The sequence below is a fragment of the Paractinoplanes deccanensis genome (assembly GCF_016862115.1).
Lineage (GTDB): Bacteria > Actinomycetota > Actinomycetes > Mycobacteriales > Micromonosporaceae > Actinoplanes > Actinoplanes deccanensis.
This window is the reverse complement of record NZ_BOMI01000117.1, coordinates 1-57,355: the sequence shown is the minus strand read 5'-3', so window position 1 is coordinate 57,355 and position 57,355 is coordinate 1. Positions and strand designations below refer to the sequence as shown.

Genomic DNA, 57,355 nt, shown 5'->3' with positions numbered 1-57,355 from the left:
CGGCCGCGTCTTCGCCTACCCGGTGGCCGACCCCGAGCGCTACGGCGTGGTCGAGTTCGACGACTCCGGCACGGTCCTCTCCATCGAGGAGAAGCCCGCCAAGCCCAAGTCCACGTACGTGGTGCCGGGTTTGTACTTCTACGACGCCGATGTGGTGCGGGTCGCCGAGAAACTCGTGCCGAGCGCGCGCGGCGAGCTGGAGATCACCGCCGTGAACGAGGAGTATCTGCGCCAGGGCCGCCTGGAGGTGACGGTGCTCGATCGGGGCACGGTGTGGCTCGACACGGGCACGTTCCAGTCGATGGTGCAGGCCTCGGAGTACGTCCGCGTCATCGAGGAGCGGCAGGGCCTCAAAATCGGCTGCGTCGAGGAGGCCGCGTGGCGCCTCGGCTTCATCTCCGACGGGCAGCTCCGTGCGCTCGCCCAGCCCCTTCTCAAGAGCGGCTACGGCCAGTACCTTGAACGCCTGCTGGACATGGGAGGTCCCCGGTGAAGATCCGCCCGCTGAGCATCGAGGGCGCGTGGGAGATCACCCCCGTGCAGCACGGCGACGAGCGCGGCACCTTCCTGGAGTGGTACCGCTTCGACCGGCTCGCCGAGGCGGTCGGCCATCCGCTCGATCTGCGCCAGGCCAACCTGTCCACGTCCGCCCGCGACGTCGTGCGCGGCATCCACTTCGCCGACGTCCCGCCGGGGCAGGCGAAGTACGTGACGTGCGTGTCGGGCTCGGTTCTCGACGTGGTCGTCGACATCCGGGTCGGCTCGCCCACGTTCGGCGCCTGGGAGGCCGTGCCGCTCGACGACGCGGACCGCCGGGCCGTCTATCTCGCCGAGGGGCTGGGGCACGCCTTCTGCGCGCTGAGCGAGGGCGCCACTGTCGCGTACCTCTGCTCGGAGACCTACCGGCCGGGCCACGAGCACGGCGTGACGCCGCTCGACCCCGAGCTCGCCATCGACTGGCCGGCCGGGGCGGTGCTGCTCTCCCCCAAGGACGAGGCGGCGCCGACGCTGGCCGAGGCGCGCGCCTCGGGGCTCCTGCCGCGATACGACGAGTGCCGCGAATACACCGAGGGGCTGCGTCGGGTTCAAGACATTTAGCCATCCGCATCGGACGATTGACGGCGGGTTCTTCAGTTGGTATGGGGCAAGCAATTCGCCGACGGTCTGCGCGGATGAAAGCGGAGAACCGAGGAAAGTCCGGTGTGACCACTTTGGACACGTTTTCTTCCTCGCCATCATCCGAATCGCCGACGGACTCATACGGAAAGGCGTAGCGCGAACGGCCAACCGTTCAGCAGTCTTTTCAGTGCGTGTTCGGCGAGTTACTCGGGGTGGCACGAATCCGGCATGTCCGGTTCCGCCGACTCGCCGGGATCCTAGAGACGAAAGTCGATGACGGAGGCTTCGAGTGCAGACAGTCGATTCAGTGTCGACCGTTGACCTCAGCGAGAGAACTGTCCAGCTCAAGGCAGGTCTGCGGGCCCCAAGCGCACGGGCCGGATGGCAGAGCCGGTACGTCCTCTCACTCTACGCGGTCGACTTCGTCGTGGCGCTCGCCGCCTCGTCGTCCGCCCTGCTCCTGCGCTTCGGCGCGCCCAACCGCGAGCCGTTCGTGCGCGATTATTTGTTGCTGACTTGTCTCATTCCTATTGCGTGGCTGGCCTGCCTCGCACTCAACCGCGCGTATGAGCCACGTCACTTGTTCGTCGGAACGGACGAGTACGCTCGGGTATTCCGCGCCGGATTGGCTCTCACCGCTGGTCTCGCCATTGTTTCGTTCAGCTTCGACCTGCGTTTGGCCCGCGGTTACATCATTATCGCGACCCCGCTGGCGATCGCCGTGACGTTGATCGGGCGATACGCCGTCCGGCAGCATTTGCACCGCTCGTGGGCCCGCGGCCAGCGCCTGCACCGGGTCATCCTGGTCGGCCATGAACGGGCGGTCGCCGACATGACGCGGCGGCTCGGGCGCGAGCGCTATCACGGCCTCGACGTCATCGGCGCCTGCCTGCCGCCGGGCCCCAGCCGGGGTGGCTTCGTGCTCGGACTCCCGCCCGTCTACGGCACGTTCGACGGAGTGGCGGCGGCGGTCGCCCGGTCCGACGCGGACACCGTGGTGGTGCTCTCCTGCCCCGAGATCGACGGGCCCGCCCTGCGGCGCCTCGCCTGGCAGCTGGAACGCGACGAGGTCGACCTCATCGTGGCGAGCACCCTCGTCGACGTCGCCGGCGACCGCACGACCATCCGCCCGGTCGACGGCCTGCCGATGCTCCACGTCGAGCATCCGCGCCTCAAGGGCAGCGCGCGCCTCGTGAAGGCCGCTTTCGACCGCGTCGGCGCCTTCGTTCTGCTGCTCCTCGCCTCGCCCGTGCTCGCGGTCGTGGCGGCGATGGTCGCCTTCGGCCCGGGTGGCCGCGGGCCCGCCATCTTCCGGCAGGAGCGCGTCGGCAAGGACGGCCGGCTGTTCACTCTCTACAAGTTCCGCACCATGGTGGTGAACGCCGAAGCACGCCTCATCGAGCTTCGCAATCTCAACGACACCGACGGCGAGCTCTTCAAGATGCGCAAGGATCCGCGCGTCACGCCCGTCGGCCGCTGGCTGCGCCGCTTCTCCCTCGACGAGCTGCCCCAGCTGGTGAACGTGCTGAAGGGCGACATGTCCCTGGTCGGCCCGCGCCCGCCGCTCGCCAAGGAGGTCGCCGGATATCCGTCCGACATGCTCCGCCGCCTCGTCGTCAAGCCGGGCCTGACCGGCCTGTGGCAGGTCTCCGGCCGGTCGGACCTGTCGTGGGAGGAGTCGATCCGCCTCGACCTGACGTACGTCGAGAACTGGTCGCTCGCCATGGACCTGACGATCCTGGCCCGCACGGTCAGCGCCGTGGTGCGCAGCTCCGGCGCCTACTGACACCGGGAAACCTCAGGCTCGGCCGGGATGTCCCGGCCGAGCCTGAAGTCGTGTGTGCCCGCCTCACATCGGCGTGGGCGTCTCCTCGAGCAGAGCGCTGCGCGGCGGACGGGGTTCGTCCACCTCGGGCCAGCCCGCTCGCCAGGTGTGACGCTCGCGCCACACGGCCGTCCAGTCGACGCCGCGCGAGCGGTCGCGCCCGAGCACGGCGCCACCGACGGCGCGCAGGCCCACGCCGGCGGCCATCAGGGTCAGCGCCAGCCGCGCGCGGCCCGGGGACCAGTGCCGGCGAACGTACGTGGCCTTGCCCCGCAGAATCTTGATGCGCTGGCCCTCGGAGCTGGACGACGCGCCGCCGACGTGGATGACGGCGGCACCGGGCACCACGACCGGGCTGGCGCCCAGCGCCGCGGCGCGAGTGCACAGGTCGATGTCGTCGCTGTAGAGGAAGTAGATCGGGTCGAAGCCGCCGAGACGGTCGAAGAGTTCGCGCTCGACGAGCATGCAGCAGCCCGAGACGGCCGGGACCTCGCGGACGGTCCTGCGGTCGTACCCCGGGAGATCCTCGGGCGCGAACCAGCCGATCTTCGAGCCCAGCCCGGTGGCGAAGCCGACGTACCCGCGCAGGCTGGGCAGGCCCCAGCAGCAGTACATGTCGTCGGTGCCGTCCGCGTGCAGGGTGCGGCCGGTGTAGATGCCGTGCCGCGGATGGGCCCGCGCGAAACGGAACAGCTCGGCGACCGGGTGCCCCACCGGGGCCGTGTCGGGATTGAGCAGCAGCACGTAGCGGCCCGAACTGGCCACCACGCCCCGGTTGACGCCCCGGCCCCAGCCCACGTTGACCGGCACGCGCACGAGCCGGACCTCGGGGAACTCCGCGGCGATCGCGTCGGCCGACCCGTCGCTGGAGGCGTTGTCCACGACCGTGACGTCAAAGCTCACGTCCTCGGTGCGGCTGTCGAGGAGCCCGCGCAGGCAGCGCCGGGTGAGCTCGCTCGTGTTGTACGAGACGACGACGACGGAGACGTCGGGACGGGTCATCGAGCGGTTCCCTTGCGGAGACGGTCGCGGGCGCTGCCGGCGAGCAGACGGACGGCGAACGGGGCGTCGTCGACGAGATAACGGCGCATCAGCCGCCGCGGTTCGAGGTACAGCCGGTGCACCCACTCCAGCCCGCCGCGCTGCATCCAGACGGGCGCCCGGGAATGCACGCCGGCGACGAAGCCGATGGCCGCGCCGCAGCCCATGAACCAGGTCCGCGGCAGCCGCGGGCGCAGCTTCTCGATGACCCGCTCCTGCTTGGGGAAGCCGAAGCCCACGAAGACGAGGTCCGGCGCGGCGCCGACGACCTCGTCGCACACCTCGGCGTACTCCTCGGGACGGGTGTCGAAGCCGAACGACGGGCTGAGGTGGCCGGCGAGCTTGAGATCGGGGAAGCGCTCGCGGAGCACCGCGTCGGCGCGCTCCGCCGTGCCGGGCTCGCCGCCGAGCAGATACACCGATCGGCCCGCCGCACCCATCGCCGCGGACAGGCTCCAGATCAGATCCGACCCGGGCACCCGGGCGGGCAGGGCATTTCCGGCTATACGCGACGCCCAGATGAGAGGTTTGCCATCGGCGACGACAATCTCGGATGCCGCCAGATGTCCCCTCAGATCGGGATCTCGCCGCACTCGATGCAAAATGTCCACATTGGGGGTGATGATTTGTCCGCCTCGCCCGGCGGACAACTCCGCCACAACGCGTCCTACCACCTCTTGTTCACTCAACGGATCAAACTGGACACCCGCGAGCGTAACGGGCTTCTGTTGCAGGACAACGGCTTCGGGCGTACTGCGAGACACCTGCATGGTGAGGAAGCTACCGAGCGAAGACTCTGTGGACAGAGGGACGAACGGCCCCAACGATTGTCGAGTACGCGATAGCAAGTCGTCCATTCGTCCGGTTGCTGCGAGCATCGCCGGCCGGAAGCATCACGGTGTGCGAATTAGCGTCATCATGCCCGCTTTCAACGAGGAAGCCGGTATAGGCACCACCTTGCGGGCATTGACCGAGAACACCCCGGAGGACGTCGAAATCATCGTCGCGGCCAACGGGTGCACCGACCGGACGGCCGAGGTCGCCCGGTCGTTCGGGGTTCGCGTCGTCGAGATCGCCACCCCGTCCAAGACCGCGGCCCTCAACGCCGCCGACGAGGTCGCCACCGGCGACGTCCGCGTCTACCTGGACGCCGACGTGCCGGCCGACGCAGCGCTGCTGCAGCGCCTGGCCGACGCCGTGGCGCAGCCCGGCACCGAGGCGGCCGTGCCGCGGCCGGCCGTCGACACCTCGGCGAGCAGCTGGCCGGTGCGCGCCTTCTACGCGGTCAACCGCCGCCTCCCCGTCTTCCGCGGCCGCCTGTTCGGGCGGGGCATCATCGCCGTTTCCGCCTCGGCCCGCTCGCGGTTCGCCCGCTTCCCCGACATCACCGCCGACGACATGTTCCTCGACGCGATCGTCTCGGCCTCCGAGAAGGCCGAGATCGACGTCCGGGTCCGGGTGGTCGCCCCGCGTACCGGACGGGACCTGGTACGCCGCGTCGCCCGGGCCCGTGACGGCAACGCCGAGTTCGAGCGCTACATCGCGGCCAACCCGGACGGCATCGCCGCCCCCGCCGAGACCGACTCGACATCCTGGCTGCGCGACGTGGTTCTCCGCCGCCCGTGGCTGGCGCCGTCGGCCGCCGTCTACGTCGCGGTGGTGCTGCTGGCCGAGCGCAAGCGCCGGTCGGCCTCGTGGGACGTCCGCTCGGGCTGGGGGCGCGTCCCGTCGCCGCGCCGGTCGCCGGAGAACCCGGCACACGACGACCTGCTCCAGTCCGGTGAGCGCGCGCGGTAGCGCTCCGTCCGAGAGGTTCAACGCCCGTGTCAACCCGCAAGACGAAGCGGTGGCGCCTGATCGGCGCCGTCGTCGCAGCCGTCGTCGTTCCCGCCGCGGCCACGACGCTCGTCGCCCTGCAACTGGCCGAGCGTGACCCGGCGGCGCGCAACACGGCCGGTGGCGTCCCGGGGCAGCGGTTCTCGTTCTCCTTCTTCGGCACACGGGACGTGTCGCAGGTGGGCACCGATCCCGACGACCGGCCGGTCGAGGTGGGGCTGCGCTTCACCTCGCGGGTGGACGGCAGTGTCGACGCGATCCGCTTCCTGCGCGCCGACGGCGACACCCTCGCCCATCCGGTCACCCTGTGGACGGGGGCCGGCAAGAAGCTCGCCGGCGCGGTCTCTCCCGAGAACGCCTCCCCCGGCTGGCAGTCGGTGCCGCTGCCGGCGCCGGTGCCGGTCGAGGCGGGCCAGGAGTACGTGGTCTCCTACCAGACCAAGCGCTACAAGGCCAGCACGGACTTCTTCGAGGAGCCGGCGTACGCCGGCCCGCTCAGCACGGTGGGCTCCGGGGTGTACGCCTACGGCGGCGGTTCCTTCCCCAACAAACCCAGCAAGTCGGGCAACTATTGGGTCGACGTCGTGTTCAGCTCACCCTCGGCGCCGGTGCTCGCCGACGGCATGACGGCCGGCCCCGCGCAGGCTCGGGTGCCGTGGGAGGGCGGGCCGGGCTACTACAAGCGGTTCACCGCGGCCGCTTCGGGCGGCTGGTCCGATCCGTCCTTCTTCCCGATCGCCGTCTGGTACGAGGGGACCTACGCGCAGCCCGAGATCGACCTGGACAAGGCTGCCGGCCTCAACACGTACATGGAGCTGACCGAGGGCTCGAACCTGCCGCTCATCCGCGAGAACGGCATGCACGCCATGATCAGCGGAGAGCTGCCCGGTTACGGAGCGGAGTCCGCCGGGTGGCTCCTGCCGGACGAGGTGGACATGTGGGGCGGCACCGGCAAGGGGACGTGGACCGGCAAATACCCCGGCCAGGGCGAGATCTGCGCTCCCAAGAGCGACGGCTGCGGCCACGACATCCTGCGCACCATGGACGCGAAGCTTCCCTCGGGCGATGGCCGCATGCGGCACGCGAACTTCGGCAAGGGCGTCGTCTTCTGGCAGTCCGACACGGACGCGGCCGCCTTCGTCAACGAGTACACCGACGTGACGTCGGCGGACCTCTACTGGTACACGGACCCGAACATCTGCGGCTCGGCGTCGGAGGGACCGCGGCTCGGCGTCAAGCCGGACCAGTGCCGCCGCGCCGCCAACTACGGCCTCACGATGGACCGGATGCGTGAGCTGGACGCCGCCGACGGCCGGCGCCAGCCCATCTACGCCTTCGTCGAGGTGGGACACCCGGCCAAGGAGGACGCGGCACCCACCATCACCGGCGACCAGGTCGCCGGCGCCGTGATGAACTCGCTGATCCACGAGGCGCGCGGCGTCATCTACTTCAACCACAGCTTCGGTGGCTCCTGCGAGTCGCAACACGTGCTGCGCGACTGCGGCAAGGACACGACGCGGCCGAAGGTGACCGAGACGAACACGCGCATCAGGGAACTCGCTCCCGTGCTCAACACTCAGTCGTACCAGTGGGTCTTCAACCCCGACCTCGACACCATGCTCAAGGAGCACGACAACCAGATGTACGTCTTCGCCATGCCCGGCCGCACCGGCGGCACCGGGGCTCAGGGACTGACGCTGCCCGCCACCTCGGCGACCACCGCCGAGGTGCTCTTCGAGAACCGCTCGGTGCCCATCATCAACGGCGTCATCACCGACCGGTTCGCCGAGGAGTACTCCTACCACGTCTATCGGATCGCCAAGTGACTGTCGCATCGCCGACCGTGCTTCGCGCCATGACCGGGCTGACCTCGACCGGGCTGGACGGAGTCGGCTCGTACGTTCGGCCACCCTGCTTGCCAGCCGGCATCGCCGCTGTGGAGACTGAGACCGACCGGCCGACCGCGGCCTCATGGAGAGGGCACCAGTGGACTTCTGGGATCTGACGAAGCTGTTGTTCCGGCGCTGGTGGGTGTCGGTTCCACTGCTGTCGGTCACCCTGGCCGGCACCGTCGCCGCGGCCATGCTCATCGAGCCCGACTACGTTGCCACCAGCTACGTCCAGCTCATCCCGCCGTCGACCTCGATCCGGGAACCGGAGAGCAAGGGCAAGGTCAAGATCGTCCGCAACCCGTGGCTCGACACCGGCCTCAACTCGCTGGCGAAGGCGTCGCTGCTGACTGTTCAGGATGCGAAGGTCGCCGAGCAGCTCGACGCGGTCGGCTTCAGCCAGAACTACACCATCACGCTCGACAACCAGCTGCCCATCCTCACCTTCGAGGTGGTCGGCGTCAGCCGCGACCAGGCCAGCAAGACGACCGACGAGCTGGTCAAGCGGTTCGAGGCCTCCAACCTCGCCCTCCAGAAGGAGTTCAACGCTCCCAGCGAGCAGATGGTCTCCACCCGCCGGCTCGACATGGGCGACAACATCACGCTCTCCACGTCCAAGACGAAGCGCGCGCTGGTCGCCATCTTCGGCTCCGGACTGCTGATCGCGGTCGCCTCGACCGTGGCCGTCGACGCGATCCTGCGCCGCCGCCGCCGCAAGCAGACGACCGGCGACGAGACGCCCGCGGAGGAGCCGCAGGAGCGGCCGGGAGTTCCGGCGTCGTTCCGGATCCCGGCGCGGGCGGCCACGGGCGAGCGCCGTTCCGGCGACGTCACCCCGGCCGCCGTCCGCATCGCCCCGAACCTCGAGGAGACGGCTCGGTTGCAGCGGCCGGGCGAGGCCGGCGGTGACTCCGTCGGAGAGTCGACGATCGTGCTGCCCTCGTCCTGGGTCAAGCAGAACGGCCGGGCCAAGCCACGATGAGCACCCAGACGCTCCATCCACTGGATCTGGAGCCGTCGCTGCTGCACCCCCAGACCTACGCGACCCGCCGCTTCGTCCGGGTGGACGCCGCGACCGTGCTCTGCGTGATGGTCGCGCTGTTGCTGGTCATCCCGGCCTGGTTGATCGTTCCGGGCATGACGGACATCGGCCGGCCAGGTCTCGTCGTGGGCCTCGTGCTGTGGTTCTGGTGGATGCTGGCGCGGCTCAACCCGCGCCTGGTCCTCGTGGGCCCGCAGCCGATCCGCTGGGCCGTGCTGGCGTACGGGCTGTCCCTCATCGTCTCGTACGCCGTGGGCTACCTGCGCGGGCTGACGGCGATGGAGGCGAACGGCGCCGACCGGGCGATGATCTTCGCCGGAGCCTTCACCGGCGTCATCCTGATGACCGCCGACGGCGTGCGCAACTGGGCCCGGCTGCGGCGGCTGCTGGCGGTGCTGGTGACCTGTGCCGCGTTCGTCGGGCTGGTGGCGATCATCCAGTTCGTCACCCGCGACGACATCACCCGCTACCTCTCGTTTCCCGGCCTCGAGGTCAAGGGCGTCGTCCCCGACTTCCAATACCGCGGCGCCGCGATCCGGGTGGCCAGCACCACGACCCACTACATCGAGCTCAGCATGGTGATGGTCACCGTGCTGCCGTTCGCGATCCACCTCGCGCGGTACGCGCAGACCTCGCGGATGCGCCAGGTCTACGCGTTCGCCGCGCTGCTGATCGCCGGAGCCATCCCGGCCACGGTCTCGCGCACCGGGTTCCTGGCGCTGGCCATCGTGCTGCTCTGCCTCACGCCGATGTGGACCTGGCGGTACCGATACAACATGATCGTGACCGCGGGGCTGCTGGTGGCCGCGGCGGTGGCGGCGAAACCGTCGCTGACCAGCACCGTGTTCGACATGTTCGCCTCGGCCGAGGAGGACTCGAGCATCACGGCGCGGACCGAGCGGTACGAGATGGTGGCCCACTACTTCAACCAGCGACCGTGGTTCGGCCGCGGCACCGGCACCTGGATCTATCCGATGTACCAGTACCTGGACAACCAGTGGTTGTCGCACGCCGTCAGCAACGGCCTGGTCGGCGTGGCCGCGCTCGCCGCGCTGCACATCACCGCCATCACCCTGGCCGTGCTGGCGTTGCGCCGGGCGACCCGGCCGGCCGACAAGGACATCTGCGCCGCGCTCGTCGCGACCCAGCTGGTGGCGGTCCTGGGCTCGGCGACGTTCGACTCGTTCGCCTTCACGACATACACCTGCCTTCTTGCGGTCATGGTCGGTTTGTGCGGGACGGTCTGGCGATTCACGCATCCCGCCCGAGCCGTGCGAACGGCCGTGGCGAGCGGCCTCGTCGACGAGGCCGCACTGGTCGGCGGTTCCACCGTCAAGAAATAGCCGAAGAGCTGACGGGTCTGTCCGGTCGGCGCCTCGGCGCATACACCGGGACGGTCCCTCCAGCGTGGACCCCTCGATACGATCCAGCCGAATGCCGCCGCGCGGCGACGGTGCCATGCAGAAAAGGTGGTGAATGGCCCGGTGTTGTCCACGCATGGGCATCTCGACAGGCGGTTCCGGACTCTCGGTGCCTCGCTCGTTGTCGGCGTCCTGACCGCTGTCGGCCTGTTCGTGCCGTCACTCGCCCGGGCCGCCGCCGATCCGTGCGCCCCGGCAGCCAACCCGATCGCCTGTGAGAACTCGAAGGAGGGCACCCCGGCCTCCGAGTGGGACATCAGCGGCGCGGGCGACGAGACCATCCAGGGTTTCGCCACCGAGGCGAGCGTGAACGTCGGGGAAACGGTGCACTTCAAGGTGAGCACCGACGCCACGGACTACGAGGTTCAGATCTATCGCCTCGGCTGGTACGGCGGTGACGGCGCCCGGCTGATCGACACCGTCGACCCCTCCGTACCGCTGCCGCAGCGCCAGGACGACGAGGACTGCCGGACCGACTCCTCAACCGAGATCTTCGACTGCGGGACCTGGGCGGTGTCCGCCTCGTGGGCGGTGCCCGCCACCGCGGTGTCCGGGGTCTACATCGCGCGGCTGGTGCGCGAGGACACCAAGGGCGACAGCCACATCCCGTTCGTCGTCCGCGACGACGGAAGCCACTCGGCGATGGTCTTCAAGACCTCGGACGCGACCTGGCAGGCGTACAACCTCTACGGCGGTTCCGACTTCTACGCCGGCCAGGCCAACGGCCGCGCGTACAAGCTCAGCTACAACCGGCCCTACGCGACCCGCGCGGGGGTGACCGCCCGCGACTTCCTCTTCGCGAACGAGTACCCGATGCTCCGCTTCCTGGAGCGCAACGGCTACGACCTGAGCTACACCACCGACGTCGACACCGACCGGCGCGGTGAGCTGCTCAGGAACCACCGCGTCTTCCTCTCCGTCGGCCACGACGAGTACTGGTCGGGCAAGGAACGGGCGAACGTCGAGGCGGCCCGCGACGCGGGCGTGAACCTGGCCTTCTTCAGCGGCAACGAGGTCTACTGGCGCACGCGCTGGGAAAACAGTCAGGACGGCAGCAACACCCCGTACCGGACCCTGGTCTCGTACAAGGAGACGTGGTCCAACGACGACATCGACCCGAGCAACGAGTGGACCGGCACCTGGCGCGATCCACGCTTCGAAGGGCCCGAGGCGGTCGGTGCGGCGCAACCGGAGAACGCGCTCACCGGCACGGCATACGTGTCGAACCACAACCAGCTGGCGCTCACCGTGCCCGCGAAGATGGCCGGATACCGCCTGTGGCGTGGCGCCGGCCTGTCCACGAGCACCTCGACGTCCTTCACCGAGGACACGGTCGGCTACGAGTCGGACGAGGACCTGGACAACGGCTTCCGTCCGGCGGGCCTGATCCGGCTCTCCGAGACCACCGGACCGACGCCGGAATACCTGCGCGACTGGGGCAACGAGGTCACGGAGGGCACGACCACTCACCACCTCACGCTCTACCGCGCCCCCAGCGGCGCCCTGGTCTTCTCGGCCGGCAGCATCCAGTACGCGTGGGGCCTCGACGACTATCACGACCCGCACGGTGACGACGGTCCCGACAAGCGCATGCAGCAGGCCACGGTCAACCTCTTCGCCGACATGAGCGTGCTGCCCGCGACGCTGATGTCCGGGCTGACTCCGGCGTCGCCCTCGACCGACACGACCGCTCCGACGACGGTCATCACGGCGCCGGCCGGTGGCAGCACGGTCGTCAACGGGGCGCAGGTCACCCTGACCGGCACGGCCGCCGACACCGGCGGTGGGCAGGTCGCCGGCGTCGAGGTCTCGACCGACGGCGGTGCCACCTGGCACCCGGCCACCGGCACCACCTCGTGGAGCTACACCTTCTACTCCAGCGGCATCGGCAGCCAGACCGTGGTCGCGCGGGCCGTCGACGACAGCGCGAACATCGGGCAGCCGGCCTCACGCCGGATCGTGCTCAACGGCCCGAGCACCATCTACGGCCGAGCCGTGCCGGCGCTGACCGCGATCGACGACACCCAGTCGACCGAGCTCGGCGTGCGGTTCACCCCGCAGACCGACGGCATGATCACCGGCGTTCGGTTCTACAAGGGCGCCGGCAACACGGGCACCCACACCGGAAGCCTGTGGACCGCGGACGGCATCCGCCGAGCCCACGCCACCTTCGAGAACGAGAGCGCCACCGGCTGGCAGCAGGTGCAGTTCGCCGAGCCCGTCGCGGTGCAGGCGGGCACCAGCTACGTCGCGTCGTACCGAGCCCCGAACGGGCACTACTCGGCCGACGTCTGGAAGCAGAGCTACGGCACGAAGAACGTCGCCCTGGCCGCGGATCCCTCCAGACCCGGCCACCGCAACGGCCTGTTCACCTACGGCACGGGCATGCCGGCCAACAGCTACCGCGATTCGAACTACTACGTCGACGTGACGTTCGTGCCGTCGTCGGCCACGCCGCCGTCGGTGGTGGCGGTCAGCCCCTTGAACGCGAGCATCGACGCGCCCGACACGGTCAAGCCCACGGTGTCGTTCAGCGAGACCGTCGTGACGTCCTCCCTGCAGTTCGCCCTCAAGGACGCCGACGGGGCGACGATCCCGGGGTCGGTGGCCTACAACGCCGCCACCCGCACGGCGACGTTCACCCCGGCCGCGCCGCTGCCCACCCCGGGCACGTACACGGCGACGGTGAACGCGTCGGACGTCGACGGCAACCCGCTGGCCGTGCCGTACACGTGGTCGTTCACCACCGACCCGGACGCGGCCATCGCCAAGCTCTTCGCCGGCAACGCCACGCCGGGGACCCCGTCGATCGACGACTCGTCGGCGGTCGAGCTCGGCGTCAAGTTCCGCCCCTCGGTCAGCGGCTCGGTGATCGGCGTGCGGTTCTACAAGGGTGCCGGCAACACCGGCACGCACGTCGGCAACCTCTGGAAGGCCGACGGCAGCCCGATGGCGAGCGCCACGTTCGCCGACGAGTCGGCCACCGGCTGGCAGACCGCGTACTTCGCCTCGCCGGTGACGGTGACCGCCGGCTCCACGTACGTGGCCTCCTATTTCGCGCCGAACGGGCACTACTCCGGCGACTCCGGCTACTTCGAGACCGACCTGACCAGCGGGCCGCTGACCGCGCCCGCGGGTGACAACGGCGTCTACGGGTACAACTCGTCGAGCACGTTCCCGGAGAACACGTACGGCCACACCAACTACTGGGTGGATCCGCTGTTCGTGGCCGAGGGCACGCCGATCCCGACCCGGACGCCGACACCGACGCCGACGGTCACCTCGCCGACGCCGACGACGACCACGCCGACGACCACCCCGCCCACGACCACGCCGCCGACCACCTCGCCGACGCCCACCCCGTCGGTCACCGCCGGGACGGCCACGTCGCTGTTCGCGGCCAACGCCGTGCCGGCCAACCCGAGCTGGAACGACGCCGGCGCCCTCGAGGTCGGTGTCAAGTTCCGCTCGGACGTGGCCGGGACGGTCACCGGCATCCGCTTCTACAAGGGCGCGCAGAACACCGGGCCGCACACGGCGACGCTGTGGTCGCCGACCGGCGCCCCGCGGGCGACCGCCACCTTCGGCAACGAATCGGCCTCCGGCTGGCAGACCGTGCTGTTCGACCAGCCGGTGACGATCGAGGCGAACACGACGTACACCGCGTCGTACCACACCACGGTCGGCTACTACGCCGTCGACGGGAACGGTCTCGCCGCGGGACTGGACAATTCGCCCCTGCATGTTCCGGCGGGAGGCGCGGTCTACCGGTACGGCGCGGGCGGCGAGGCACCGACCGCGGGCTCGAACCACAACTACTGGGTCGACGTCTTGTTCAGCGCCGAATAGCCCGGCCGTCCGATCTGGACCGCCGCCCGTATCGATTTCCCGACACGGGCGGCGGTTGTGACGGGCACAGCGCGTACGGAAGCCTGGTCAGCGATACGAAGAAAGGTGTCTGGGCATCGCCATGACGGTCAAAACACCTCCCCGGCCCCTGCGGTCGCGTCCACGAGTCTCGGTCGTCATCCCGTGTTACAACTACGGTCACTTCCTCGCCGACTGCCTGCGGACCGTGCTGGACCAGCCCGGCGTCGAGATGGACGTGCTCATCGTCGATGACGCCTCACCGGACGGCAGCGCGGCCGTCGCACGGCAGCTGGCCGAGGCCGACCCTCGCGTGCGGCTGCTCGCCCACGAGACCAACAAGGGCCACATCGCCACCTACAACGAGGGCCTCGCCGCGGCCGAGGGCGACTACGTGGTGCTCCTGTCGGCCGACGACGTCGTGGTGCCCGGCGCCCTGGCCCAGTCGGCAGCGCTGATGGAGCACAACCCGGGCGTCGGCATGGTCTACGGCTTCGCGCCGACCTTCGTCGACGTCCCGCGGCCGGCGCGCACCCAGGCTCGGTCCTGGACGGTGTGGGAGGGCGCCGACTGGCTGGCGAAAGTGAGCCGCCGCGGCGGCAACCCGATCGCCACCCCGGAGGTCATGCTGCGCACGTCGCTCATGCGTGAGCTCGGGGGCTACGACCCGCAACTGCCCCACTCGGCCGACTTCCTGCTGTGGCTGCGCGCCGCCGCCCGCGCGCAGGTCGGCCGGGTCAACGGTGCCGACCTCGCGTTCTACCGGGTGCACGGCGGCAACATGCACTCCTCGCAGTTCGCCGGTGTGCTCACCGATCTGTCCGAGCGATGGAAGGCCTTCGAGGCCTTCTTCGCCGGCGACGGCGCCCTGGTTCCCGGCTCGCCCGCGTTGCGGGCCGCCGCCGCCCGGGCAGTGGCCCGGGAGGCCCTCGTCACGGTGCGGCAGGCATACGAGAACGGCTCCCCCGCCGAGAACGCTGCCGAGCTCGTCGCGCTCGCCGAGCGGGTCGATCCGACGGTGCGCGAGACCCGGCTGTTCGCCCACTGCTCGCGGCTACCCGGCCGCAGCCGCGGGCCCCTGATCCCGGCGCCCGTGACGGCCGCCGTCGACAAAGCCATCTTCCACGCCCGCTGGCGCCGCTGGCGGCACACGGGAGTGCTCGGAGCAGTGAGGTCCCTGTGAGCGCGGTCATCGAACTGTCGCAGTTGTCCAAGGTCTACGAGCCGACACCCCGCTGGATGCGGGTCTTCGCACGCTCCCACCTCACCGAGAGCGTGCGCGCGCTGGACAGCGTGAACCTCGCGGTGCACGCGGGTGAGATCTGCGCGATCGTCGGCCCCAACGGCGCCGGCAAGACGACCATGTTCCGCATCCTGGTCGGCCTGACCACCGCCACCGGCGGCTCGGCAACGGTCATGGGCCTCGATGCGGAGCGCGACTCCGAGAGGATCCGGCAGATCGTCGGCTGGATGCCGGCCGAGGACCGGAGCCTGCTCATGCGGGCCACCTGCCGGGAGAACCTGCACATGCACGGCCGCCTGCAGGGCATGCCGGCCAAGCTGCTGGCCGAGCGCATCCCGTACGCGCTGGAGCAGGTGAACCTGGTGGCGCAGGCCGACTCCGTCGTGGCGGGCCTGTCCGCCGGCATGAAGGCACGGCTGCGGCTCGCCCGGGCGCTGCTGCCGGGCCCACGCGCGCTGATCCTCGACGAGCCGACCGGCGCTGTCGACCCGATCGCGGCGCACGGCCTGCTCGAGCTCATCACGGAGCTCGTCGAGCGCGAGCGGCTCGCCGTGCTCATCTCCTCGCACCGGCTCGAGGAGATCGAGGCCCTCCAGTCACACGCCCTGCTGATGGACCGCGGCCGGGTGAAGTACGACGGCGACCTGGAGGACCTGCGCCGCGAGTGGGACCACCCCGAGCTGGAGCTGGTCACCGCCGACCACGGCGCGGCCGCCACGATCGCCGACGACCTGCGCGCCCGCGGGCTCGACGTGGCCGTCGACGACCTCAGCGTGCGCTGCCGGCTCGGCGGCAAACACCGGGTCGGCGCGGTCCTCGCGGGGCTGGGCCCGCTCGCCGACTCCATCGAGCACGTACGCGAGATCCCGATGCCGCTGCGCGATCTGATCGCCCGCGTCTACACCACCGGAGGCAGCAAGTGACGGCCGTTTCGCTCATCCCGGAGCGGTCGTTCGGCCGCAAGGTGCTGGACACCCTGGCCGGCTACATCCGCATCGACCTGGTGGAGGAGCGGATGTTCCCGCTCTCCACCGTGATGCGCTATCTCGCCGTGGTGTTCCCTGTGCTCCTCTACTACTTCCAGGCCACGTTCCTCGGCGCCGGCGGCGACATCTTCGTGTTCATGCTGATCGGCACGGCGGTCATCGCCGGCCTCCAGGACGCGCTGACCGGCCTCACCAGCCGGCTCCAGTTCGCGCAGGAGCGTGGCACCCTCGAGACCTACCTCATCGAGCCGGTCCCCTGGGCGCTCATCCCGGTCGCGATGAACATCTGGCGCAGCGTGACCGGCGCGCTGCTCGCCTGCGTGATGATCGCGATCGGCTGGCTGCTCGGCGCGCCGATCGTCGCCTCCGGCATCCCGCTCGGGCTGGTCGGGCTCTTCCTCGGCATCGTGGCGTGCAACGCGCTGGGCACCTACGCCGCGGCGTTCCTGGTGCTGTTCAAGCGGGGCGAGCCGGTCGTGATGCTCTACGGTCTCGCGGCCTCCGTGGTCGGTGGCGCGCTGTTCCCGATCAGCGTGCTGCCCGACTGGATCCGGTGGGTCAGCTACCTGGTGCCTCACTTCTACGTGATCAGCGCCGAGCGGCAGCTCCTCATGGGCGAGCCGATTCCGGGCGAGCTGTCGGCACCGGTGCTGCTCGCCATCCTGGCCGGGTTCTGCGTCGTGGCGTTCACCTCCGGCATCTGGCTGTTCGACCGGGCGCTGCGCCTGGCGCGCAAACTCGGCATCCTCAGCATCTGACCCGCACGGGCGGAAGGGACGGCTCCGGTGAGCGGAGTGGGATTGATCAGCGCCGGTTCCGCGGCGGCCCGTTCGAGGGAGACGGTGCGGCTGCTGCGCAAGCACGGCGCGCGCGGCTTCGCCCAGCGGGTCGCCCGAGTGGCTTACCACAAGCTCGGCGCCTCGGCGCTGGACTTCCCGCTGCGGTACGACGACGTGGCGGACTCCCGGGGTCTCGAGCTCGCGGTGCCGGCGACCCGCCCGGCGCCCGGCACCCCGCTGGGAGTCGGGCGGATCTGCACGCCGCCCGGCGCGGGCTCCGGCGGCCACACCACCATGTTCCGCATGGTGGAGGCGCTCGAGGCGGCCGGGCACACCTGCGTGATCTACCTGTACGACGTCTTCGACGGCGAGCTCGAACGGCACACCGACGTGATCCGGGGCGCCTGGCCGGGAGTGCGGGCCGAGATCAGGTCGGTGGCCGCGGGCCTGGCTCCGCTCGACGCCTACGTGGCCACGGGCTGGCCGACCGCGCACGTGCTCGCGTCACGGTCCGAGGTGGCCACCCGGCGGCTCTATTTCATTCAGGACTTCGAGCCCTGGTTCTACCCTCAGGGCGCCGAATACGCGCTGGCCGAGGACACGTACCGGTTCGGGTTCCGGCCCATCACGGTGGGCCGGATGCTCGCCGACCTGCTGCACGACCAGTTCGGCGCCACCGCCGACGTCGCCGAGTTCGGCTGGGACGACGCGGTGTACCGCTGCACCGAGCCTTCGCCGCGCGAGGGCGTGGTCTTCTACGCCAAGCGCGACACGGCCCGGCGCGGTTTCGCGCTGGGCCTGCTGGCGCTTCGCGAGTTCCACCGGCGCCACCCCGACCAGGAGATCCACCTCTTCGGCGACCCGACGGTGCAGATGCCGTTCCCGGTGACCAACCACGGCCACCTCACGCCGGCGCAGCTCAGCGAGCTCTACAACCGGTGCGCGGCCGGGCTGGCCCTGTCGTTCACCAATGTCTCGTTGGTGCCGGACGAGATGCTGGCGTGCGGCGTGGTCCCGGTGACCGGCGAGTCCCGCTACGCCCGGGCGAGCCTCGACAACCCGCACGTGCGCTGGGCCCCGCCCACTCCGCTGGGCCTGGCCGACGCCCTCAGCGACGTGGTCACCGGCAAGGCCGCCGCACCGGCCGAGATCAGCGCCAGCGTGCGGCCGGTGGCCTGGGACAACGCCCAGCGCGCCACCGTGCGCGCCATCGAGGACGAGGTGTACGGCCCGCGTTAGCACCGCACCGGCACCGGTGGCTGGTGGCCCGTGCCCGGCCGGCCCCGTCGAGCGTCAGCCGGGCATGGTCTCTGCCGACGTAGAGGGCCGACGTCGAGGGCCGGCCGGCGGTGAAGCACAAGAAGGTCGCCCGGGTGACGCGCCGGCACCACCTGCGCGGGTTGCGGCTGCGCCGGCGGACGGTGACCACCATCGCCGATCACCTGCGCACCGAACCCGTCGTTGACGCCCTGCACCCCGCCGTCCGCACACGGGTCAGCCTGGTCGGAGCGATCTTCCACTCCGATCACGGAGCCCAAGGCGGCCGGGCTCCGTCAGTCGATGAGCAAGATCTGCGCCTGGCCGGCGGCCGGTCGGTGCGGCAGGTGCCGTTGCGGTGTCAGGAGCTCACAAGAGCGCCGCGAGATGGCCCGCCTGGACCTGGGTGCTGAATCGGCGCTCCACGTCGCGGCGGGCGGCGGCGCCCATCTCGGCCGCCCGCTGTGGGTCGGTCAGCAGGTCGCGGATCGCGGCGGCGAACGCGCTCACCTCGCCGGGCGGGACCAGCAGACCCGTGCTGCCGTGGGTGACGTAGTCGCGCATGCCCGGGGTGTCGCTGACGACCACCGGGCGGCCGCAGGCCATCGCCTCCAGGATCACCGAGATGCCGCTGACGTGGAGGTTGGGGCGCAGGGCCACCGCGACCACCGCACCGCGACCGTAGAGAGCGCGCATCTGCGGGTGGGTCAGGGCGGTGTGCCGGGCGCCGAGCTCGGCCGGGACCTCGATCGCCTGTCTCGTCGCCAGTTCGAGGCGGACGGCCGGGTCGGTGCGGCGCAGGGTGCCGACGGCCGCGACGAGGGCAGGGTGGTCGCGGTGCCGGTCGTTGCCGGCCCCGATCACCAGGCCGGGCTCCGGGTCGGTGGCCGCGGGGCGGAAGAAGTCGGTGTCGATGCCGAACGGCAGGTGCACCAGGTGCTTCTCGGGCACGCCGAAGTCGTCGCGCAGCACCGGCAACTGCGCCGAGGAGAGCGCCCACACCCGGTGCGCACGCCGCAGGGCGGAGCCGGCCAGGAGGCGGTGGGTGCGGCTGGTGCGCTGCTCGTCGGTCAGCCAGATCACGCCGGTGAGGACTTTCGGGCCGCGCGCGTTCCTCGCCGAGGGCACACCCACGCGCTCGTCCCAGCAGAGCACTGCGTCCGGGGCACCGGCCGAGGTGCGGGACTCGAGCCATTCGTACCGGCCGCCCAGGCCCCGCGCGAGACGGGCGACGCGCGGGTCGCCGGTGTACGCGGGCGCCGGCGTCACCCGGACCCCGTGCGCCGCCATGCGGTCCAGGCCGTACGGCCACGCGTCGGGGACCTCCCCGCGCTCGTGGCGACGGCGCCAGTCGTCGACGTCGACCCGGCCGCTGAGCCGGAACATCACCTCAGGTCGATCCTGCACGTTTCACTCCTTGACGGTCACCGGACGACGGCCGGTGACCACGCGTCCTGGACGAGCACCTGGGGGCTGCCGCCGCCGTCGGCCGGGACGCGCCAGACGTCGCTGGTGGCGGTCCCGTCGGCGGCCGTGCGCGGCACCCCGTAGACGACGGTGTCGTTGTCGAGCCACTCGACCTGGTCGTCGACGCTGCGGGTCTCCGACAGCAGCGTCTCCTTGCCGGTGCGCAGGTCGTAGACGGCGAGCCGCCAGCGCCCGGCGGACAGGTCCCCGTGCTTCTTGAAGCCGATCCTGGTGCCGTCCGGCGAGAGCGACGGGCACTCCACGTCGCCGCGCAGGGCCTTCACGGTGCGCTTGGCGAGGCTGCCCTCGACGAGCCAGGTCTTGCCACCGGACGATGCGGTCGCGTAGAAGCGGTCGTCGTCCGCGAAGGTGACACCCCACAGGTTCTTGTCCGCCGCGCCGACCACCTTGCCGTCGACGGTCAGCGTGAACTTCTCGATGTCGCCGACGACCTCGCCGTCGGTGCGGGTCACGACGGTCCGGGTGGAGAACTGGCCCGGGTTCGCGTAGGAGTCGCCGAAGACGAACGTCGTCGTGGCGACGAGCGAGCCGTCCCGGGACAGCCGAGCGCGGCTGGGCAGCCCGGTCAACGGCAGCTGCCGGGTCGGCTGCCACTCGCTGTCGAGCAGGCGAGCCTGATACGTGGTGACGATGCCGCGCTTGGCGGACAGGCAGATCGCGTCCACGGCCGTGGCGTAGACACGTTCGCACGAGGCGGACGTGACCGCCCGGGGCCCGCCGGGCGCGGACAACGGCACCACGGCGACCTTTCCGTACGTGTCGCCGAGCGCCGTGCTCCGGAAGACCAGGTGCGGCCGCGTCCGCAGCGCGCCGAGGTCGCCGGCCTGGGCCACGGGCGCGGCCTCGGCGCTCGCCCTGGCCTGGCTCTGGCGCACGTGCAGCACGTATCCCCCGGCACCGAGCAGGCCCCCGACGACAACCAGTGCCAGGAGCCCGAGGCGCAGCCGCAGCGTGGTGGTCACGCGGCGGCCTCGGCCCGGTCGATGCCGCGCAACAGCCAAGCCGCGACCGGCACCGCCGCGGCCAGCAGAACCGCGAAGAGCACCAGGGAGCGGCCGGGACCCTGCACGGCCCACAGGAGACCGAACAGCACGGACGAGGCAAACCGGGCGAGCGCCACGACGGTCTGGGCCGCCGCGATGCCGCTGCCCCGTGTCTCGGCGGACACCAGGCGGCTGATCAGGGCCGGAAGGACACCGTCGGTGGCGGCGTAGAACACGCCGAGCAGCAGCAGGACGCTCACGGTGAGCCCGATCCCGCCGGCCGGGAGCGCTGCCAGCAGGTAGCACGCCAGCAGCGCGCCGTGGCCGGCCACGAGCACGCGGCCCCGCCCCACCCGGTCCGACAGCCGGCCCAGCGGCACGGCGAGCGCGAGGTAGGCGATGTTCGTGCCCACGTACAGCAGGGGGAAGTATTGCGCCGCGATGTCGTCACGGTCCTGCAGCGACAGGTAGAGGAACCCGTCGCCGACGGTGAGCAGGCCGAGCACCGCAGCGGCGATGAGCGGCCGCCGCAGCCGGCGGCCGCCGATCTCGCGGAGGACGCGGCGCAGTCCGACCCGGACCGCCCCGGTCGACGTGCGCAGATTCGGCACGAAGAGGACCAGCACGGCCAGGCCGACCAGGGCCACCGCGAAGGACACCACGAAGATGGAGTCGTAGCTGCCGGGCACCGAGGCGAGGAGCGCGAACGCCACCACGGGGCCGAGCGCGGCGCCGACCGTGTCGAGCGCGCGGTGCACCCCGAACGACCGGCCCAGCATGCTCGGATCGGACGCCTCGGCGATGAGCGCGTCGCGTGGCGCCGTGCGCAGGCCCTTGCCGAGCCGGTCGCCGGTCACGACCGCCGTGATGGCGGCGAAGCCGGCGGCCGGCAGCATCAGGATGCGGCTGACCGCGGACGCGCCGTAGCCGAGCACCGCGACCCACTTGGGCTGGCCGCCGCGGTCGCCCGCGTAGCCGCCGGCGATGCGGACGACGGCGCTGACGCCCTGGTACATGCCGTCCAGGAAGCCGTACGCGACCGGGCTCAGACCGACCGCCGCGGTGAGGTACAGCGGCAGGACCGACGCCACCATCTCGGAGGAGACGTCGGTCAGCAGGCTGACGGTGCCGAGCAGCAGCACTGTCGTCGAGACGCGTTTGACGACGGTGCTGCCGGGGCCCGGTGCCTTGTCGGCGCCGGGCCGGTCGCGCAGGGAGACGTACATGTCAGGCGGCCAGCGCCGCGGCGAGGGCCTCGGCCACCCGGGCCTGCTGGGCGGGCGTGATCTGCGGATAGATCGGCAGGGACAGGATCTCGGGAGCCACCGTCTCGGCGTTCGGGAACGATCCGCCCAGGTGGGCGAAGGCGCCGGTCTTGTGCACCGGGATCGGGTAGTGGATGCCCGCGCCGACGCCGGCCGCGTTGAGGCGCTCGAGCACCGCGTCGCGGCGGCCGCCCGGCACCCGCACGCAGTAGATGTGCCAGACGTGCTCGTTGCCGTCGAGGGTCTCGGGGAGCACGACGTCGAGGTCGGCGAGCAGCTCGTGGTAGCGGGCCGCGGCGGCGCGCCGGCGGTCGTTCCAGTCGGCGAGGCGGGCCAGCTTGGCGCGGAGCACGACCGCCTGGAGGCCGTCGAGGCGGCTGTTCACGCCGATCAGGTCGTGGTGGTACTTGCGCAGGCCGCCGTGGCTGCCGAGGGTGCGGACGGTGGTGGCGAGCTCCTCGGTGTCGGTCACCACGGCGCCCGCGTCGCCGTACGCGCCGAGGTTCTTGCCGGGGTAGAAGCTGGTCGCGGCGATGCCGCCGGCGCCCGCGGCGCGGCCGTGGCGGGTCGCGCCCTGGCACTGGGCGGCGTCCTCGACGATGGCGACGCCGGCCTCGGCGAGGCGCTCGACCTCGGCCATCTGGCCGTAGAGGTGCACGGGCGCGATGGCCTTGGTGGCCGGGGTGACGGCCGCGAGGGCGGCCTCGGTGTCGATCAGGTAGGTGCGGGGGTCGCAGTCGACGAGCACGACCTTCGCGCCGCAGCGGGCGACCGCCTCGGCCGTGGCGATGAAGGTGTTCGCCGGCAGGATGACCTCGGTGCCGGGGCCGACGCCGACGGCGCGCAGGGCGAGCTCGAGCGCGTCGGTGCCGTTGGCCACGCCGACGCAGTGCGCCAGGCCGGAGAAGGCGGCGTACTCCTGCTCGAACGCGGCCACCTCGGCGCCGCCGACGAACGCGGTCTCGGCGATGACGCGCTTGAAGCCGGCCTCGACCTCCTCGGCCACCTCGGCGTGGGCGGCGGCGAGGTCGACGAGCGGGATCCGGGACATGCTTTTCAACTCCTAGGAAAGGGGACGGATCAGGCGGGCCGGGTTGCCGGCCCAGACCTCACCGGCGGGCACGTCGTGCAGCACGACCGACCCCATGCCGACGAGAGACCAGGCGCCGACCTTGACGCCCTCGCGGATGAGGGCGCCCGAGCCGGCGTACGCGCCCTCGTCGAGCACCGCGCCGCCGCCGAGGCGCACGCCGGAGGCGATGGTGCAGTAGTCGCCGACCCGGTCGTCGTGGGTGAGCACGGCCTGCGGCATGACCGCGACGTGCGACCCGACGGCGACGTCGGCGGTGAGCACCGTGCCGGCGAGCAGCACGGTGCCGGGGCCGAGGACGCTGCCCGCGCCGACCGACGCGAGCGGGTGCACGACCGTCGCGTACCGCTCCGCGGGCAGGCCGAGACGCTCGACGATCTGCTTGCGGGCGGTGAAGTTGCGCGGATTGCCCACGCAGACCACGACCGCCGCGTCCGTCTCGTGGACCCGCTCGGTGCCGCCCAGGATCGGCAGGCCGGATCGGACGGTGCCGTGCAGGGCCGGATCGTCGTCGAGGAAGCCGAGGACGTTCCAGGTGTCGCGGGCGGCCGACGCGGTCTCCCGCGCGAAGCCGCCCGCGCCGACGATGACGAGGTCCGTCACGGCCTGGCCAGGTCGCGCAGCACGCCGACGATATGGTCCTGGTCGTCGGTGGTCAGCGCGTGGTGCAGGGGCAGGATGAGCGAGTCGCGGGTGATGCGCTCGGTCACCGGCAGCGGCGCGTGCTCGACACCCTCGTAGGCGGGCTCGAGGTGGGCGGCCATGATGCCGCGCCGGGCCGACACGCCGCGGCGGGCCAGCTCGGCCAGCACGTCGTCGCGGCTCGTGCCGTACGACGGGTTGATGAGCACCCAGAACGACTGGTAGTTGGTCTGGCCGTAGGCGGGGTCACGCACAGGCACCAGACCGTCGATGTCCGCGAGCAGCTCCTGGTAGCGCGCCGCCTTGGCCCGCCGGTCGGCGACCAGGCCGGGCAGCCGGCCGAGCTGCACGAGCCCGACCGCCGCCTGGATGTCGGTCATCCGGTAGTTGTAGGCGGTCTCCAGGTAGGCCTCGAGCACCGGCTGGGCGCTCGCGTGCCGGTCGGCGGCGGAGACGTTCATGCCGTGCTCGCGCAGCCGGCGCAGGCGCACGGCCCGGTCGGCGTCGTCGAGCGTCACCATGCCGCCCTCGCCGGTGGTGATGAGCTTGCGGGGGTGGAACGACCAGGCGGCGAGGGCCGCGCCGGTGCCGGCGGGCTGGCCGTACGCGGTGGCGCCGGCCGCGCAGGCGGCGTCCTCGACAAGCGCGACACCCCAGCCGTCGGCGGCCTTGCGCAGGGCAGCCGTGTCGAACGGGACGCCGCCCTGGTGCACCGCGATAACCGCGCGGGTGCGTGCGGTGCGCACGGCGTCGACCGTCTCGACCGTGAGGTTGCCCGTGGCCAGGTCGACGTCGGCGAAGACGGGCGTCGCGCCCACGTAGCGGACCGCGTTGGCCGTGGCGATGAACGACAGCGACGGGACGACGACCTCGTCACCGGGCTTGATGTCGAGCACCACGAGGGCGAGGTGCAGGGCGGTCGTGCAGGAGCTGACCGCGACGCCGTGCGAGGCGCCGACGGTGGTCGCGAACTCCTGCTCGAAGCGGGCGACGCGCGGCCCCTGGGCGACCCAGCCGGAGCGGACCGCCTCGGCCGCGGCCTGAGCTTCTTCCTCTCCCAGCTGGGGAATCATCACGGGGATCACTTTGACGACCGCCACCAGTCCACGAGCCCCTGCAGGCCCTCGTGCAGCGACAGCTCCGCGCGGAAGCCGAGCTTGTCGGCGGCGGCGCTGGTGTCGGCGAGGCGCCGGGTGACGCCGTTGACCGCGCGGGCCGGGCCGAACTCGGGCTCCAGGTCGCTCTTCATGACCTCGCTCAGCGCGGCGGCGAGGTCGCGCAGGCTGGTCTCGGTGCCGCTGGCGATGTTGAAGACCTCGTCGGTCACGTCGGCGCGGGCGGCCAGGATGTTGGCGCGGGCGATGTCGGCCACGTGGACGAAGTCCATCGTCGCGAGGCCGTCGCCGAGGATCAGCGGCGGCGTGCCCGACTCGATGCGCTCCATCCAGCGGATGAGCACCTCGGTGTAGAGGCCGTAGATGTCCATCCGCGGGCCGTACACGTTGAAGTAGCGCAGCGCGACGTAGTCGAGGCCCTTCATCGCGTGGAAGCTGCGCAGGGTCGCCTCGTTGAACGCCTTGGCCGCGCCGTAGAACGTGTCGTTGTTGTACGGGTGGTGGCGCTCGGTGGTCGGGAATTCCTCGGCCAGGCCGTAGACGGAGGCCGACGAGGAGGCGATGAGCTTCTTGACGTCCGCCTCGGCCGCGGCCTCGACGACGTTGAAGGTGCCGTCGACGAGCACCTCGTTGGCGAGCCGCGGCTCCTCGGCGCACTGCGTGATGCGGATGGCGGCGAGGTGGAACACCAGGTCCTTGCCGGCGGTCACCCGCTTGACCAGGGCGACGTCGCGGATGTCGCCCTCGACCAGCTCGACCGGCCCGTTCTCGAGCGCCCAGGCCAGGTTCTCCCGCCGGCCGCGCACGAAGTTGTCCAGCACCACGATCTCCGCGGCGCCGCCGCGGACCAGCTCGTCGACGACGTGCGAGCCGATGGTGCCCGCCCCGCCCGTGACGAGGGCGCGCGCGCCCTCGATCTGTACGCCCGTCACGCCATGTGCCCTTCATCGAGTTTGATCATCGTTCCGCCCTCGGCCAGGCTACGAGACGCGGCCTGGAGGATTTCGAGGACCCGCAGTCCGGAACGGCCGTCGGTCAGCGCCGGCTCGCCGGTGGTGATGGCCCGCCCGTACTCCTCGACCATCGTGCGCAGCGCCTCGCGCTCGGTCAGCGCCGGCGCGACCATGTCGCCGGAGCGGTAGGAGACGAGGATGTCGCGGCGCTGCTCGTCGCCGAGCTCCTCGGGCGAGGCCACGTCGACGCCGCGGTCGTAGATGGCGACCCGCTGGCTGGGGTTGAGGTCGTCCCACACGAGCGTCCGCTTGGACCCGCCGAAGATGGCGGTACGGATTTTGACCGGCGACAGCCAGTTGACGTGGATGTGGGCGATCGCGCCGTTGCTGAGCTCCAGCGTCAGGTATGCCACGCATGCCCGGCCCGCACCGATACCGTCCGCTCCGTGCGCCGCGACGGCGACCGGGCGAACGTTGCCGGGCAGCACGAAGTCGAGAATGGACAGATCGTGGGGCGCCAGGTCCCACACCACGTCGATGTCGCGCTGGACCAGGCCCAGGTTGATGCGCACCGAGTCGAGGAAGTGCAGCTCGCCCAGCTCGCCCGAGTGCAGCAGCTCGCGGATGCGCAGCACGGCCGGCGTGTAGCAGTAGGTGTGGTCGCACATCAGGGTCAGGCCGCGGCGGTCCGCCTCCTCGACCAGGGTGCGGCCCTCTTCGTACGTCGCGGCCAGTGGCTTCTCCACGAGGACGTGCTTACCGGCTCGCAGTGCCGCCATGGCGACCGGCAGGTGAGTGCCGGCCGGCGTGGCGATGGCGACGGCCTGAACCTCGGGGTCGGCGAGCACCTCGTCGAGGTCGGCGGTGACCTGGACGGTCGAGTAGTCGCCGAGGACCCGGCGGGCCCGGTCGACGTCGAGGTCGCAGAGCCAGCGCAGCCGGAAGGCGGGCACGGCCTGGAAGTTGCGGACGAGGTTGGGGCCCCAGTACCCGGCCCCGACGACGGCGATACCGATAGGAGTAGTCACGGACATCCGTTCCGGTTGCACGGTGGACGGCGGAAAGTAGTGCCGTGCCGGAAGCTATCGATCCCGGCGCACCCGCCGGAAGGGGGTGGGCGGAATTCCGGCCGAGGCCGGGAGGGGCCGCCGGTACGTTCGGTCGAGCCTCCCCGACTCTCGGTCAAAGTGGACGACGACCATCGGGCACAATGGGCCGCCGGGTCGATTTCGCGACACCTTTTCTTGTTTCCCGGCCGCTAGTCTGGCCCGCTATGAGTCAGGTTGCGCCCACGGCGGATGTCGATGACCGTGCCAAGATCGGCGAAGGCACCCGAATCTGGCATCTCGCGCAGATCCGGGAAGATGCCGTGCTCGGCAGCAATTGCAACGTCGGCCGCGGGGCGTACGTGGGTCCCGGCGTCGTGATCGGCGACAACGTCAAGCTGCAGAACCACGCGCTGGTCTACGAGCCGGCCCGCCTCGCCGACGGCGTCTTCATCGGCCCGGCCGCCGTGCTGACGAACGACGAGTATCCGCGCGCCGTCACGCCCGACGGCCGGCTGAAGACCGGTGACGACTGGCACGCGGTCGGCGTGACGATCGGTGAGGGCGCCGCCATCGGCGCTCGCGCGGTGTGCGTGGCGCCGGTGACCGTGGGTCGCTGGGCGCTCGTGGCCGCCGGGGCGGTCGTCACCAAGGACGTGCCCGACTTCGCGCTCGTGGTCGGGGTGCCCGCCCGCCGCGTCGGCTGGGTCGGCCGGGCCGGGCGGCCGCTGGAGAGCAAGGGCGACGGCACGTGGGTCTGCCCCGAGACCGGTGAGACCTACACGGAGGCCGGCGGGCGTCTCACCCCCGCTGGGTGAAGCCCGTCCGCGCCGTCGCGGCGACGCTGGCGGCATGAGCGATCTGCGATACGACGACCGGACGGACTTCGACGACGCCGACCGCGGCCGGATCGGCGGGCTGGACCCCTGCGTGGTGACGAACGCCGAGGGCCGGACGGTCTGGGACAACGACTCCTTCGGCTTCCTCGACGGGCCGTGCCCGGACACGGCGAACCCCAGCCTGTGGAGACAGTCGCAGCTCTGCGCCAAGCACGGGCTGTACGAGGTCACCGCCGGCATCTACCAGGTGCGCGGCCTCGACCTGTCGAACATGACGCTGGTCGAGGGCGACACCGGGGTCATCGTCATCGACCCGCTGGTGTCGAAGGAGGTCGCGGCCGCGGCGCTGCGGCTCTACCGCGACCACCGCGGCGACCGGCCGGTCACCGGCGTCATCTACACGCACTCGCACATCGACCACTTCGGCGGGGTGGCCGGCGTCGTCGAGGGTGACGTGCCGATCCTGGCGCCGGAGGGCTTCCTCGAGCACGCGGTGGCCGAGAACGTGTACGCCGGCACGGCGATGCTGCGCCGCGGCATGTTCCACACCGGCAGCCCGCTCCCCCGCGACGCGCGCGGCCTGATCGGCACCGGGCTCGGCCAGACCGCGTCCACCGGCGAGGTCACCCTGCTGGCGCCGACCGTGGACATCACGCACACCGGCCAGGAGGAGGTGGTCGACGGCGTCCGCATCGTCTTCCAGGTCACGCCGAACACCGAGGCGCCCGCCGAGATGAACTTCTTCTTCCCGGACCGGGCGGCGCTGTGCATGGCCGAGAACGCGACCCACAACCTGCACAATGTGCTGACGCTGCGCGGCGCGGTGGTCCGGGACGCGCGGATGTGGTCCCGCTACCTCAACGAGGCCCGGACGCTGTTCGCGGACCGGGCGGACGTCCTGTTCGCCTCGCATCACTGGCCGACGTGGGGACGCGAGCGGATCGGCACGTTCCTGGCGCAACAGCGCGATCTGTACGCGTACCTCCACGACCAGACCCTGCGCATGCTCAACCAGGGGCTGACCGGCGCCGAGATCGCCGAGACGATCGAGCTGCCGCCGGAGCTGGCGGGGGCGTGGCACGCGCGCGGCTACTACGGCTCGGTCAGCCACAACGTCAAGGCGATCTGTCAGCGCTATCTGGGCTGGTTCGACGGCAACCCGGCGCACCTGTGGGAGCATCCGCCGGTGGAGTCGGCCCGGCGCTACGTGGACTGCATGGGCGGCGCCGGCGAGGTGGTGGCCAAGGCCCGGGGGTACGTGGACGCGGGCGACCTGCGCTTCGCGGCCCAGCTGCTCAACCACGCGGTGTTCGCCGAGCCCTCGCACGCGGCGGCCAAGGCGCTGCTCGCCGAGGTGTACGAGCGGCTCGGCTTCGGCGCGGAGAGCGGCACGTGGCGCAACTTCTACCTGACCGGGGCGCAGGAGCTGCGCGACGGGGTCTCGATGGGCGACGACTGGGTGAGCGCCTCCGGCATGGCGCACGCGCTCACGATCGAGCAGCTCTTCGACTCGATCGCGGTGCGGGTGAACGGGCCCCGCGCGTGGTCGGCGTCGCTGACCATCGACTGGCGCTTCACCGATCTCGGTACGGCGTACCGGATGACGCTGTCGAACGGCGCGCTGATCCACTGGCCGGCGGAACCGTCCGCCGGCGCCGATCTGCGGCTCGCCCTGACGAAGCCGCAGCTGCTCGGCATCCTGGCCGGCCGCGGCCTCGAGGGCGTGGAGACCGAGGGCGACCCCAAGGTGCTCCAGCTGCTCGTGGAGCTGCTCGACGAGCCGGATCCGGCGTTCCCGATCGTGACGCCCTGAGCGGTGCGGGAGAACCGCCGCCCGGGATGGCGGACCCGGGCGGCGGTCCGCTCTCAGCGGCGCGCGGCCTTCAGCGTGTCGCGCAGCGCGTAGTAGGCCGGCTTCTTGGCGAAGTCGTCCCACATCACCGTCGCGGCGCCCTCGGACGGGAAGAAGACGGGCACCCACGAGTACTTGTCGGTGAAGCCCCAGATCGTGAACGAGTTGCAGCCGTCCACGGCGAGGCACGCGTCGAGCACCGTCTTGTAGTAGGTGGCCTGGGTGGCCAGCTGCTCGGCGGTCGGCACGCCGCCCTCGGGCAGGTCCATGCGCACGTCGAGCTCGGTGATCGCGGTGTGCAGGCCGAGGTCGTCGAAGCGCTGGAGCACGCTCGCCAGCTGGTCGGGCGCGCCGTACCGCATGCTCAGGTGCGCCTGGGAGGCGAAGCCGTGCAGCGGCACGCGGTCGGCGAGCAGCTGCTTGGCCAGCGCCTCGTAGGCGTCGACCTTCACGCCCGGCCACTCGACGCCGTAGTCGTTGAGGAAGAGCTGCGCCCTGGGGTCGGCCTGGTGCGCCCAGCGGAACGCGTCGGCGACGATCCCCGGCCCGAGCTCACGGATGAAGATGTTCTCCTGGCGGTACTCGCCGTTCTCGTTGAAGATCTCGTTGGCGACGTCCCACTGCTGGATCTTGCCGCGGTAGTGGCCGACGACGGTGAAGATGTGGCTCTTGAGGATCGAGCGCAGTTCGGCCTTGGTGAACGTGCCCTCGTTGAGCCACGCCGGGTTCTGGCTGTGCCACAGCAGGGTGTGCCCGCGCACGACCTGGCCGTTCTCGCGGGCGAAGCGCACGATCGCGTCGGCCGGGCCGAAGTTGTACCGGTTGCGCTCCGGGTGGATGAACTCCCATTTCATCTGGTTCTCGGGCGAGACCGAATTGAACTCCCGGGCCAGGACCTTCCGGTACGGCCGGTCGTAGGTGAACGGATCGGGATAGGGCTGGTCGACGTGGTGCCCGCCGCCCGCGACCGCGGAACCGATCCGCAAGTCTCGGGGCGCGGCCTGCCGCAGGGTCTTCCCGTCGCCGTGACCGTGCGCCACGGCCGGTTGTGCACCGAGGGCAAGCAGGGGAAGCGCGACGAGGACGATCAGTGCCTTTCTCACAGCGACTCCTTTGTATGTGCCGGCGGCCCGGGCGCGATCGGTGGCGATCACGCGCGCCCGTAACTTCCGGAGTTCCCTCGAAACTTAGGGGGATCAAAGGAGTCCGTCAATGTGCCGGCCGCGCTTCACCCCTGGCGCATGAGGAAACCCGGCCGAAAACGCCGCATGCTGCCGTTATGCAAGACCACCCGCTCATCGCCGACCACGGCCTGATCGGCGACCTCCGGACGGCGGCTCTCATCGCCACCGACGGGACCCTCGACTGGTTCTGCGCACCGCGCTTCGACTCACCCAGCGTCTTCGGCGCGCTGCTCGATCCCGTACGCGGCGGCCGGCTCGCCACGCACCCGGCGACCGCCGGCTACACCGCCAAACAGCTCTACCTGCCCGACACCGCCGTGCTGATCACCCGGTTCATGACCGAGGCCGGCGTCGGCGAGGTCGTCGACTTCATGCCGATCGACGGCCACCACGACCGGCACCGCCTGGTGCGGCTGGTCCGCTGCGTCCGGGGCGAGATGACCTTCTCGGTACGGGTGGCCCCGCGCTTCGACTACGCCCGCGAGCCGTTCGAGACCCACCTCGCCGAGGACGGCGTGGTCTTCCAGGGCGCCCGCAGCGTGCTGACCGTCCGGCTGATCCGCGAGCCCGGCGACGCACGCGCCGCCACCGGCGTCGACGGCGAGGGCGACGTCCACGCCGAGCTGCGGCTGCGCGCCGGCGAGGCCCGCGGCCTGCTGCTGGAGACCGGCGCGGCCGGGCCGGTGAGCGCGGTCCCGGTGGCCGAGGCGCTGCGGCTGTTCGACGAGACGGTCGACTTCTGGGAGTCGTGGCTGGGCCGCTGCACCTACGCGGGCCGCTGGCGCGAGATGGTCAACCGCTCGGCGATCACGCTCAAGCTCATGACGTACGCCCCCACGGGCGCCCTGATCGCCGCGCCCACCGCGGCGCTGCCCGAGCAGATCGGCGGCGAGCGCAACTGGGACTACCGCTACACGTGGGTCCGCGACGCCTCGTTCTCGGTCTACTCGCTGCTCTCGCTCGGCTTCACCGACGAGGCGCTGGCGCTCGGCCGCTGGCTGCGCGACCGGGTCGACGAGCAGGACGGCAAGGACGGCGGCGGCCCGCTGCAGATCATGTACCGGGTCGACGGGTCCAGCGACCTCACCGAGGAGATCCTGCCGCACTGGAGCGGCTACCGGGGCTCGGCGCCGGTGCGCATCGGCAACGGCGCGGCCGGTCAGCTCCAGCTCGACATCTACGGCGAGGCGATGGACAGCCTGTACGTGGCCGGGCGGCACGGCCTCGCCCCCGGGCACCAGGGCTGGCTGGCGATCCGCGACCTGGCCGACTGGGTCGCGGCGAACTGGTCGCAGCCCGAGGAGGGCATCTGGGAGACGCGCGGCGGGCGCCAGAACTTCACGTACGGCAGGCTGATGTGCTGGGTGGCCCTCGACCGCGCCCTGCGGATGGCCGCCGAGCACGGCCGGCCCGCCCCGCTGGAGACCTGGCGCCGGGAACGCGACGCCCTCTACACCGAGATCATGACCCGCGGCTGGAGCACCGCGCGGCAGGCGTTCCGGCAGCACTACGACACCGAGGTGCTCGACTCGTCGCTGCTGCGCATGCCCACGGTCGGCTTCATCACCCCGGCCGACCCGATGTGGGCCTCCACCCTGCGCGCCATGGAGAAGGAGCTGGTCACCGACAGCCTGGTCTACCGGTACGACCCGGCGGCGTCCCCGGACGGGCTGCGCGGCTCGGAGGGCACGTTCTCGCTGTGCACGTTCGCCTACGTCTCGGCGCTGGCCGCCGCCGGCGAGCTGGACCGGGCCCGGCTCACCTTCGAGAAGATGCTCACCTACGCCAACCACCTCGGCCTGTTCTCCGAGGAGATCGGGCTCACCGGCGAGCAGCTGGGCAACTTCCCGCAGGCCTTCACCCACCTGGCCCTGATCGACGCGGCGGTGACGCTCGACCGGGAGCTCGACCGGCATCCGCGGGCCGCGGCCCGCCGGCACACCGTCGTGGCGGCTCGATGACCGCCGTCACCGCCCCGCCGGCCTTCGACCCCGATGCCCGCGCCCTCGTCGCCGCGGTGGCGCGCCTGTCCACGCGCCATCCGGCCTATCCGGCGCTGCGGCAGCGGGCCATCGAGGCGTGGCTGTCGCTCGCCCGGCACCTCGCCTACCGCTACATCGGGCGCGGCGAGCCGGCCGAGGACCTGCTCCAGGTGGCCGCGCTCGGCCTGGTCAAGGCCGTGGACCGCTACGACGGGGAGCGCGGCGTCGAGTTCACCACCTTCGCCGTGCCCACCATCGTCGGCGAGCTCAAGCGGCACTTCCGGGACCGGACCTGGTCCGTACGGGTGCCGCGCCGGCTCCAGGAGCTGCGCTCGGCCATCGCCGAGGCCGACAACGACCTGACCCACCGGCTGGGCCGCCGCCCGACCGTGGCCGACCTGGCCGCCGACCTCCAGATCGGCGAGGAGGAGGTGATCGAGGGGATGGAGGGCGCGAGCGCCTACACCGCGGCGAGCCTCTCCACGCCCACCGGCCCGGACGGCGAGCTCGACCTCTCCTCCACCCTCGGCGTCGAGGAGCACGGATATGCCCTGGTCGAGCTGCGCCTGATGCTCGGCCCCGCGCTGGCCACCCTCGACGAGCGCGAGCAGCGCATCCTGGCCCGCGACTTCTACGGCAACCTCACCCAGCGCCAGATCGCCGAGCTGGAGGGCATCTCCCAGATGCACGTCTCACGGCTGCGCACCCGGGCCCTGGCGAAGCTCCGCAGATTCGTTGAAGCTTGAAGTCTGAAGTTTCCGCCCCCGCCGTCGATAGGAAGGCCGCACAGCCAGGACGAGCAAGGGGCAGGACGCGGTGAAGGCAGCACGCTGGGTACGCGATCGCAAGGTCGCCACGAAGATTCTCTCGGTGGCGGGCGTGGCCGTCGCCGGCACGGTCGTCACCGGGGCGCTCAGCCTCGTGGGCATCGAGGACCTGCGCAACGAGCGCGCGGCCGAGTTGGAGCGCGCGGTCCCGTACATCACCAATCTGAACGACGCCGCGCTGACCGCGAAGGCCGCGGCGAACGACGAGCGCGGCTACCTGATCGCCGGGGACACCGACTACCGGGACTCGGCGCTCGACAGCAAGGAGCAGGTCGACGACGACCTCGCGGCCGCGCGCGCCCTGGGCGGCGCCTCCGAGCAGGCCACCGTCGACGCGATCAAGGCGGCGACGGACACGTGGTTCGCGGCGCTCGAGACCGAGTTCACCACGTACGAGACCGACCGGCAGGCCGCGGTCAGCGTCGCGCTCAACGCCAACCGTGAGCTGCGCAAGACGTACGAGACGCTGCTCTCGGCAGAGATCACCCGGGCCAACGACGCGCTCGTGGCCGGCGAGAGCTTCGACGCCACCGTCGACCGCACCCGCACCGAGGTGCTGATCGCCTTCGCCGCCTCGGTCGTGCTCGCGGCGGCCCTCGCCCTGATCGCGGCCCAGATGATCGTGCGGCCGCTGCGGAAGGTCTCGGGCGTGCTCGACGCGATGGCCGAGGGCGACCTCACCCGGGACGCCGACGTCGACCAGCGCGACGAGGTGGGCCACATGGCCGAGAGCCTGCGCCGGGCGACGACCTCCGTGCGCACCGCCATGGGTGACCTGTCGGCGCAGGCCAAGGCCCTCGACGAGGCGGCCGCGTCGCTCGCCGTGACGAGCAGCGAAAGCTCGGCGAGCTCGCAGGAGGGCGCCCGGCAGGCGGCCGCCGTGGCCGCGTCGGCCGAGGTCATGTCGTCGAACATCCAGACCGTCGCCGCGGGCGCCGAGGAGATGGGCGCGTCGATCCGCGAGATCAGCCAGAGCGCCACCCAGGCCGCGCAGGTCGCCACCCAGGCGGTCGACATCACGGCCGCCACCAGCGCGGCGATGGCCCGGCTCGGCGACTCCTCGGCCGAGATCGGCACCGTGGTCAAGGCCATCACGGCGATCGCCGAGCAGACCAACCTGCTGGCGCTCAACGCAACCATCGAGGCGGCCCGGGCCGGCGAGAGCGGCAAGGGCTTCGCCGTGGTCGCCGCCGAGGTGAAGGACCTGGCGCAGGAGACCGCGAAGGCGACCGAGGACATCAGCCGCCGCGTGGCCGCCATCCAGGCCGACACCACCGGCGCGATCACCGCGATCGAGCAGATCAGCGAGACGATCGCCCAGATCAACGACTTCCAGACGACGATCGCCTCGGCCGTCGAGGAGCAGACGGTCACGACGAACGAGATGAGCCGCAGCGTCGCCGAGGCCGCCAGCGCCGGCGGCGAGGTGGCCGGCACGATCGGCGACGTCGCCACCTCGGTGCGCGCCACCACGGCCGGCGTCGACGAGGCCCACCAGGCGGCCGGCCGCCTCACCCGGATGTCGGCCGAGCTTCAGGAACTCGTCAGCAGGTTCACCATCCGCGCGTGAGGCGGGGCTGGCACCCCCCGGTCATGATCGGGGGGTGCGACTGATCCTCAACATCCTCTGGTTCGTCTTCGGCAGCGGCTTCGTGCTGGCCATCGCGTACGGGATCGCGGCGCTGATCTGCTTCGCCCTGATCATCACGATCCCGTTCGGGGTGGCCGCACTGCGGCTCGCCGTCTACTCGCTCTGGCCGTTCGGGCGCACGATCGTCAGCCGCCCGGACGCCGGGGTGGCCTCGGGCATCGCGAACGTGCTCTGGGTGGTCGTCGCCGGCTGGTGGCTGGCCCTGAGCCACATCGCCGCCGGCATCGCCCAGTGCGTCACCATCATCGGCATCCCGTTCGGCATCGCCAACTTCAAACTGGTCCCGGCCGCGTTCTGGCCGCTCGGCCGCGAGATCGTCGACCTGGACTGACCCCTCCCGGCGAGATCCCGCACGACCGGCGGCGCACGCTACGACGCCCAGTCCGGAGGCAAGGCCAAGGGCCCCCACTCCACCGGCGGGGCGAAGGAGCGCCAGTCGCCGACGAGGGCGGGCCAGCCGGCAAGGCCGTCGATGATGTCGTTGCCTTGCCGCCAGGCCAGGGCCAACTCGCCGGGGGTCAGGTGGCCCGCGGCGAGGGCGGCCTCCGCCTCGTCGATGTCCTTCCACGTGGGCTCGCGGTCGGGACTGATCCACAGGTCCAGGTGCCAGTCGACGGAATCGATTCGGTCGCCGGCGCGGCGCTTCGGGGCTTCCAGGTTGACGTACCAGCCCGCGAAGTCACCGTTCGCCTCCCAGAAATGCACCACCTGGAACGGCGCGCCGAGCGGAACGACGCGCAACACCCCGCCGCCTTGCCACCTGCGCCGCGCGGTGGTCAGCGGAGCCGAGAACCTCGCCTCGAGCGGAAGGCTCCGCGGATCGCCACCGTCGGGCAAAGCCCAGTACATGATCTCGGTCTCCGGCGCGAGCCAGGCCACCACCCGCTCCCCGTCGTCCTCGACGACCCGCATGGGGAATGCGGCCTGCGGGGCGCCGTCGTGATACCGATAGCGCAGCAACACCGAATCCATCGAAGCATCCTCCGAAGGTCACGGCCGGCGGGAAGGCCGGGCCTCGGCGGCGGTCATCTCGCTGAGCCAGGCGTCGTCGGGGCGTTTGTGCTTTTCGTAGTGTTCGCGGCGGATGGCGCCGATCGCGCCGCTCGCCGGGAAGCGGGTGGCATCGAAGGCGACCACCGTGCCGAGCTCGGCGGACAGGGCGACGATCATGTCGGGGCTGTCGGACAGCAGCATCGACGTGTCGACCGCGAAGGCCCGGCCGTCGCCGCCGCCGAGCAGCAGGTCGAAGCGGCCGAGGACCGCGTCGTCGGCGCTCTCCACCTGGGCGCCGGGCACGAGGGCGCCCGCGTGCCGCGACAGCTGTGCCAGCAGTTGCGCCGGTTCGGCCGTCGCGGCGATGTAACCACAGTGGAGTCCCATGGCCGGCACCCTAGCGCCACAGGGCGACGCCGGCCCGCGCCGCCCTGTGGCCCCGGGTCAGTTGATCGGGGAGATCATGCCGCCGTTGACGTAGACGGTCTGCGCGGTGACCCAGCGGGTCTCCGGGGCGACCAGGAAGCGCATCACCGGCACGACGTCGGCCGGGTCGCCGAGGTCGCCGCTGATGGTCATGCCGCTGAGCCAGGCGATCGTCTCGGGGGTCTCGGCGTTGTAGAAGAAGCTGGTCTTCTGCGGGCCGGGCGCGATGCAGTTGACGGTCACGCCGCGGGGGCCGATCTCCTTGGCGAACGCCTTGGTGAAGTGCTCGACCGGGGCCTTGCTGCCCGCGTACGCCGAGTAGGTCGCCGCCGTGACGGCCACCTGGGTGGTCACGATGTTGACGATGCGGCCGTTGTCGGCCATCTTCCCGTACGCCTCCTTCATGAAGAAGTACGGGATCTTCGCGTTGATGGCGAAGGAGCGGTCGTACTCGTCCTCGCTGGTCTCGGCGAGCGGCTTGCGGATGATCAGGCCGGCCGTGTTGACCAGGATGTCCCACTTGCCGAACTGCGCGATGGTGTCGTCGACCAGCGCCGTGATCGCCGCCGTGCCGGTCAGGTCGGCCTGGTGCGCGGCGGCGCGGACGCCCCGGGACTCGAGGTCCTTGACGACGGTCTCGGCCTCCCCCGCGCGGCCGGGGCTGTTGTAGTGGACCATCACGTCGGCGCCGTCGTCGGCCAGGGCCTCGGCGAAGAGCCGGCCGATGTTGGCGCTGCCGCCGGCGACGATGGCGACCTTGCCGTTGAGCTTTCCGGTCATGTCAGTTCTCCTTCGTGGGGTGGAGGAGCTCGGCGAGCCCCAGTCGGTCGAGGAACTCGGTGCGGACGCGATCGGCGACGGCGTTGACCACGACCGCCCCGTCGTCGTTCGGGTCGTAGTGGACGCGGAACGGGCGCTTGCCCTTCTCCGTCGCGACGACGTCGGCGACGATCCGCGCGATCTGTGCCGGGTCGGCGTCGGCGGGCTCGAGCGCGGCCATCCGCTGCCCGATCTGGTCCATCAGGTGCGGATACCGCTCCTCGTACGAGGCTGCCACCGCCCGGTCCGCCGGATGACCCGCGTGGGCGTAGTGGTTTGTGCCCTTGGTGAAAGAACCGGGCACGACGATGGTCGTCTCGATGCCGAACCGTGCCACCTCGAGAGCCATGGTGGCCGCGAGGGCGTCCAGCCCGGCCTTCGCCGCGAAGTACGGGCCGAGATAGGGCGGGGTGCCGCCGCGCGTGCTGGTGCTGCCGATCCAGACCAGCAGCCCGTCCCGCCGGTCACGCATGCCGGGCAGCAGCGCCCGGTTGAGCCGGTGCGCGCCGAGCACGTTGGTGTCGTACAGGTCGGCCAGCTGCTCGGCCGTGAACGCCTCGGCCGGCCCGACCACCATGTGGCCCACGTTGTGCACGAGGACGTCCGGGGTGCCGGCCTCGCTCGCGGCCTGCCGGACCGACTCCTCGGAGGTGACGTCCAGCTCGACGACGCGCAGGTCCACGCCGCGCGCCGCGGCGTACTCGGCGGCCTCGGCCGCCGCCCGGGTGTTGTGCCCGCCGATGTCCCGGATGCCGGCGAACACCGTGTGACCGGCGTCCGCGAGGGCTCGCGAGATCATCAGGCCGAAGCCGCTGGAGGCCCCGCTGACGAAAATGTTCTTGGTCATGAGGCCAGTCAAGGCCGGATCCGGGCGGTCGTTGAGGTCGGAAACCGCCACGACGGGGCGGGCGGCGGTGTGACGCTTCACCGGTTTGAGAATCGGCACGGCTCGCCACCAGCGACTTGATCAACAGGGCCGGCGCCGGTGTGACGGCGGCCCTATGCGGCGTTTCGCCGCGGGCCGTTGGCTGTCCGGCATGGACGAGATCAGGGGCCGGGGCGGGCCCGGCACGGACGCTCCCGGCTGCGGCCCGGGTGGCTCCGGGGCGGTGGCCCAGCGCGACTACACGCATCCTTCCGCCGGGTGGGGCGCCGCGCGCAGCGTGGGTGAGGTGCTGGTCCGCAGCCGCGAGCCGGTCGCCGGCGTCCGCGCGATGCTCAAGATGAACCAGGAGGGCGGCGGCTTCGACTGCCCCGGCTGCGCCTGGCCCGACGACCCCGAGGGCCTGCACCTCGACCTGTGCGAGAACGGCGTCAAGCACGTCACCTGGGAGATGACGCACAAGCGTACGGACCGCGACTTCTTCGCCGCCCACGCCGTGACCGAGCTGTCCGGGTGGAGCGACCATGCGCTGGAGGCCCGGGGCCGGCTCACCGAGCCGATGCGGTACGACGCGGCCACCGACCGCTACGTCCCGATCGGCTGGGACGACGCGTTCGCCCTGGTGGGAAGCCATCTCCGGGCGCTCGGCAGCCCGCACGAGGCCGCGTTCTACACTTCGGGGCGGCTCGCCAACGAGGCCACGTTCCTCTACCAGCTCTGGGTCCGCGAGTTCGGCACCAACAACCTGCCCGACTGCTCCAACATGTGCCACGAGGCGAGCGGGCGGGCGCTCACCGCGTCGATCGGCACGGGCAAGGGCACCGTCGACATCACCGACTGGGAGAAGGCCGACCTCATCTGGGTCATGGGCGTCAACGCGGCGTCGAACGCCCCGCGCATGCTGACGGCCCTCTCCGGCGCGGCCAAGCGCGGCGCCGCGATCGTCCACATCAACCCGCTGATCGAGGCGGCGTCGCGGCGCACCATCGTGCCGCACGAGTTCCTCGCGATGGGCACCTTCCACACCACCCCGACCGGCACCATGAACGTGCAGCCGCGCATCGGCGGCGACCTGGCCCTGGTGCGCGGCGTCGCCAAGGTGGTGTTCGAGCGCGACGCGATCGACCACGAGTTCCTCGCCCGCCACACCACCGGGCTCGCCACCTACCGGGCCCGCTGCGCCGGCACCAGCTGGGCCGAGATCGTCTCCGCGTCGGGCGTCGACGAGGCGACGATCCGCTCGCTCGCCGACGGCTACATCGCGGCGCATCGCACCATCATCTCGTGGTGCCTCGGGGTCACCCAGCAGGAGCACGGCGTCGACACGGTCCGCGAGATCGTCAACCTGTTGCTGCTGCGGGGCAACATCGGCCGCGAGGGTGCGGGGCCGTGCCCGATCCGCGGTCACAGCAACGTGCAGGGCAACCGGACGTGCGGCATCGACCACCGGCCGTCCGCCGCGTTCCTCGACCGGCTCGCCGAGGCCTGCGCCATCGAGCCGCCCCGCGAGCACGGTCTCGACACCGTCGCCACGCTGCGGGCCATGCACGAGGGCCGGGTCAGGGTGTTCGTCGGCATGGGCGGCAACTTCGCGCTCGCCGCGCCGGACACGGCGTACACCTTTGACGCCCTGCGCTCCTGCGCGCTGACCGTGCACGTCAGCACGAAGCTCAACCGCAGTCATCTGGTCCACGGCACCGACGCGCTGATCCTGCCCTGTCTCGGCCGCACCGAACGGGACGTGCAGGCCTCGGGCGAGCAGGTCGTCACCGTGGAGGACTCGATGAGCATGGTGCACGCCTCGCGCGGGCACCGCCGGCCCGCCTCGCCGCTGCTGCTCTCGGAGCCGGCCATCATCGCGGGCCTCGCGCGGGCCTCGCTGCCGCACACGCGTACGCCGTGGGAGGAGTACGTCGCCGACTACGACCGGATCCGCGACACCATGGCCCGGGTGCTCGACGGCTTCGAGGGCGTCAACCACCGGGCCCGGCAGCCGCACGGCTTCCGGCTGCGGCAGCCCGCGCGCGAGCGGGTGTGGCTGACGCCGACCGGGCGGGCCGCGTTCTCCGACGGCGGCCTGCCCGCGCTCGACCCGGGCGACGGCTGCCTGATGCTCGGCACGATGCGCTCGCACGACCAGTGGAACACGACGGTGTACTCGGACAACGATCGTTACCGGGGACTGCGCAACCTCCGTACGGTCGTCTTCATGAACCGCGACGACATGCGCCGGCTCGGCATCGCCGAGTTCGACCGGGTCGACGTGACCTCGTACGCGAAGGACGGCAGCACCCGCGGCGTGTACGGCTACCGCGCGGTCGCGTACGACATCCCGCCGGGCAACGCCGCCGGCTACATGCCGGAGATGAACGTGCTCTGCGCGGCCGGCGACTACAGCCCGCAGAGCGGCCAGCCCTTGATGAAACATCTGCGTGTCCGCGTGCGAAGAGTGGGGCAATCCCCCACTGACACTTCCGGCACCGAACGGTGAGATGACCCCATGGACCTTCGCAAGCTCGGCTCTTACGGCCCGTCCGTCTCCGCCCTCGGCCTCGGCGCCATGGGCATGTCCGACTTGTACGGCGGAGCGGACGAAAAGGAGAGCATCGCGACCCTGCACGCCGCCCTCGACGCGGGCGTGACCCTCATCGACACCGGCGACTTCTACGGCTCCGGTCACAACGAGATGCTGATCGGCCGGGCGCTGGCCGCACGCGACCGCTCCTCCGTGCAGCTGAGCGTCAAGTTCGGCTCGCGGCGCACGCCCGACGGCGCGTTCCAGCCGGTGCCGTACGACGTCTCCCCCGCCGCCGTGAAGGACCGCCTCGCCTACTCGCTGCGGCGCCTCAACACCGACTACATCGACATCTACCGCCCGGCGCGGCTCAACCCGCACATCCCGGTCGAGGAGACCGTCGGCGCCCTCGACGAGATGCGCCAGGCCGGCTACATCCGCCACATCGGCCTCTCCGAGGTCGGCGCCGACACGATCCGCCGGGCCGCCGCGGTGGCGCCGATCAGCGACCTCCAGATCGAATACTCGCTGCTCTCCCGCGGCCCCGAGCGCAAGATCCTCCCGGTGCTGCGCGAGCTGGGGATCGGCCTGACCGCGTACGGCGTGCTCTCCCGCGGCCTGCTCAGCGGCCACTGGTCGGCGTCGCGCCCGCTCGCCGGCAACGACTTCCGCGCGCACAGCCCGCGCTTCCAGGGCGACAACCTCGAGGCCAACCTGCGCCTGGTCGAGGCCCTGGCCCGGGTGGCCGAACGCCTGGGCGCCGGCACGAGCCAGGTCGCGATCGCCTGGGTGCTGGCGCAGGGCACCGACATCGTCCCGCTGGTCGGCGCCCGCCGCCGCGACCGCCTGACCGAGTCGCTCGGCGCCCTGGACCTCACCCTGGGCGAGGCCGACCTGCGCCAGATCGAGGAGGCCGTCCCACGCGACGCCGCCGCCGGCGACCGCTACGCGGCCCCCCAGATGGCCACCCTCGACAGCGAACGGGACTAGAGAGCCCGCACCGCGGCGATGGCCCACCGCATGCGGGCGGCCGCGGCCTCGGGGTGCTCGCCGCACTCACGGGCCAGATGTGCGGCGCAGCCCCGGATGCCCAGGCTGTGCAGCGCGCCGGTGATCGCCGCGCGCACCTGGAAGGCGGACGCGCGATCCGACGGCTGCAGTGCCGAGGCGAACAGCGCCTCGGCACGGGCCGTGTCGAACGTGGTGCGGGTCGTGTAGTGCAGGTGCGGCTTCTTCTCGATGGTGGTCGCGGGCATCGCTCTCGCCTCACTTCCGGGTGCGGAGTCGCGGGCCTGCCCGTTACCCTCGTCGCTCCCGGGCCGCCTGTCATCGGCGCCAGCCGCCAGGCCCACTACCGGCCAGCAGGTAGTGCCGTCAGGATCTCGAGCAGGGCTGCGGTGGCCGGCGGGTCCGGCGGGTCGCCGTAGGTGGCCGCGTAGATCCGCCGGGGGCTCTCGGTGAGCGGGGTGGCGTGCACGCCCGGCGCGCTGTGGGCGAGCAGGGCCAGGCCGAGTCGCGATGGTCCTCGACCCGCTGGCCGGGACGGTCGCTGAGGAGATAGAGCGGGTCGTCCAGCAGGTGCGTGAGCCGGAAGCCCTCCTGATTTATCTATGGGTTGCGGCCGATTTTGGCATTGGACGTCATGCCCGGACGCGACGAGGCTCGACGTCGAGGTCACCACCGACGAAGGAGCACACGCCGGTCTTCGTCCTCACGCACCACACGCGAGCGCCGATCGAGATGGCGGGCGGCACCACCTTCCACTTCCTCGACGCCTCCCCCGCCGAGGCGCTCGCCGCGGCGCGCGAGGCCGCCGGCGGCCGGGATGTGCGCATCGGCGGCGGCCCAACCGTCGTCCGCGACTTCCTCGCCGCCCGGCTCGTCGACCACCTGCACCTCGCGGTGGTGCCGATCGTGCTCGGCCGCGGCGTCCGCCTGTGGGACGGCCTGGAGGGCCTCGAGCGGGACTACCGGGTCGAGACGACGTCGTCGCCCAGCGGCGTCACCCACGTGACCCTCACCCGGGCGGGCGCCTGATCGGTCAGGAGCGCGCCGCGTTCAGCGGCACCACCTCGGGGGCGCCCAGGCGGGCCGCGTCGGCTGTCTCGTCGTCGGGTTGTTCCTGGGAGCGGCGCTCGGCCTCGACGCGCAGGCGGTAGTGCTCGACCTCGCGGGCCGTCTGCTCCTCGGTCCAGCCCAGCACGCCGGCCATCAGCGACGCGGCGACCGGGGCGGCGGCCACCCCGCGGTCGAAGGTCTCGATGGAGATGCGGGTCCTCCTCGTCAGCACGTCCTCCAGGTGACGGGCGCCCTCGTGGCTGGCCGCGTAGACCAGCTCGGCGCGCAGGTAGTCCTCGGCGCCCTCGACCGGCGCGGCCAGGGTGGGGTCGGCCTCGATCAGGGCGAGGACCTCGGTGACCAGCGTCCCGTACCGGCCCAGCAGGTGCTCGACCCGGGCCACGTGCAGGCCCGAGGTCGACGCCAGGACGCGGCGGCGGTTCCACAGGGCCGGGTAGCCCTCCGCGCCGAGCAGCGGGACCACCTGGGTGCACGACGGCGGGACGGAGCGGCCCAGGCCGTGCACGCAGGCGTCGACGGCGTCGCGGGCCATCACCCGGTACGTCGTGTACTTGCCGCCGGCGACCACCACCAGGCCGGGCTGCGGGCTGCCGACCGTGTGCTCGCGGGACAGCTGCGACGTCGACTCCGACTCGCCGGACAGCAGCGGGCGCAGGCCGGCGTAGACGCCCTGCACGTCCGTGCGGCTCAGCGGGGTGGACAGCACCTCGTTGACGTGTTCGAGCAGGTAGTCGATGTCGGTGCTGGACGCGGCCGGGTGTGCCTTGTCGAGCGCCCAGTCGGTGTCGGTCGTGCCGATGATCCAGTGCCGGCCCCACGGGATCACGAACAGGACGCTCTTCTCCGTGCGCAGGATCAGCCCGGTGCTGGACTGGATGCGGTCGCGCGGCACCACCAGGTGGATGCCCTTGGAGGCGCGCACGTGGAACTGGCCGCGCTCGCCGACCAGCGCCTGCGTGTCGTCGGTCCACACGCCGGTGGCGTTGATGACCTGCTGGGCGCGCACCTCGAAGGTCCGGTCGTGCTCCAGGTCCTGCACGCGCACGCCGGCGACCCGTTCGCCTTCGCGGAGGAACCCCACCACCCGGGTACGCGACGCCACGTGCGCGCCGTACGCGGCGGCCGTGCGGGCCAGGAAGAACGTGTGCCGGGCGTCGTCCACCTGGGCGTCGTAGTACTGCAGCGCCCCGACCAGGGCCTCCTTCTTCAGCGCCGGGCATTCGCGCAGCGCGCCGCGGCGGGTCAGGTTGCGGTGCCGCGGCAGCCCGCCGTTGAGCGCCATCGTGTCGTAGAGCGAGACGCCCGTGCCCGCGTACAGCCGCTCCCAGGCGTGGTGTTGCAGCGGATAGAGGAACCTGACCGGCCGTACGAGGTGCGGAGCGAGCCGGGTGAGCAGCAGCCCTCGTTCCCGCAGCGCCTCGCGGACCAGCGCGAAGTCGAGCATCTCGAGGTAGCGCAGGCCGCCGTGGATGAGTTTGCTGGACCGGCTGGAGGTGCCCGACGCGAAGTCGCGCGCCTCCACCAGCCCGGTCGACAGGCCGCGGGTGGTGGCGTCGAGCGCGCAGCCCGCGCCGACCACGCCGCCGCCCACGACCAGCACGTCGAGCTCGGCGCCGGCCAGCGCGGCCAGCGCCGAGTCCCGATATTCCGGTGACAGAGCCGTCATGATCAGTCCACGTCCACCCAGTCGAGAGTGCGCTGGACCGCCTTCTTCCACTTCTCGTACCCGGCGTTGCGCTGTTCCTCGGTCCACTGCGGCTGCCAGCGCTGCGACTCGTTCCAGTTCTCGCGCAGCTCGTCGGTGTTCTTCCAGAAGCCGACCGCGAGGCCGGCGGCGTAGGCGGCGCCCAGCGCGGTCGTCTCGGCCACCACCGGGCGGCTGACCGGCACGCCGAGCACGTCCGCCTGGATCTGCATGCACAGGTTGTTCGCCGTGATGCCGCCGTCGACCTTGAGCACGTCGAGGGTGACGCCGGAGTCCTGCGCCATCGCGTCGACCACGTCGCGGCTCTGGTAGCAGATCGACTCCAGGGTGGCGCGGGCGATGTGCGCGCCGGTGTTGAAGCGGGACAGCCCGACGATGGCGCCGCGGGCGTCGGAGCGCCAGTACGGCGCGAACAGGCCGGAGAAGGCGGGCACGAAGTACACGCCGCCGCTGTCGGGCACTGTCGACGCGAGCGACTCGCTCTCGGCCGCCGAGTTGATCACGTGGAGCTGGTCGCGCAGCCACTGCACGGCCGAGCCGGTCACCGCGATCGAGCCCTCCAGCGCGTAGACGGGCGCCGCGTTGCCGAACTTGTAGCAGACCGTCGTCAGCAGGCCGTTCTCCGACCGTACGAGCTCCGTGCCGGTGTTGAGCAGCATGAAGTTGCCGGTGCCGTACGTGTTCTTGGCCTCGCCGGGCGCGAAGCAGACCTGGCCGACCGTGGCCGCCTGCTGGTCGCCGAGGTCGCCGGTGAGCGGCACCTCCCCGCCGAGCGGACCGGGCCAGCGCGCCACGCCGTACGTGTCGGGGTCGGACGACGGCCGGATCTCGGGGAGCATGGAACGCGGGATGCCGAAGAAGCCGAGCAGCTCGTCGTCCCAGTCCAGGGTCTCGAGGTTCATCAACATCGTCCGGCTGGCGTTGGTCACGTCGGTCACGTGCCGGCCGCCGTCGACGCCGCCGGTCATGTTCCAGAGCAGCCAGCTGTCCGTGTTCCCGAAGATCGCGTCGCCGCGCTCGGCCGCCTCGCGGACGCCGTCGACGTTCTCCAAGATCCACTGGATCTTGCCGCCGGAGAAGTACGTCGCCGGGGGCAGGCCGGCCTTGCGGCGGATCACGTCGCCGCGGCCGTCGCGGTCGAGCGCCGAGGCGATGCGGTCGGTGCGGGTGTCCTGCCAGACGATCGCGTTGTAGTAGGGCCGGCCGGTGCGCCGGTCCCACACCACGGCGGTCTCCCGCTGGTTCGTGATGCCGAGCGCGGCCAGGTCGCTGGCCTGGAGGTTCGCCTTCTGCATGGCCGTGCGCACGACGGTGGTGGTGCGCTCCAGGATCTCGACCGGGTTGTGCTCGACCCAGCCGGCCTGCGGCAGGATCTGCTCGTGCTCGAGCTGGTGGCGGCCGACCTCGTTCCCGGCATGGTCGAAGATCATGAAACGGGTACTGGTCGTGCCCTGGTCGACGGCGCCGACGAAGTCAGCCACGGGTTGCCTCCACTCTCTCGTCCGGGACGCGGCCCGGCTCCTGCGGCCCCGCCACCGGCAGGAACCGCCCGACGAGCACCTTGTACAGTCCGGCCCCGATCAGGCCGCCGATGATCGGCGCGACGATCGGTATCCAGAAGTAGAGATACCCTGTCTGATCCCGCCATGCCCCGCCATAACCGGTCAGGAAGCTGGCGAGTCGCGGGCCGAAGTCACGCGCCGGGTTGATCGCGTAGCCGGCGTTCGTGCCCCAGGCCATGCCGATCGCGACCACGATCAGGCCGACGATGAACGGCGCCAGGTTCGCGGCGGGCGCCGTGTTCGCGGCGTCGGTGACGGCCAGGATCAGGAAGAGCAGGATCGCCGTACCGATGATCTGGTCACGGAACGCGCCCCACTCCCCCACCGGCAAAGTCCCGTTGCCGGGCAGGGTCGAGAAGACGCCCTGCGTCTTGATCGTGAGGCCGGGGTCCGCGGCGTGCAGGACCTCGGTGTAGTTCCAGCGCACCAGCAGGGCGGCCACGAACGCCCCGAGGATCTGCGCGATCGAGTACGGGGCGACCTTGCGCCACTCGAAGCCCTTGAAGGCCGCGAGCGCGATGGTGACGGCCGGGTTGAGATGGGCGCCGCTGATGCGCGCCGCCACGTAGACGCCGAGCGTCACGCCCAGGCCCCAGGCCCAGGCGATGCTGTCGTGGTCGCCGATGCCCGCGCCGGCCACCTGCGCGACGACGCCCACGCCGAAGAGGATGAGGATCATGGTCCCGGCGAACTCGGCGAGCAGTTCGCCCAGCAAGCTCGGGATCTTCAGACGTTCTGCCATGTGCCCTCCTTGCGAGTTGTACCGGACGCTAGGTAGCGGGCAGGACACGGGCAATGACGGCCGTTCGACAATGTCGAACATCGGTCACAGTTGATGTTCACGTCGTGGCATAGAGTCGGCAACGTGCCCGGAACAGTGCAGTCCATCGAGCGCGCCGCCGCGGTCCTGCGCCTGCTCGCGGGCACCTCGGGGCACCTCGCGCTGGGCGAGATCGCCCGGTCGCTCGATCTGGCCAAGGGCACCGTCCACGGCATCCTCAGCACATTGCGGCACGTCGGCTTCGTCGAGCAGGACCGCGCCTCCGGGCATTACCGGCTCGGCGCTACCCTGCTCAACCTCGGCACCAGCCATCTCGACGTCAACGAGCTGCGCTCCCACGCGATCAACTGGGCGGACCCGCTCGCGGCCCGCAGCGGCGAGGCGGTGCGCGTCGGCACGGTCGCCGACGGGCAGGTGCTCGTCGTGCACCATGTGTTCCGCCCCGACGACACGTTCCAGACCCTCGACGTGGGCAGCCTGCTGCCGCTGCACGCCACGGCGCTCGGCAAGGTGCTGCTGGCGTACGGGGCCGCGGGCAGCGCACCGGCCGAGGAGCTGGACCGGTTCACCCGCCGCACCATCCGCACGCCGCAGGCGCTGGCCACCGAGCTGCAGCAGGTGCGCGACGCCGGCTGGAGCCGCGAGGTCGAGGAGATGACCCCCGGCACCGCCTCACTGGCCGCGCCGATCCGCGGCTACGGCGGGCTGGTGGTCGGCGCCGTCGGCATCAGCGGCCTGGTCGAACGCGTCTGCGACAGCCACTACCACCCGCACCACCACCTGGTCGCCCTCGTCCGGGAGGCGGCTCGCGCCATCTCCCGCGATCTCGGAGCCGCCCGCCGCTGAGCCCGCCAAACCCTCGGGAGGAACCATGACCGAGCGCTACGTCGTCGCCATCGACCAGGGCACCACGTCCACCCGCTGCATCGTCTTCGACCGGCGCGGCCGGCTCGTCTCCCTGGCCCAGCAGGAGCACAAGCAGTACTACCCGAAGCCCGGCTGGGTCGAGCACGACGCCGCCGAGATCTGGCGCAACGTCGAACGGCTCGCCCCCGAGGCGCTGCGGCGCGCGGGCATCACCGAGGAGCAGGTGGCGGCGGTCGGCATAGCCAACCAGCGGGAGACCACGCTGCTGTGGGACCGCGACACCGGCGCGCCGCTCGGCCACGCCATCGTCTGGCAGGACACCCGCACCGACGATCTGGTACGCGACCTGCGCGACCGCCCGGACGCCAAGCTCGTCGAGCACGACTCGGCGCTGCCCCTGGCCACCTACTTCTCCGGCCCGCGCGTGCGCTGGATGCTCGACCTCCACCCCGAGCTGCGCGCCCGCGCCGAACGCGGCGAAGTCCTCTTCGGCACCATGGAGACCTGGCTGATCTGGAAGCTCACCGGCGGCCTGCACGTCACCGACGTGACGAACGCCAGCCGCACCATGCTGCTCGACGTGCACACCCTCGACTGGTCCCCCACCGCGCTGGCCTTCTTCGGCATCCCCCGGGCCATGCTGCCCGAGGTGCGCCCGTCGGTGGGCGTCTTCGGCAAGGCGGTGGCGGCCTTCCCGGGGGTACGCATCGGAGCGGCCCTCGGCGACCAGCAGGCGGCGTTGTTCGGGCAGACGTGCTTCACCCCCGGAGAGGCCAAGTGCACGTACGGTACGGGCAGCTTCCTGCTGCTCAACACCGGCGGCGAGCTGGTGCGCTCGACACACGGGCTGCTCAGCACGGTCGCCTACCAGATCGCGGGCGGCCCCACCGCGTACGCCCTGGAAGGCTCGATCGCCATCACCGGCTCGCTGGTGCAGTGGTTCCGTGACCAGCTCGAGCTCATCGCCAGCGCCCCGGAGATCGAGACCCTGGCCCGCACGGTCGCCGACAACGGCGGCTGCTACATCGTGCCGGCCTTCTCCGGCCTGTACGCCCCGTACTGGCGCAGCGAGGCACGCGGCGTCATCGTGGGCCTCACCTCGTACATCACGAAGGGTCACCTGGCCCGCGCCGTCCTGGAGGCCACGGCGTGGCAGACCCGCGAGGTGGTCGACGCCATGAACGCCGACTCCGGCCTCGACCTGACCACCCTGCGCGTCGACGGCGGCATGACCGCCGACAACCTGCTCATGCAGTTCATCGCCGACGTCCTGGACGTGCCGGTGGTCCGCCCCCTGGCCGCCGAGACGGTCTCGCTGGGCGCCGCCTACGCGGCCGGCCTGGCCGTCGGCTACTGGCCCGACCTGGAGGGCCTGCGCCAGAACTGGCACCGCGCCGCCCAGTGGCTCCCCACCATGGACCCCCGCCTGAGAACCACCGAATACCGAAACTGGCAGCGCGCCGTCGAACGAACCTTCGACTGGACCCGCCCGTCCTAGCACTGCAACGGCAGGAGAGGCCGAGGCGTCCCACCGCTGGTGCGGTGGCACCCCGCGCTATGCGGGACCGCGGAGGCCGGCCTGGTAGGCGATGACCACGAGCTGGGCGCGGTCGCGGGCGTCCAATTTGGTCATGGCGTGGTTGACGTGGGTCTTGACCGTGAACGGGCTGAGGGTGAGGTGGCCGGCGATTTCGGCGTTCGACATGCCGGTGGCCACCAGAGCCACGATCTCTCGTTCCCGTTCCGTGAGCCCGTCGAGAGCGCTGGAGGCCGGGGCCGGCCGGCGGACGTCCGTGGCGAGGTAGCGGGCGATGAGCTCGCGGGTGGCCGCGGGTGAGAGCAGGGCCTCTCCGCGGGCGACGGTGCGGATGGCGTCGATCAGGGCTTCCGGGCGTGAGCCCTTGCCGAGGAACCCGCTGGCGCCGGCGCGGAGCGCCTCGAAGACGTGGTCGTCGACCTCGAAGGTGGTCAGGATCAGCACCTTCACGCCGGCGAGGTCGGGATCGGTGCAGATCCGGCGGGTGGCCGCCAGTCCGTCGAGCTCCGGCATGCGGATGTCCATGACGATGACGTCGGCGCGCGTGCGGCGGGCCAGTCGCACGGCCTCCACGCCGGTCGCCGCTTCGCCGACGACGGTCAGATCGGGGGCGTTGTCGACCATGAGACGCAGACCCGCGCGGACGATGTCCTGGTCCTCGGCGAGCAGTACACGCACGGCCGTCACGCCGCGGCACCGGTGAGAGTGGGCAGCTCGGCGGTGACCCGGAAGCCCCCTTCGGCGCGCGGGCCGGCGGAGAGCCGGCCGCCGAGTGCGGCCGCTCGTTCCCGCATGCCGATGATGCCGTGCCCCGTCGTGCCGCCCTCGACGCTGGTTCCGGACCGTGCGGCGGCGACCGCCGGCCCGTCGTCCTCGATGGTCAGCGCGAGGGTTCCGGGCCGGAACTCGAGCCGGACCGTTGCTGAGGTGCCGGCGGCGTGTTTGGCGGTGTTGGTCAGCGACTCCTGGATCAGCCGGTAGGCGGTGAGGTCGACGGCGTCCGGCAGGGGGGTGGCTGGACCGGTGACGTCGCAGACGACCCGTAGTCCGGTGGCGGTGAAGGAGGCGATCAGCTCGTCGATGCGGCTGAGCCGTCCGGCCGGTTCGGCGGGCTCGTGCTCGCCGGGCTGGCGCAGGAGGCCGACGGTGACTTTGAGCTCGGAGAGCGCGGCTTCGCTGGCGTTCTGGATGTGTTCCAGGGATTGGCGGGCCCGGGTGAGGTCGTGTCTGCCCAACAGAAGGGTCATGGCGCCTGCCTGCACATTGATGAGCGCTACCTGGTGGCCGACCGCGTCGTGCAATTCGCGCGCGATGCGTAGCCGTTCCGCCTGGACGCGGTGGCGCGCCTCGTCCTCGCGGCCCAGTTCCGCACGCAGGGCCCGCTCCATGAGCATGGCTCGCCGAGCTTGATCTGCCCGGACCGCCTGCCCCACCGCGGCGGCAACCACGACCCAGGGCAGGACCTCGACGTCGCCGAACTCGACCCGGTCGTACACGGCGGCCACCACGCTGCCGGCCAGCACCGAAGCGAAGCTCGCGACGGCAACGACGACTACCGCGACCTTTTCGCTACGCAGGGAGAACAGGAACATCGCCACGACCAGCGCGGTGCGGGCGGGCGAGTCGGCCGCCGCGGAAGGCATCGCGATCACGCCCGCGGTCGCGATGGCGGGGATGAGCCAAGCCGGCCAGTGCAGAGCGGGAATGACGACGAAGCTCGCCGCCGCCATGACGGCGGTGACCACCGCGGTCGGCATGAACACGGACCGCTCAGGCGTCGCGGTGATCATGACGGTGAGGAGAAGGAGGACGCCGGCCCCGGCCAGGCGGGCGACGGTCGGATGCGTGGCGGCGAGCCGCCGCAGCCGGTCGGCCACCCGTTTCGGGTAGGCGACCGCGCGATGTCCGCCGTCCTCGACCAGACCGCCGGCCGGCACGTCAGCTCCCACGAGGCGACAGTAGCCAGCCTGTGGCCGGGCGACAAACGATCTACTGCCGGCGCAGTAGGCGACGCCGCGCCCGGCTGAGACAGCACCTGCGAGCGCAGTAGCAGGGCACCCGGAGCCACCGCGGTCGCGGCGGGTGAGGTCACCGCGGCACGCCGATGACGGGGACGGCTGCGCCCGCGAACGATCCAAGGGTGCTTCTCATCAGCCCGCGAAGAAAGGCAGGGACGTCCATGACCGCACCTCCGGCTCCTCCGATCCGCATCGGGAGGTCCGCCGTCGGGGCCGTCGGCATCCTGGCAGGCGCCACCGGCGTCCTGGAATCGGTGGTGTCACCGACGCTTCCGCTGTTGCAGCGCGAATTGTCGATCGATCCCGCCCAAGGGGCGCTGTTGAGCATCGCGATGCTCATCACCGGCGCCCTCACCGCGCCCATCGCCGGCGTCCTCGGTGACCGCTACGGCGGGAAACGGGTCATGGTCTGGCTGATGGTCGTCGTCTGTGCCGGCGGCCTGGTGTCCTCGCTGGCGCCGAACCTGCCGGTGCTGCTGCTCGGGCAGGTGCTGGAGGGCGCGATGGTGGGCGCGATGCCACTCTCCTTCATCCTGATGCGCAAGCTCCTCCCAGCGGACAGGTCACCGGTGGCCATCGGGGTGGTCAGCGGGTTCTTCGTGGGCGGCGGCATGGTGGGGACGCTGATCGCCGGGCCGATCGCGGAAGGGCTGTCGCGACACTGGATGTTCGCGATCCCGACCCTCGCGATCGTCGTGGCGACCGTGTTCGCGCACCGGTTGCTGCCGGACGATCAACGGACCCGGTCGGACGCCAGGGTCGACTGGCCGGGCGTGGCTCTGCTGAGCGGCATCGTGCTGACGTTCATGGCCGGGCTCGCGACGGCGCCCGACATGGGCTCCCAGCCACTCCTCATCGTCGGCGTCCTCGTGTTCCTGGCCGCCTTCGTGACCGGATGGATCGCCGTCGAGCTCCGGGCAGCCTCGCCGATGTTCGACCTGCGCCTGCTGGCGAAGCCCGCGATCTGGCGGTCCTATGTGGTCACGTTCGCCGTCTGCGTCGGCGCCGGGCTGTCGATCTTCCTGGTGCCGCAGCTGTTCGCTGTGTCCGGCGACGGATACGGCTTCGGAGCCAGTCTCACCGACATCGGGTGGTACCTGCTGCCCGCCGCCGCGATGGCGGCGATCAGCGGGCCGCTCGGCGGGCTGGGGACGCGGCGCTTGAGCTCGACCGCCGTGCTCGCCGCCGGCATCGCTCTCATGACGGCCGCGCTGATCGGCATGGCGTTCGTCCACACCGAGGTCTGGCACCTCGTCGTCGGCAAGGCGCTGATCAGCCTGGCCAACGGCGCCTGCATCACGGCGCTGGTCATCAAGACCGCCGCCTCCGTCGACGAGGGCACGACGGGCACCGCCACGAGCCTGGTCATGGTGATCCGGGTCCTCGGCTTCGCCACGGGCGCCCAGGTCGGCGGCGCCGTCCTTACCGCCGGGACCCCCGGCGGCTCCGACATCCCGGCCGAATCGGCCTACGTCACCGCCCTGGTCATCGCGAGCGTCGTCACAGCACTGTCCCTGTTCGCCGTCCGCACCATGAGCAAAGGAGCCAAGCAATGAATCGCGCCGACTCGACCAGGGTTCTGATATCGGGGGCCAGCGTCGCGGGCTGCGCCCTGGCCTTCTGGCTGAACCGGTACGGGTACGCCGTCACGGTGGTGGAGAAGGCGGGCACGGTCCGCAGTGGCGGCTATCCCATCGACGTACGCGGCACCGCGCTCGAGGTCGTCCAGCGGATGGGGATCCTCCCGCGGCTACGAGAAGCACACATCGACCTGCGCCGGCTGACCTTCCTGGACGAGGACGGCAGCGAGATCGTGTCGCTCAACCCGCATGCCGTCACCGGCGGTGTCGAGGGACGGGACCTGGAGGTACGGCGTGGCGACCTGACCGACGCCCTGTACGCGGCCGTCCGTGACGACGTGGAGTTCCTGTTCGACGACTCCATCGACACCCTCGACCAGTCCGGGAACGGGGTCGAGATCACGTTCCGCGGCGGCGGCCGGCGTACGTTCGACATGGTGTTCGGCGCCGACGGTGTGCACTCGCGTACCCGGGAGCTCGTCCTCGGCCCCGAACAGCAGTTCCACCGGTACCTCGGTTACCGCTTCGCCGTGTTCACCATGCGCAACACCTTCGGGCTGTCCCGGGAGACCGTGATGTGGAACAGCCCGGGCCGGGCCGCGGCCCTGTACGCCGCGGGCGACGACGACGTGCACGCCTTCCTGACCTTCGCGAAGCCGGAGCCGCCGCTCAGCGCGTCGCCGGACCCGCGGGCACAACGCGACCTGGTCGCCACCGTCTTCGCAGACGCGGGATGGGAGGTCCCGCGCATGCTTGCCGCCATGCGCGACGCGGACGACGTGTACGTCGACGGGGTCAGCCAGATCCACCTGCCCCGCTGGTCCGGCGGCAGGGTCGCCTTGGTGGGCGACGCCGCGTACGCACCCTCGTTCCTCACCGGGCAGGGAACCAGCCTCGCGCTGGTCGGCGCGTACATGCTCGCCGGTTCCCTGGCCGACCGCGGCCACGCCGCCGGCTTCGCCGCCTACGAACGCGACACCCGTGAGTTCGTGACCGCGAACCAGCAGCTCGCCGGCAAGGGCGGTGCCGGCCTCTTCCCGACCACGCCCGAGGATCTGAAGCAGCGCAACATCCGGCTGCGCAGTCTCAGCTCCATGCCCCCCGCGGGAGGACGACCGGCCCACTCGGCCCTCACCCTGCCCGAATTCACCCTGCCCATGACCTGAACCCGGCGCCCGACGCGGCGGCGATCCACCGCTGGACAGGCCGGCCCGCGGTGGACCGGCGCCGCTTCGGGGTACGCCGGTCACCGGTGCCAGGTGCGCGCTGCCGGCAGGCGGGCGTTCCGTGAACGCCGAGCCGCTGACCAAGCCGCGGATCGCGATCGACATGCTGCAACGCGCTGCCGACGCGAACGTGCCGTTCACCTGGTTCACCGCCGACGAGGCGTTCGGGCAGGCCAAATACCTACGCTCGGCGATGGAGCCGTACTCGACGACCGGGTCGGGCCCGCTCGTCCAGCGGATCAGCGACGGGTGACGGTGTAGTGCCGCATCGCCGCGCCGAGGAACTCGACCATCTGTGGGTGGTAGGAGGTGTGCCAGGTGCGCATGCCCTCGTCCTCGGCGTAGAGCAGCGCCATCCCCAGGTAGGCGTCCATGCTCGGGACGTAAAACCGGCTGACGACGGCGTGGTGCCGGGCGATCAGCTCCTGGACCGCCTCGTCGCACGGCTGGGCGCCCGCGGTGATGGCGGCGGCGATCTCGCCGTACAGGTCGTGCCAGTCGCGGTGGACCTGGTCCTTGTCGACATGCGCCCAGTCGGCGGTCGCGGCGAGGCTGGCGGCCTGCTCGTCGGCGAGCGCGCGACGGCAGCGATCGGCATCCTCGGCGGCGAGCGTGGAAAGAGTCATCTGTTGGTGTCATGCCCTTTCGGGAGAGGGCCGGCCTGTGGGCGCGGCCGGCAGCGGACTCTCGCACACCCGACCGGCCCCGGTAAATCGATTTACGCTGCGCCGAGCGATCCGGTCCGCGTGGAAGCACTCGCGCACGCAGACCGTCTCGCCGTTGCCGGCAGGCTGGGCGCGACCCTCGGCGCACTCACCCCGGACGGCGCCGGCTGACCGCCGGTGCGATCGGGTAGCCGGTCGCGGCCACCTCCGCCCGGACCGCGGCGAGGCTCGACTCCGGGTTCAGCGCCCGGACCACGTCGTCGGTGAGCGGCCGCAGCGCCGCGATGTGCGCCACCGCGTCCCGGTCGATCTCGGCCTCGTAGTAGTCACCGGCGAAGTCGACGTACGCGTCGACGATGTCGTCGCACAGGATGCCGAGCCGGTCGGTGCCGTCCGGGCTGATGTCGTAGGGGCCGCGGGACGGCGGGAACGTGATGCCGGCGCCGGCGTGCCAGCGGTCGTCGGTGGTCCGCCGCCACAGCACCGCCGTCGCGTTCAGGTCGTCGCCGTCGCAGAACGCCGGCTCGGTGACGTGCCCGGCGAACTCCGGCGGCAGCCCGTCGAGCAGTCCCGGCCAGAGCGTCGCTCCGTCACCGGCGGCATGGGGCGACATCGCGGACTCGTGGTCGAACAGCCGGATGAACACGCCCGCCTCGCCGAAGACGATGGAGTACTCGTCGCCGCCGCCGTTGCTCATCAGCGCTGCTTCGCCGTCACCCCAGGCGGTGTAGCGGTAGTACTCGTACCCGGTGCCCTGGATCAACTCCAGGACGGCCAGGGCCCGGCACCGGTCGCGCAGCACCGGGATCGAGGGCAGCCGGCGGACGATGTCATAGACGTTCACCGGATGACCTTACGAGCCCCGCCGTCACCCGCCCCGGGCAGGCGGTCGGATTCCGGGCGTGATGGACTCGGCGGCGTTCGGCCGTCGCCGCCGTAGGCCCTCCGGGTTCTTCCTCGCCCGCGAGAACGACCTCCGGTCGGCGAGCCTCGCGCGTCTTCTCCGACGACGTCTCCTACGTTGTGGTGATCGCCCGGTTGACGCCGGTGATACCGCCTTTGGCCCAGGTCTCCAGGAACGGCACCGCCGTCTCGGGGAACAGGTCGTGCTGTGCGACGGTCGCCCAGCGCAGGTGCAGGAAGTACGCGATGCCGTAGGTGACCGGGCCGACCTGGCGGAACGAGTCGATGCCGGCCTCGTCCAGGAACGAGACGAGGTCGATGTCCGCGGGCGCGATCGCCGGAAGCTGCCAGTCGATGAGGCGGTAGCCGTCGCCGGTCGTCAACACGTGGGCGGGTTTCAGGTCGCGATGGACGAGCCGCGAATGCGCGCCGACGGTGTCGAGGACCGGCGCCGACAGGACCCACGCCTCCACGTCGTCCATCGCCGAGGCGAACGACGAAGGGAATCTGCCGTCGGCGACCAGCTGCCGGAGCTTTCCGAGCGTGGTAGTCGCCTCGGCCGACCATTTCGCCGGCGTGCCGACGTCGAGGTACACCGGCAGGTCCGGGCCGAGCTCGCCGATCCGCCGCACGATCTCGGTCCCGTGCGCGACGAGCTCCGCCTCGCTGAGATCGCGATCGGCCAGTGAAGGCGCGTCGACCCACTCCACCAGAAGGGTGTCGCAGTCGCCGATCTGGCCCGTGCGCCGGTGACCCGGCAGCAGCGGAGCCGCACCGGCTGCCGCATAGAAGTCGGGCTCGACCAGGGGCGGAAGCATCGCCTTGTAGGCGAACGCCCGACCGCTCGCCAGGACGACCCTCTGCGTCCACGACAGCGGCCACTCGGCCACGGTTCGCCGCTCCACTACGGTGTCGCCGACCAGGATCTCGAGCTCGGCGTCGTCGAGCAGGACGAGGTCTTCACGGATCGTGCTCGTCACCATTCCGCGGATGATATCCAGACGGGCGCCGCGAAGTCGCGGTTGTCGATGACGATGTCGGCTCGGCCGGCCGGGTTCGCCTCGGCCAGATACAGCTGTTCGCCCGGGATGTAGTAGGTGCGGTAGCGCTCTGCCGCCGCCTCTGCCGAAGCCATCCACGCCTTGTCGCGCCGGGTGCCGCGGTGCAGGACGTCGGCGAGGTCGATGTGCAGGTAGACGGTCAGGTCCCAGTGCGGGGCCAGGGCGGGGCGCAGCGGGAAGCCGCTGTCCGCCACCAGGATCGCGTCGGCGGGGGCCTCGTGCGGTACCGAGTCGACGGGCGTATGGCCGCTGAGGTCCATGACTTGGGTGCGGTAGCGGCGGTTGCCGCCGGGGCCGAGGGGCCTCAGGAGTTCGTCGCGGATGGCGTCGACGTCGAACATCTCGTGGTAGTAGCTCTCGGGCGAGCCGGGCGGATACGCCGTACGCAGGTCGACGTGCTTCTTGAAGTGGTCGAGCGAGACGCGCAGCACGGTCGCGTCGGGCAGGACGGTGGCCAGTTCGTCGGCGAACGTCGTCTTGCCGGCGGCGGAGTGGCCGTCGATCGCCACCCGG

General features: G+C 71.4%; 51 protein-coding genes and 1 pseudogene (1 of these 52 cut by a window edge). 26 read left to right on the top strand and 26 right to left on the bottom strand.

Going from position 1 to position 57,355, the window contains the following annotated elements:
• The 3 genes from rfbA to Ade02nite_RS29750 form a co-directional block, all read left to right on the top strand.
• Positions 1-493, top strand: partial view of a glucose-1-phosphate thymidylyltransferase RfbA gene (gene rfbA, locus Ade02nite_RS29760; RefSeq protein WP_203771145.1) — the 3' portion only. It extends 383 nt beyond the left edge of the window; the window shows 493 of its 876 coding nt (coding positions 384-876); the start codon falls outside the window, past its left edge; its stop codon occupies positions 491-493.
• Positions 490-1,098 (top strand): dTDP-4-dehydrorhamnose 3,5-epimerase family protein, encoded by a 609-nt coding sequence (locus Ade02nite_RS29755; RefSeq protein WP_203771143.1) that lies wholly within the window; start codon positions 490-492, stop codon positions 1,096-1,098. The genes rfbA and Ade02nite_RS29755 overlap by 4 nt, the downstream gene beginning before the upstream one ends.
• A 328-nt stretch (positions 1,099-1,426) precedes the next feature.
• Positions 1,427-2,905, top strand: a complete 1,479-nt coding sequence (locus tag Ade02nite_RS29750) for a sugar transferase (RefSeq protein WP_239169163.1) — start codon at positions 1,427-1,429, stop codon at positions 2,903-2,905.
• 63 nt (positions 2,906-2,968) lie between these two features.
• Here the strand turns inward: Ade02nite_RS29750 and Ade02nite_RS29745 are convergent, their stop codons facing one another.
• Positions 2,969-3,946 (bottom strand): glycosyltransferase family 2 protein, encoded by a 978-nt coding sequence (locus tag Ade02nite_RS29745; RefSeq protein WP_203771138.1) that lies wholly within the window; start codon positions 3,944-3,946, stop codon positions 2,969-2,971.
• Positions 3,943-4,755, bottom strand: a complete 813-nt coding sequence (locus tag Ade02nite_RS29740; RefSeq protein WP_203771136.1) for a WecB/TagA/CpsF family glycosyltransferase — start codon at positions 4,753-4,755, stop codon at positions 3,943-3,945. Before Ade02nite_RS29740 ends, Ade02nite_RS29745 begins: the two co-directional genes overlap by 4 nt.
• Here Ade02nite_RS29740 and Ade02nite_RS29735 point away from each other — a divergent pair.
• From Ade02nite_RS29735 to Ade02nite_RS29695, 9 genes are all read left to right on the top strand, one after another.
• On the top strand, positions 4,754-5,782 hold the full coding sequence (locus Ade02nite_RS29735) for a glycosyltransferase family 2 protein (protein ID WP_438872776.1): 1,029 nt from the start codon (positions 4,754-4,756) through the stop codon (positions 5,780-5,782). The two genes, Ade02nite_RS29740 and Ade02nite_RS29735, sit on opposite strands and share 2 nt — an antisense overlap.
• A 26-nt stretch (positions 5,783-5,808) precedes the next feature.
• The gene (locus tag Ade02nite_RS29730; protein ID WP_203771132.1) at positions 5,809-7,647 is read left to right on the top strand and encodes a DUF4082 domain-containing protein; all 1,839 of its coding nucleotides are present in this window, start codon (positions 5,809-5,811) and stop codon (positions 7,645-7,647) included.
• Between the two features lie 145 nt (positions 7,648-7,792).
• Entirely contained in the window at positions 7,793-8,692 is a 900-nt protein-coding gene (locus tag Ade02nite_RS29725) for a GumC domain-containing protein (RefSeq protein WP_203771130.1), read from the top strand.
• Entirely contained in the window at positions 8,689-10,095 is a 1,407-nt protein-coding gene (locus tag Ade02nite_RS29720) for an O-antigen ligase family protein (protein ID WP_203771127.1), read from the top strand. Before Ade02nite_RS29725 ends, Ade02nite_RS29720 begins: the two co-directional genes overlap by 4 nt.
• 141 nt (positions 10,096-10,236) lie before the next feature.
• Positions 10,237-14,022: a DUF4082 domain-containing protein gene (locus Ade02nite_RS29715; RefSeq protein WP_203771125.1), complete on the top strand. Its 3,786-nt coding sequence runs from the start codon at positions 10,237-10,239 to the stop codon at positions 14,020-14,022.
• A 121-nt stretch (positions 14,023-14,143) separates the two neighbouring features.
• Positions 14,144-15,223 carry a glycosyltransferase family 2 protein gene (locus tag Ade02nite_RS29710; protein WP_203771123.1) on the top strand — a complete coding sequence of 360 codons (1,080 nt, stop codon included), beginning with the start codon at positions 14,144-14,146 and terminating at the stop codon, positions 15,221-15,223.
• A complete protein-coding gene (locus tag Ade02nite_RS29705) occupies positions 15,220-16,206 on the top strand; it encodes an ABC transporter ATP-binding protein (protein WP_203771121.1) in 987 nt (328 codons plus the stop codon). The genes Ade02nite_RS29710 and Ade02nite_RS29705 overlap by 4 nt, the downstream gene beginning before the upstream one ends.
• The gene (locus Ade02nite_RS29700; RefSeq protein ID WP_203771119.1) at positions 16,203-17,027 is read left to right on the top strand and encodes an ABC transporter permease; all 825 of its coding nucleotides are present in this window, start codon (positions 16,203-16,205) and stop codon (positions 17,025-17,027) included. The genes Ade02nite_RS29705 and Ade02nite_RS29700 overlap by 4 nt, the downstream gene beginning before the upstream one ends.
• Before the next feature lie 27 nt (positions 17,028-17,054).
• A complete protein-coding gene (locus tag Ade02nite_RS29695; protein WP_203771117.1) occupies positions 17,055-18,287 on the top strand; it encodes a rhamnosyltransferase WsaF family glycosyltransferase in 1,233 nt (410 codons plus the stop codon).
• Positions 18,288-18,674: 387 nt separating this feature from the next.
• Here Ade02nite_RS29695 and Ade02nite_RS29690 read toward each other — a convergent pair whose 3' ends face one another.
• From Ade02nite_RS29690 to Ade02nite_RS29655, 8 genes are read right to left on the bottom strand one after another with little or no spacing between them, the layout of a single operon-like run.
• Positions 18,675-19,712 carry a glycosyltransferase family 4 protein gene (locus Ade02nite_RS29690; RefSeq protein WP_203771115.1) on the bottom strand — a complete coding sequence of 346 codons (1,038 nt, stop codon included), beginning with the start codon at positions 19,710-19,712 and terminating at the stop codon, positions 18,675-18,677.
• Positions 19,713-19,729: 17 nt separating this feature from the next.
• Positions 19,730-20,755, bottom strand: coding sequence for a TolB family protein (locus Ade02nite_RS29685; protein WP_203771113.1), 1,026 nt, complete (start codon positions 20,753-20,755; stop codon positions 19,730-19,732).
• Positions 20,752-22,002: an MFS transporter gene (locus Ade02nite_RS29680; protein ID WP_203771111.1), complete on the bottom strand. Its 1,251-nt coding sequence runs from the start codon at positions 22,000-22,002 to the stop codon at positions 20,752-20,754. Before Ade02nite_RS29680 ends, Ade02nite_RS29685 begins: the two co-directional genes overlap by 4 nt.
• 1 nt (position 22,003) lies before the next feature.
• A complete protein-coding gene (locus tag Ade02nite_RS29675; RefSeq protein ID WP_203771109.1) occupies positions 22,004-23,092 on the bottom strand; it encodes a DegT/DnrJ/EryC1/StrS family aminotransferase in 1,089 nt (362 codons plus the stop codon).
• Between the two features lie 12 nt (positions 23,093-23,104).
• Positions 23,105-23,734 (bottom strand): acetyltransferase, encoded by a 630-nt coding sequence (locus Ade02nite_RS29670; protein ID WP_203771107.1) that lies wholly within the window; start codon positions 23,732-23,734, stop codon positions 23,105-23,107.
• Positions 23,731-24,846, bottom strand: coding sequence for a DegT/DnrJ/EryC1/StrS family aminotransferase (locus Ade02nite_RS29665; protein WP_203771225.1), 1,116 nt, complete (start codon positions 24,844-24,846; stop codon positions 23,731-23,733). The genes Ade02nite_RS29670 and Ade02nite_RS29665 overlap by 4 nt, the downstream gene beginning before the upstream one ends.
• An 8-nt stretch (positions 24,847-24,854) precedes the next feature.
• Positions 24,855-25,820: an NAD-dependent epimerase/dehydratase family protein gene (locus Ade02nite_RS29660; RefSeq protein WP_203771104.1), complete on the bottom strand. Its 966-nt coding sequence runs from the start codon at positions 25,818-25,820 to the stop codon at positions 24,855-24,857.
• Positions 25,817-26,875: a Gfo/Idh/MocA family protein gene (locus tag Ade02nite_RS29655; RefSeq protein WP_203771102.1), complete on the bottom strand. Its 1,059-nt coding sequence runs from the start codon at positions 26,873-26,875 to the stop codon at positions 25,817-25,819. The genes Ade02nite_RS29660 and Ade02nite_RS29655 overlap by 4 nt, the downstream gene beginning before the upstream one ends.
• 239 nt (positions 26,876-27,114) lie before the next feature.
• Between Ade02nite_RS29655 and Ade02nite_RS29650 the strand changes: the two genes are divergently transcribed.
• Both Ade02nite_RS29650 and Ade02nite_RS29645 read left to right on the top strand, forming a co-directional pair.
• On the top strand, positions 27,115-27,705 hold the full coding sequence (locus Ade02nite_RS29650; protein WP_203771100.1) for an acyltransferase: 591 nt from the start codon (positions 27,115-27,117) through the stop codon (positions 27,703-27,705).
• 34 nt (positions 27,706-27,739) lie between these two features.
• Positions 27,740-29,539 carry an alkyl/aryl-sulfatase gene (locus Ade02nite_RS29645; protein ID WP_203771098.1) on the top strand — a complete coding sequence of 600 codons (1,800 nt, stop codon included), beginning with the start codon at positions 27,740-27,742 and terminating at the stop codon, positions 29,537-29,539.
• Positions 29,540-29,592: 53 nt separating this feature from the next.
• Here the strand turns inward: Ade02nite_RS29645 and Ade02nite_RS29640 are convergent, their stop codons facing one another.
• Positions 29,593-30,681: an endo-1,4-beta-xylanase gene (locus tag Ade02nite_RS29640; protein WP_203771095.1), complete on the bottom strand. Its 1,089-nt coding sequence runs from the start codon at positions 30,679-30,681 to the stop codon at positions 29,593-29,595.
• Positions 30,682-30,857: 176 nt separating this feature from the next.
• Between Ade02nite_RS29640 and Ade02nite_RS29635 the strand changes: the two genes are divergently transcribed.
• The 4 genes from Ade02nite_RS29635 to Ade02nite_RS29620 all read left to right on the top strand — a co-directional run bounded on the left by Ade02nite_RS29635 (position 30,858) and on the right by Ade02nite_RS29620 (position 35,553).
• A complete protein-coding gene (locus Ade02nite_RS29635) occupies positions 30,858-32,723 on the top strand; it encodes a glycoside hydrolase family 15 protein (RefSeq protein WP_203771092.1) in 1,866 nt (621 codons plus the stop codon).
• Positions 32,720-33,490 (top strand): SigB/SigF/SigG family RNA polymerase sigma factor, encoded by a 771-nt coding sequence (locus Ade02nite_RS29630; protein WP_203771090.1) that lies wholly within the window; start codon positions 32,720-32,722, stop codon positions 33,488-33,490. Before Ade02nite_RS29635 ends, Ade02nite_RS29630 begins: the two co-directional genes overlap by 4 nt.
• 70 nt (positions 33,491-33,560) lie before the next feature.
• Complete coding sequence (locus tag Ade02nite_RS29625) at positions 33,561-35,141, top strand: methyl-accepting chemotaxis protein (RefSeq protein ID WP_203771088.1); 1,581 nt, start codon at positions 33,561-33,563, stop codon at positions 35,139-35,141.
• A 34-nt stretch (positions 35,142-35,175) separates the two neighbouring features.
• Positions 35,176-35,553, top strand: coding sequence for a YccF domain-containing protein (locus Ade02nite_RS29620; RefSeq protein ID WP_239169162.1), 378 nt, complete (start codon positions 35,176-35,178; stop codon positions 35,551-35,553).
• Positions 35,554-35,591: 38 nt separating this feature from the next.
• Here Ade02nite_RS29620 and Ade02nite_RS29615 read toward each other — a convergent pair whose 3' ends face one another.
• Genes Ade02nite_RS29615 through Ade02nite_RS29600 form a run of 4 tightly spaced genes read right to left on the bottom strand, consistent with a single transcriptional unit; the run spans position 35,592 to position 38,307 of the window.
• The gene (locus tag Ade02nite_RS29615) at positions 35,592-36,194 is read right to left on the bottom strand and encodes a ribonuclease FAU-1 family protein (RefSeq protein ID WP_203771086.1); all 603 of its coding nucleotides are present in this window, start codon (positions 36,192-36,194) and stop codon (positions 35,592-35,594) included.
• Positions 36,195-36,212: 18 nt separating this feature from the next.
• Positions 36,213-36,602 carry a hypothetical protein gene (locus Ade02nite_RS29610; protein ID WP_203771084.1) on the bottom strand — a complete coding sequence of 130 codons (390 nt, stop codon included), beginning with the start codon at positions 36,600-36,602 and terminating at the stop codon, positions 36,213-36,215.
• 57 nt (positions 36,603-36,659) lie between these two features.
• Positions 36,660-37,421, bottom strand: coding sequence for an SDR family oxidoreductase (locus Ade02nite_RS29605; RefSeq protein WP_203771082.1), 762 nt, complete (start codon positions 37,419-37,421; stop codon positions 36,660-36,662).
• 1 nt (position 37,422) lies between these two features.
• Positions 37,423-38,307 (bottom strand): SDR family oxidoreductase, encoded by an 885-nt coding sequence (locus Ade02nite_RS29600; protein WP_203771080.1) that lies wholly within the window; start codon positions 38,305-38,307, stop codon positions 37,423-37,425.
• A 190-nt stretch (positions 38,308-38,497) separates the two neighbouring features.
• On the opposite strand from Ade02nite_RS29600, the gene Ade02nite_RS29595 reads away from it, so the two are divergent.
• Positions 38,498-40,834 (top strand): FdhF/YdeP family oxidoreductase, encoded by a 2,337-nt coding sequence (locus Ade02nite_RS29595; protein ID WP_203771077.1) that lies wholly within the window; start codon positions 38,498-38,500, stop codon positions 40,832-40,834.
• Positions 40,835-40,843: 9 nt separating this feature from the next.
• Positions 40,844-41,848 (top strand): aldo/keto reductase, encoded by a 1,005-nt coding sequence (locus tag Ade02nite_RS29590; protein ID WP_203771075.1) that lies wholly within the window; start codon positions 40,844-40,846, stop codon positions 41,846-41,848.
• On the opposite strand, the gene Ade02nite_RS29585 is transcribed toward Ade02nite_RS29590, so the two are convergent.
• Positions 41,845-42,114 (bottom strand): hypothetical protein, encoded by a 270-nt coding sequence (locus Ade02nite_RS29585; RefSeq protein WP_239169161.1) that lies wholly within the window; start codon positions 42,112-42,114, stop codon positions 41,845-41,847. The two genes, Ade02nite_RS29590 and Ade02nite_RS29585, sit on opposite strands and share 4 nt — an antisense overlap.
• Positions 42,115-42,209: 95 nt before the next feature.
• On the bottom strand, positions 42,210-42,335 hold the full coding sequence (locus tag Ade02nite_RS50400; RefSeq protein WP_275409954.1) for a hypothetical protein: 126 nt from the start codon (positions 42,333-42,335) through the stop codon (positions 42,210-42,212).
• Between the two features lie 41 nt (positions 42,336-42,376).
• Between Ade02nite_RS50400 and Ade02nite_RS29580 the strand changes: the two genes are divergently transcribed.
• Positions 42,377-42,895: a dihydrofolate reductase family protein gene (locus Ade02nite_RS29580; protein ID WP_203771073.1), complete on the top strand. Its 519-nt coding sequence runs from the start codon at positions 42,377-42,379 to the stop codon at positions 42,893-42,895.
• A 4-nt stretch (positions 42,896-42,899) separates the two neighbouring features.
• On the opposite strand, the gene Ade02nite_RS29575 is transcribed toward Ade02nite_RS29580, so the two are convergent.
• The 3 genes from Ade02nite_RS29575 to Ade02nite_RS29565 are packed head-to-tail and all read right to left on the bottom strand — an operon-like array spanning position 42,900 to position 46,946.
• Positions 42,900-44,603 carry a glycerol-3-phosphate dehydrogenase/oxidase gene (locus Ade02nite_RS29575; RefSeq protein WP_203771071.1) on the bottom strand — a complete coding sequence of 568 codons (1,704 nt, stop codon included), beginning with the start codon at positions 44,601-44,603 and terminating at the stop codon, positions 42,900-42,902.
• Between the two features lie 2 nt (positions 44,604-44,605).
• Positions 44,606-46,123 carry a glycerol kinase GlpK gene (gene glpK / locus Ade02nite_RS29570; RefSeq protein WP_203771069.1) on the bottom strand — a complete coding sequence of 506 codons (1,518 nt, stop codon included), beginning with the start codon at positions 46,121-46,123 and terminating at the stop codon, positions 44,606-44,608.
• Positions 46,116-46,946 carry an MIP/aquaporin family protein gene (locus tag Ade02nite_RS29565; RefSeq protein ID WP_203771067.1) on the bottom strand — a complete coding sequence of 277 codons (831 nt, stop codon included), beginning with the start codon at positions 46,944-46,946 and terminating at the stop codon, positions 46,116-46,118. The genes glpK (Ade02nite_RS29570) and Ade02nite_RS29565 overlap by 8 nt, the downstream gene beginning before the upstream one ends.
• Before the next feature lie 123 nt (positions 46,947-47,069).
• Between Ade02nite_RS29565 and Ade02nite_RS29560 the strand changes: the two genes are divergently transcribed.
• A complete protein-coding gene (locus tag Ade02nite_RS29560; protein WP_203771065.1) occupies positions 47,070-47,831 on the top strand; it encodes an IclR family transcriptional regulator in 762 nt (253 codons plus the stop codon).
• A gap of 25 nt (positions 47,832-47,856) precedes the next feature.
• The gene (glpK, locus tag Ade02nite_RS29555) at positions 47,857-49,350 is read left to right on the top strand and encodes a glycerol kinase GlpK (RefSeq protein ID WP_203771063.1); all 1,494 of its coding nucleotides are present in this window, start codon (positions 47,857-47,859) and stop codon (positions 49,348-49,350) included.
• A gap of 57 nt (positions 49,351-49,407) precedes the next feature.
• Here glpK (Ade02nite_RS29555) and Ade02nite_RS29550 read toward each other — a convergent pair whose 3' ends face one another.
• Both Ade02nite_RS29550 and Ade02nite_RS29545 read right to left on the bottom strand, forming a co-directional pair.
• Positions 49,408-50,067 (bottom strand): response regulator, encoded by a 660-nt coding sequence (locus Ade02nite_RS29550; protein WP_275409953.1) that lies wholly within the window; start codon positions 50,065-50,067, stop codon positions 49,408-49,410.
• A 5-nt stretch (positions 50,068-50,072) separates the two neighbouring features.
• Complete coding sequence (locus tag Ade02nite_RS29545; RefSeq protein ID WP_203771058.1) at positions 50,073-51,338, bottom strand: sensor histidine kinase; 1,266 nt, start codon at positions 51,336-51,338, stop codon at positions 50,073-50,075.
• 230 nt (positions 51,339-51,568) lie between these two features.
• Between Ade02nite_RS29545 and Ade02nite_RS29540 the strand changes: the two genes are divergently transcribed.
• The 3 genes and pseudogenes from Ade02nite_RS29540 to Ade02nite_RS29530 form a co-directional block, all read left to right on the top strand.
• On the top strand, positions 51,569-52,963 hold the full coding sequence (locus Ade02nite_RS29540; protein ID WP_203771056.1) for an MFS transporter: 1,395 nt from the start codon (positions 51,569-51,571) through the stop codon (positions 52,961-52,963).
• Positions 52,960-54,153: an FAD-dependent monooxygenase gene (locus Ade02nite_RS29535; RefSeq protein ID WP_203771053.1), complete on the top strand. Its 1,194-nt coding sequence runs from the start codon at positions 52,960-52,962 to the stop codon at positions 54,151-54,153. Before Ade02nite_RS29540 ends, Ade02nite_RS29535 begins: the two co-directional genes overlap by 4 nt.
• Before the next feature lie 98 nt (positions 54,154-54,251).
• Positions 54,252-54,412: pseudogene (locus tag Ade02nite_RS29530) on the top strand (transposase); the annotation flags it as partial.
• A gap of 40 nt (positions 54,413-54,452) precedes the next feature.
• On the opposite strand, the gene Ade02nite_RS29525 reads toward Ade02nite_RS29530, so the two are convergent.
• The 4 genes from Ade02nite_RS29525 to Ade02nite_RS29510 all read right to left on the bottom strand — a co-directional run.
• Positions 54,453-54,839: a TipAS antibiotic-recognition domain-containing protein gene (locus tag Ade02nite_RS29525; protein WP_203771049.1), complete on the bottom strand. Its 387-nt coding sequence runs from the start codon at positions 54,837-54,839 to the stop codon at positions 54,453-54,455.
• A gap of 187 nt (positions 54,840-55,026) precedes the next feature.
• Positions 55,027-55,722, bottom strand: coding sequence for a hypothetical protein (locus Ade02nite_RS29520; RefSeq protein WP_203771046.1), 696 nt, complete (start codon positions 55,720-55,722; stop codon positions 55,027-55,029).
• 172 nt (positions 55,723-55,894) lie between these two features.
• Positions 55,895-56,764 carry a phosphotransferase gene (locus tag Ade02nite_RS29515; protein ID WP_203771044.1) on the bottom strand — a complete coding sequence of 290 codons (870 nt, stop codon included), beginning with the start codon at positions 56,762-56,764 and terminating at the stop codon, positions 55,895-55,897.
• Positions 56,758-57,355 (bottom strand): nucleoside/nucleotide kinase family protein (locus tag Ade02nite_RS29510; protein WP_203771041.1); only part of this gene is annotated, 598 nt, incomplete at its 5' end. The genes Ade02nite_RS29510 and Ade02nite_RS29515, both read right to left, overlap by 7 nt.

Bases quoted from the DNA above. Each gene is read 5' to 3' on its own strand.
- Ade02nite_RS29680 (WP_203771111.1), bottom strand. From the start codon at position 22,002: ATGTACGTCTCCCTGCGCGACCGGCCCGGCGCCGACAAGGCACCGGGC.
- Ade02nite_RS29515 (WP_203771044.1), bottom strand. From the start codon at position 56,764: ATGGTGACGAGCACGATCCGTGAAGACCTCGTCCTGCTCGACGACGCC.
- Ade02nite_RS29655 (WP_203771102.1), bottom strand. From the start codon at position 26,875: ATGTCCGTGACTACTCCTATCGGTATCGCCGTCGTCGGGGCCGGGTAC.
- Ade02nite_RS29720 (WP_203771127.1), top strand. From the start codon at position 8,689: ATGAGCACCCAGACGCTCCATCCACTGGATCTGGAGCCGTCGCTGCTG.
- Ade02nite_RS29630 (WP_203771090.1), top strand. From the start codon at position 32,720: ATGACCGCCGTCACCGCCCCGCCGGCCTTCGACCCCGATGCCCGCGCC.
- Ade02nite_RS29650 (WP_203771100.1), top strand. From the start codon at position 27,115: ATGAGTCAGGTTGCGCCCACGGCGGATGTCGATGACCGTGCCAAGATC.
- Ade02nite_RS29710 (WP_203771123.1), top strand. From the start codon at position 14,144: ATGACGGTCAAAACACCTCCCCGGCCCCTGCGGTCGCGTCCACGAGTC.
- Ade02nite_RS29580 (WP_203771073.1), top strand. From the start codon at position 42,377: ATGGTCCTCGACCCGCTGGCCGGGACGGTCGCTGAGGAGATAGAGCGG.
- Ade02nite_RS29600 (WP_203771080.1), bottom strand. From the start codon at position 38,307: ATGACCAAGAACATTTTCGTCAGCGGGGCCTCCAGCGGCTTCGGCCTG.
- Ade02nite_RS29535 (WP_203771053.1), top strand. From the start codon at position 52,960: ATGAATCGCGCCGACTCGACCAGGGTTCTGATATCGGGGGCCAGCGTC.
- Ade02nite_RS29665 (WP_203771225.1), bottom strand. From the start codon at position 24,846: ATGATTCCCCAGCTGGGAGAGGAAGAAGCTCAGGCCGCGGCCGAGGCG.
- Ade02nite_RS29575 (WP_203771071.1), bottom strand. From the start codon at position 44,603: ATGACGGCTCTGTCACCGGAATATCGGGACTCGGCGCTGGCCGCGCTG.
- Ade02nite_RS29590 (WP_203771075.1), top strand. From the start codon at position 40,844: ATGGACCTTCGCAAGCTCGGCTCTTACGGCCCGTCCGTCTCCGCCCTC.
- Ade02nite_RS29635 (WP_203771092.1), top strand. From the start codon at position 30,858: ATGCAAGACCACCCGCTCATCGCCGACCACGGCCTGATCGGCGACCTC.
- glpK (WP_203771063.1), top strand. From the start codon at position 47,857: ATGACCGAGCGCTACGTCGTCGCCATCGACCAGGGCACCACGTCCACC.
- Ade02nite_RS29525 (WP_203771049.1), bottom strand. From the start codon at position 54,839: ATGACTCTTTCCACGCTCGCCGCCGAGGATGCCGATCGCTGCCGTCGC.
- Ade02nite_RS29645 (WP_203771098.1), top strand. From the start codon at position 27,740: ATGAGCGATCTGCGATACGACGACCGGACGGACTTCGACGACGCCGAC.
- Ade02nite_RS29540 (WP_203771056.1), top strand. From the start codon at position 51,569: ATGACCGCACCTCCGGCTCCTCCGATCCGCATCGGGAGGTCCGCCGTC.
- Ade02nite_RS29740 (WP_203771136.1), bottom strand. From the start codon at position 4,755: ATGCAGGTGTCTCGCAGTACGCCCGAAGCCGTTGTCCTGCAACAGAAG.
- Ade02nite_RS29595 (WP_203771077.1), top strand. From the start codon at position 38,498: ATGGACGAGATCAGGGGCCGGGGCGGGCCCGGCACGGACGCTCCCGGC.
- Ade02nite_RS29605 (WP_203771082.1), bottom strand. From the start codon at position 37,421: ATGACCGGAAAGCTCAACGGCAAGGTCGCCATCGTCGCCGGCGGCAGC.
- Ade02nite_RS29725 (WP_203771130.1), top strand. From the start codon at position 7,793: ATGGAGAGGGCACCAGTGGACTTCTGGGATCTGACGAAGCTGTTGTTC.
- Ade02nite_RS29565 (WP_203771067.1), bottom strand. From the start codon at position 46,946: ATGGCAGAACGTCTGAAGATCCCGAGCTTGCTGGGCGAACTGCTCGCC.
- Ade02nite_RS29735 (WP_438872776.1), top strand. From the start codon at position 4,754: ATGGTGAGGAAGCTACCGAGCGAAGACTCTGTGGACAGAGGGACGAAC.
- Ade02nite_RS29615 (WP_203771086.1), bottom strand. From the start codon at position 36,194: ATGGATTCGGTGTTGCTGCGCTATCGGTATCACGACGGCGCCCCGCAG.
- Ade02nite_RS29745 (WP_203771138.1), bottom strand. From the start codon at position 3,946: ATGACCCGTCCCGACGTCTCCGTCGTCGTCGTCTCGTACAACACGAGC.
- Ade02nite_RS29675 (WP_203771109.1), bottom strand. From the start codon at position 23,092: ATGTCCCGGATCCCGCTCGTCGACCTCGCCGCCGCCCACGCCGAGGTG.
- Ade02nite_RS29585 (WP_239169161.1), bottom strand. From the start codon at position 42,114: ATGCCCGCGACCACCATCGAGAAGAAGCCGCACCTGCACTACACGACC.
- Ade02nite_RS29610 (WP_203771084.1), bottom strand. From the start codon at position 36,602: ATGGGACTCCACTGTGGTTACATCGCCGCGACGGCCGAACCGGCGCAA.